The organism is Gorillibacterium sp. sgz306347 (assembly GCF_059735245.1).
The window spans coordinates 172,621-230,291 of record NZ_JCAPET010000002.1; the positions used below are offsets into that span (position 1 = coordinate 172,621).

Consider the following 57,671-nt stretch of genomic DNA (forward strand, 5'->3'; position numbering starts at 1 on the left):
AGAAAAAGTTCAAAATCTTCAGACAGGAGGGAGCATCGATGGATACGGGGACGCACCTCGTCATCGGGCTCGGTCTCGCCGGGCTCGCCCAGCTCGATCCGGTCGTGGCCGGAGACACGACGGCAACGATTGCCGTGATGCTGGCAACCGTACTGGGCTCTCAGGCCCCCGACGCCGATGGTTTGCTGCGTTTTCGCGGAAACGCCGTTTATATAAAAAATCACCGGGGCACCTCGCATTCGCTTCCCGCGCTCGCCGTATGGACGGTGCTGATCGCCGGGCTGCTCTCGCTGCTGTTTCCGTCGGTTCCCGCGCTGCACATCGGGTTATGGACCTTCGGGGCCGTCGTCTTTCATGTCTTTACGGACCTGTTTAACACCTACGGCACCCAGGCCGCCAAGCCGTTCACGGAAAAATGGATCGCGTGGAACATCATCCACATCTTTGATCCGTTTATCTTCTTTTCGCATATAGCTGCGATCTGCCTGTGGGCCTTACAGGCGGTCCGGCCGCAGGTGATTTTTCCGACGCTCTATCTGCTGATCGCCTTGTATTATGTATGGAGAACCATCCACCATTACCTGCTGGAGCAAAGAACCCGGCTGCAGGATACTGATTTCCAGACCGGCGACCGCATCTATTTGTTTCCCACCGTTAGCATGCGCGTATGGAACGTTGTCAAACGCAGGCAGGACGGAACGTTTGTTATCGGCGAGCTGAAAAACGAAAAGCTCCGCTGGATCGACCGGGTCACCTGCCACACGCATCCCGCCGTCGACGCTTCGCGCAGCCATCCGGATGTGGCCGCTTTTCTGTACTTCTCCTCCTTCGCCTGTGCGGAAGTCCGGGAGCTGGACAACGGCTACGAGGTCCGCTGGTCGGATGTCCGTTACCGCTACCGCAAGCAGTATCCGTTCATCGCCGTACTGCGCATGGACGATCAGTTTCGCCCCCTTCATTCCTATGTCGGATGGGTCAGCGAATCGCGTTTGGAGAAAAAGCTTCGTCCCGGCGTTGCCCGCTGACCGGACGAACGGTTTGTACACCTTATAAGGAAGGACCATGCCGCCTATGAAACCGTCTCTCGCTCTTTTGTACGCCGTCGTGTCCATTATCCTGATGCTCGGCATCAGCCTGGCCCTCAGCTTTCGTTCGGCCTGGGCCGCTTGGGGATTGACCGTAATCACGCTTCTGTTTATCGGGTCCGGCTTCATCATGAAAGCCCGGATGCGCCGCAAGGCGGCGGAACAGCTTCCCGCGGAATAGAGGCAACCGGATCGCATGCGAAAAGAACCTGCATTCCCTTACGGGAGCGCAGGTTCTTTTTTATGGCCGGCGTGCGCTTACAGGTTGACGAACCCCATCCGTTTCCGCGCCTCCAGCAGGACCGGACGAGCTTCCGCTTCCGCGGCCTCGGCCCCTTTACGGAGAATGTTGTAGATTTCACCCGATTCCTTGTACGCCCGGTAGCGCTCCTGGATCGGCTCCAGCTCCGCAACGACGGCTTCGGCGAGGTCCTTTTTAAACGGTCCGTAGCCCTGACCCTCGTATTTCGCTTCAATCTCGGCAAAGCTCATGCCCGTGCAGTGGCTGTAGATGGTCATCAGGTTGCTGATTTCCGGCTTGGCGGCCGGATCGTACTTCACTTCGCGGCCGGAGTCGGTGACGGCCCGGGCCAGCTTCTTGCGAATAACGTCCGGCGGGTCAAGCATGAGGATAAAGCTGCCCGCGTTGGGGTTGCTCTTGCTCATTTTCTTTGATGCGTCGTCCAGCGACATGATCCGGGCCCCGGTTTTCTGAATAAGCGGCTCCGGCATGGTAAACAGCTCGCCGTACCGGTTGTTGAAGCGGCTCGCAATGTCGCGGGTCAGCTCCACATGCTGCTTCTGGTCTTCGCCGATCGGAATAAGATCGGCCTGATAGAGCAGAATGTCGGCCACTTGAAGCGCAGGATACGTAAACAATCCCGCGCCGATCGATTCTTTGCCTTCGGATTTGTCCTTGAACTGCGTCATCCGTTCCAGCTCGCCCATGTAGGTCATGGTCGTCATCAGCCAGCCCAATTCCGCGTGGCTCGGCACGCTGGACTGCAGGAAGATCGTGGAGCGGTCCGGATCGAGGCCGGACGCGATATACAGCAGCGATACCTCTTCGATGTAGGACCGGAGCGCCTCCGGCTCCTGCGGAACCGTCACCGCGTGAAGATCCGCCAGCATAAAGTAGCAGCGGTTCGTGTCCTGCAAGCGGACAAAATTTTTAATCGCCCCGATGTAGTTGCCCAGCGTCAGACGGCCGCTCGTCTGGATGCCCGATAAAACCCGTTTCATTTTGCCAAACCCCTTTCCTTTGCCCACTCGGCATGAACTTTAAAAACGCAAAAAAGGCCTATCGCCGCAAGGGACGATAGACCGTGGTGCCACCCTCATTCGCGGGCCCTGCGCCGCGGACGCAAAACAACCCGCGCCGGACAAGGCCAGCCTCTGAACGGCTTTGATAACGGAGCGCCGCTCCGTGCCGCCTACTTTCGTTACCGACCACGCAGACATCCGCCTGCCGGTCCGGACGGGTTCGGCTTTACGCTCGGGGACCCATTCGGCTGAACCGTCCCGCCGGCTTTCACCACCCGCCGGCTCTCTGAAGAGACTTGATCCGCTTACTCTTTCCCGTCTTCGCGTCCGTTTCCTCTTGTGACTCCATTATACGCCCGACGAGCGAAAAGTCAATTTGCCGGTTTGTACGTAAGCGTCAGACGGCCGTCCTTGTCCTGCCAGCCGAAGCCCGGGAACCGGCTTTTCAGCTTTTCCGTGTCAATGTAGGAGAGGCCGCCGCGCGAAACGGCGCTTCCGTCCTTCACCGCGAAGGCTGCGGTGCCCCGGCTTCCGGAAATTTTGACGCCCGCCGCTTTGCCGCCCTGCCAGGATGCCGCGCCATCCAAAAGCGCGGACGCCAGACGGGCCGGAACATAAATCTTACCTTTCTCCCGAATCACCGGGATTTCGCCGACAAACTCGATCCCATTCACAAAATGGGTGTCTCCCCCGAGCACCACGTTAAAGTTAACTGTCCCCGCCTTCCGCAGCGCTTTGAAGAGCTGAGCGAAAACATCCTCCACGTAAACATCGGGCTGAAGTCCGGTTTCGTTCACCTTTTTCCGGTTGGGCGTGAAATATTCGTGGGTCGTAATTTTCAAAATCGCGCCGTCCGGCTCAAATTCGGCCACCTGCTGCAGCACGCCTTTGCCATAGGTCTTGGTGCCGACGACCGTGGCCACACCGTAATCCCGGAGCGCGCCCGTCAGCATTTCCGAGGCGCTTGCCGTATATTCGTTCACCATCAGTACGACGGGCACCGATGCCTTTTGGCCGCCTTCGATCCATTCCGTTTCCTCGTTGCCGTCCTTGTCGCGCACATAGAAGAAAACGCCTTCCTCGATAAACCGGGACGCAATGTCTTTGGCGGCCTGAATTTCGCCGCCTCCGTTGTCCCGCAGGTCGAGAATCAGAGCGCGCATCCCCTGCTCGCGGAGCGAGCTCAAGGCCGCATCAAACTCCTGCACCGCTCTTTCATTAAAGGAGGTAAGGAAGAGATACCCCACCTTCCCGGAAAACATCTCCGCCCCCGCCTGCGGCGCTTCATATTTCGCAAAACGAACGTTTGCCGTCATTTTCTTTCCCGCCCGGGAAATCGTCAAGGCGACGGTTCCATTCTCCTCTTCCGGAAAATGCGCCGTCAGCACCTCCGCAAACGTATCCGCTGTCACCGCTTCGCCGTTGATGGCCAAAATGGCGTCCCCCACTTGAAGCCCGGCTTCCTCCGCCGGTGTATCCGGCTGCACTTCGGCGATGCGGACTTCGCCGCCAACGGTTTCAAACTGGATGCCCATCCGGTAATAAATGCCGTTCAGAGCGTCCATAAAGTCGGCGGCTTCCTTGGCGTTGAAATACTCGGTATACGGATCCCCGAGCGAATCGACCATTCCTTTGATGGCCGCCTCAACCAGCTTCTCTCTGTCCGTGCCGTTCAGGTAATAGGTTTCGAGAACCTCCATCACTTCCTGGATGCGTTCCGTTCCCGCAGCCGCTTCCTCCGCCTTCACGGGAGAAGCCGCGATCACCAGAGCAAAACACAACGCGGCGGCAACCGCCTTTCTCCATTTCCCCACTGTTTCGTCGACCTCCAATGTCGTATCCTTTGTCCGGCTTGCACATTTCTTTTTTTCCATGAATAACCGAACCGAACCGCCCGCTTCGGATTATCTAACTATAAGCTTCCGTCTCAAAAGGAGTCAACATAATATTTCCAGCAAAAAAGATTTGCCGCGGCATGCGTATTATTCAATGAACTGTTCATACTACCCATTACTGGAGGTGATAACAATGGGTGCAGGACAAAGCCGCAACCGGAACGTACTCGTCGTTCAGCAAGCCGGCCAAGCGCTGGAACAGTTGAAATACGAAGTGGCGCAGGAGCTGGGAATCCAGATTCCGCAAGACGGTTACTACGGATACATGGCAACGCGCGACACCGGCGCAATCGGGGGACACATTACCCGCCGCCTGGTCGAAATCGCCGAGCAGCAGCTTGCAGGCGGATCGGCGCAATTCGGTTCGTTTAACCGCTAACAGAAGCGTCAGGACGCTTTTCAGCGCGGCCGGACCGGTCTTAGTTCTTCCGGATTGACCAATAGAAAAACCCCCTCCCGGACCGGGAGGGGGTTTTCCGCATCGGCTTCGGCTCCGTGGCGATCAGCCAAATCCAAAGCTCTGTTTCGCCCCGAGGCGCGTCAGCACATTCGCCATGTTGTAATTCGACTCGAACTGCACGCTCGCGCACAATGCGCTCTTCTTCAAAGCAAACTCGTAGAAGATTTCCCCGTGTGTCCAATGCACCTTGTAACGCAGCGAGTCGATGGCCATTTGGCGCAGCGTTTTCCAATGCTCTTCCGAAAGCCCTTCTTCCCTTCTCATGCAGCCGTCTTTGCTTTCCACAGGGTCGTGCCGGACACCGAATTTACCGATCACATTGTTGCGGATCTGAATAAAAACGATTCCCGACGACAACTGGCAAAGCTCCTGCTTAATCTCGCGAAACACGTAGTCCATCTGCTTGGGCAACGGAAGCGATTCAATCACAAAATTCCCTCCTTTCATTTCCAGAAAAAAAATCAATTGTTTTCTTCTGGGACTTGAGGATTATTATAGGACTTTATTCTCTTTTATTCAACATTTTTTTACATAATATTCAGGTATTTTAGGTTTTTATGCCTATGTATTGCATGCCTCATGTCAATATGATGAAGATCATGGACCTAAATTCCCAAGGCGTGCTATAATGAACGCGTACCGTAATTTTACATTTTAGTCGGGGAGATGCTGTCATGCCTACCTTTTCAAAACTGTCGTTCAAAGCGAAGCTGTTTGCGGGTTGCTCCACGATTCTCCTGGTCAATTCCATCCTGTTCCTGATCTTTAGCGGTTCGCATTCTCTGCTGCTCCGGTTGGCGATTGTTTTGGGTGTTTGGCTGCTGTCCGTGCCTTTTGTATTCTTTATTGAGAGAGCGCTTACAGAACCGATTGTCGACATTTCCCGCATGGCTCTCAGCATTTCCAACGGCGATTTTACCCGTAAAATTGCCATCCAGTCGGATGACGCCATCGGAGAATTGGGCGTTTCCTTTAACAAAATGACCGACAAGCTCAAGGAGATCCTCCAGGAAACCGTGACAATTACCCGGCAGGTTGCGGATTCGAGCCACAACACCTATCTGAAAAACCAGGACATGACGCAGGTGCTGCGACAAATGACCGTTTCCTCCGGCGAACTGGCCTCGGGCGCCGGGGAAATTTCCGAAGGCGTTTCGCAGGCGTCCGCCGCCATTCAGGGCATTGAAGCCTCCATCCGCACCTACGCGGAGTCGTCCAATGAAATGAGCGAGAAATCCGAACGGATGGTTGCGCTCGCCGACAAGGGACGCAAAGCCATGGAAAGCCAGGCGGTCGGCATGCGCCGGAACATTGAAGCGACATCGGCCGTTTCCGCCGCCATTGACGAGCTGGCCCGGCAGGCGGCAGGCATTACCCGGATCACGCGGACGATCTCCGACATTGCCGAGCAGACGAACCTGCTGTCCTTGAACGCCTCCATCGAGGCGGCGCGGGCCGGCGAGCATGGCCGGGGGTTTGCCGTGGTCGCCCAGGAGGTCCGGAAGCTGGCGGAAGAGTCTGGTGCTTCGACACGCGAAGTATTTAATTCCGTCCGGAGCATCGAGGAAGGCGTCAAGGTCGCACTGCGTAACATTGAAATCAACGCGGAGGTCGTGCAGGAGCAAAGCGTACATATCGGGGATACGGAAGCGGTGTTCCGGGACATTGCGGAGAACATAAACTCCGTCACGGGGCTGATCGTCAATTTCGCCAAAGAAAGCAATTCGATGGTGGGCAAAGCGCGGACAATCTCGCAAACCATGGAAGGCATCTCCGCCATCACCCAGCAATCGGCCGCAGGGACGGAAGAGATGTCGGCCGCGATGAACGAGCAGATCGCCGCTCTGGAGGACATGGTGGCCCAATCGGAACGCATGTCGCAGATTGCCATCAAGCTACAGCGCACCATCGAAATTTTCAATTTCTGATCCCGAGCAAAGAAACGAAAGGCTGGACGCGCCGGCAAGCGCGGTCCAGCCTTTTTTGTGCGGTCCAGGACTCGGCTCCCGTCCAACCCGATTACGTCGGGATGACGAAACCAGAACGAGATGCCGGGGCAACGGGAACGCGCTATTTGGCTGTGGCCGCAGCTTTTGCCAGCCAAGCCGGCGGGTTGTTGCGCAGCGTCTCCATCAGCTTCTTCAGCTGGCCTTCGATAGAGGCTCCGTGCTCCACCTTGACCGGCATGATGCGGCTGCGCGTAACCCTCGCCGCGGCTGAAGCGCCAATTTGCGTTAAAAATACAAGATGGCAATCCCGGATCGTTTCCACACGCGCTTCAATCTTGCCGTGGTCCTCCGCCGCGCCGGGCGGAGCAGCCTTCCCGGTCCCCGCCTTCACATGGCGGACCGGGAGCTCCTCGTACCGGCTGGCGTCCATTTCGTAGACGGTGAACGTGTCGCATTGGCCGAAATGGACGTTGACGGTTTGTCCGTCAGTGCTGGCGAACGCGATTTTCATCATGGGCTGATTCCTGCCTTTCCATAATGGAATTCGCGCATTCGGCAATCAGCCGGAGACCTCCCCGATAGCCGATGGAGGTTTCCATCGCCGATCCGATGCGGTGAAACAAGGGGAACCCGGCCGGAAGGAAGAGGGCTCCTTGGCGCGACGCTCCCTGCTTGCCGTGCGAATTGCTGATCCAGAGATCATCCGCTTCGGCCCGCTCTTCCAAATCGCCCAAGTCTCCGATCAAAACCGTCTCGGGCATCGCTTCGAGCAGCGGCGTCGGACAGGGCGCTACCAGCGTGCGAAGGCCGATCCCCATTTCTTTCAGCCAGCCCGCCATGCCGTACAAATGGTCCGGCTCAAGCGCTGCGACGGCCTGGCGGCCGAGAAAGCTGAAATGCGAATCCAGCATGCAGTCCAGCAGGTTTTCCCGCTCCCAGACAAGCTTGGACGGCACCTGCGGGCGGGACAGCGTCAGCAGAAAGCGGATAAATTCGTCCGTCGCTTCCAGCCCGTACAGCGAAGGAAACACTTTGTACGGAATGCCGGCCGACTCCAGCCTTTTTGCCGCCCGCTCCATCTGCGAGCCGAGCACCAGGGTGCACTCGGCCGTGGTGATCTGCTCCAGCACCTCCATCGGCTGGCCGCCGCGGGAAAGCGGCGTATGGCCGGTGAGCAAATGCCCCGATAAGGAGGTGGACAGGTCCGGCAGGACGATAACCTCCAGCCCGAACCTTTCCATCCAATCCTTCAGCTCCCAAATGTCGCCCGGGGTCAAATGCGCCCCCGCCAGCACGTTTACCCTTCCTTTGACCGTGCGGGGACGATCCGTTTTTTTGAGCCGCTCCAGCATGCCTTCGATAACCGCTTCCGTCACGGCGGCAAACCCGCTTTCCAGCGACCCCGAAAATTCCGGCGTGTCCGCGCTGACAAGCAGCGGGTCCTGAAGGCCGCGGTCCCGGATATACCGGCGGATATCGGACTTCAGCGAATCCCCGCCCGCCACATCCGTCAGGCTGGTGCTCATCACTCCGATCAGGGCCGGCTCATGCTTGGCGATCACCGTATCCAGCGCCTCCCGCAGATTGGCTTCGGCCCCCATGATGACGTTCATTTCCAGAAGGGCGGAGGTTTGAAGGGCGATCGGTTCGCGGTAATGCCCGGTCATCAGCGTACGGATGAAGGCCGCGCACCCCTGTCCGCCATGAAGAATCGGAAGCGCCCGGTAAAAGCCCTGCAGGGCAAGCGTCCCCCCAAGCGTCTGGCTGGTACGGAGCGGGTTGACGGCAGCCGCTTTGCCGGTCGATTTTACAGCCATCGGCCTTTACACCTCCGCCCACGGCGGCGTCCGCCGCACCAATTGCCATACCGGATGCTCCAGAGAACGCACCAAATGATCGGCCAAGCGTTTCAGTCCCCTATACCCCGCGTAAGCGGTATGCCGTTCCTGGTTGATGTCCAGAAACGGAATCTGCTCCTTCAGCGCGACGTATTGATTCCGTCCGCCGGCGATGATGAGGTCGGCCTTCTTCGCTTTGGCAACCTGGAGAATCCGTTTCGCCCCTCCTTCATCGATCAGGACGGTATCGGTTTTGACCCGTTCCTTGATGCGCGAAACATCCTCCGGGGTGCTCTTGTTCGTGCCGACGCCCACAACCTGAATGCCCAATTCCCGAAGTGCCGTAATCACCGACCAGCTTTTGACCCCGCCCGTATAAAGCACGGCTTTTTTGCCGTTCAGCACCGAACGGGCGTGTACCAGCTCCGCCTTCAGCTTTTTCTCCTCCCGCGCGATCAGCTGCTCGACCCGGCACTCCAGGTCCGCATCGTTCATCAGGTAGGCGATTTGCCGCAGGGAAAACGCGGTTTCCCGAGTCCCGTAAAAAGACCCTTCAAAGTAGGGGATACCGTAGCGCTCCTCCATCTTGCGGGCGACACTCATCAGGGCGCGGCTGCATACCACCATATTAACCTTGGCCCGGTGGGCGCCGCCGATCTCGCCGAACCGGCCGTCACCGGTGATCCGGGCCAACACGCGGATCCCGACCTCGTTGAACAGTTCGCGGATGTCCCACAGCTCGCCGGCGATGTTGTATTCTCCGATCAGATTGATGTCATAGGGGGTGACGGTTTCGGGTTCCTTGCCGCCAATGACGTATTCCAGCAGGGATTCGCCCGCCAGCCGGTTGCCCAGGTTTTTGCTGCCGACGAAACCCGGGCTGTTGACCGGAATCACCGGCAAGCCCCAGCGGTCGCTCTCGCTCTTGCAGACCGCGTCAAGGTCTTCGCCGGTCAAGGCGGTCACGCAGGTGGAATAAACAAAAATGGCGGGCGGCCGAAACCGCTCGACAATTTCGGCGATTGCGGCCTTCAGCTTGGGTTCTCCGCCAAAAATAATTTCCTGCTCCGTCAAATCCGTGGTAAATCCGTAGCGCGAGAGGTCGGGACCGGAGGAAAGGCTCCCCCTCATCTCCCAACTGGTCGACGAGCAGCCGATCGGGCCATGCACCAGATGAGCCGCATCGGCTATCGGCAGAAGTGTAATCTGCGCGCCGTCAAACGAGCAGCCGCCGGCCGCTTCGCCCGGCTTGGAACGGGGACAGGCAGGCTTCTTTTCACGCGAGGCGTCACAAGCGGCTTCTTCGGCAGTTTTGCGTTCCGCTAGCATCCCATTCCCTCCTCCGGATTACCAATGTTAGTATAATTTACAGTTACCTAACATCTTATTTCTTTGGATTTTAGGGATAATGCGTGAATCTGTCAATAATTGTAACGGTTTTCATTTTCGTTTTCACATTTTATCCAAATTAATTGTCAGGTATTTTTACATCATTCTTCCTTTTCAGCCCGGTTTTGACTTTTTTCTCCTTCATCGTACCGGCTACTCCTTTCCGGACACGAAAAAAAGGCGGGAGACCCTCGGTCTCTCCGCCTTTCGGAAGCGATGCGGATATAGCGGTTTACTCCGTCAATTCCAGGAAGAGCTTGGCGTCCTCCACGGACATGGCGACCGCCTTTTGCCAAAACTCCGGCTGCTGCAGGTTTACGCCCAGATGCTTCAGCGCAAGCTCCTCGACGGTCATGGACGCCGTGTCGCGCAGAAGCGCGATGTAGCGGTCCTCAAACGAGCTGCCCTCTTCGCGGGCAATCTGGTACAAGCCCGAGCTGAAGAGGAACCCGAAGGTGTACGGGAAGTTATAGAACGGCACGTCCGTCGCGTAGAAGTGGAGCTTCGACGCCCAGAAATGCGGGTGGTATTCGCTCAGGCTGTCCCGGTACGCTTTCTTTTGCGCCTCCACCATCAGCTCGTTCAGCCTTTCAATCGAGACAAGGCCGTTTCTTCGTTCGGCATAGAAATTCGTTTCAAAAATAAACCGCGCCTGAATGTTCATGAAGAAGGCGATGGCGCTCTGGAGCTTGCCGTCAAGCAGCGCGATTTTGGCGTCCTTGTCGGTTTCGGCCGCTATCGCCGCATCGCTCACGATCGTTTCGGCGAAGGTCGAAGCCGTTTCCGCTACATTCATTGCGTATTCCCGGGCCAGCAGCGGCATATCGCCCATCACATGATCGTGGTACGCATGGCCCAGTTCATGCGCCAGGGTGGAGACGTTGTCGGCCGTACCCGAATAGGTCATGAAAATGCGCGTTTCGCCCTTTACCGGGAACGGGGTGCAAAAGCCGCCGGGGCGCTTGCCGGGGCGGTCTTCCGCTTCGATCCAGCGGTTTTCCAGCGCATGCTCCGCAAACGCGGCCATTTTGGGACTGAAGGTAGCGAACTGATCGACGATCGTTTGGGCGCCTTCGTCATAGCCGATTGCCTTCTCAACCTGGCCGAGCGGTGCGTCCACGTCGTGCCAGGCCAGCTTATCCACGCCGAAAAGCTTTGCCTTCCGCTCCAGGTACTGCAGGAAGATCGCTTTGTTCTCCTCGATCACCTTCCACATCGTATCCAGCGTTTCGGCCGACATGCGGTTGATCGCGAGCGGCTCCTTGTGGACCGACTCCCATCCGCGGTGGCCGTAAAGACGAAGCCGGAAGCCCGCCAGGCGGTTCAGCGCGTCGGCGCAGAAGTCGGCCTGGTCCGCCCAGGCTTGCTCCCATTTTTCGAACAGGCGCACGCGGGTGGCGCGGTCCGGGCTGTGCAGCTTGTTGAACGCCTGACCGGCGGACAGCTCCAGCACTTCCCCGTTCTCTTCAAAGGCGATCCGCAAGCGGCTTACCGTCGTGTTGTACAATTCGCTCCAGCCGTGGTAGCCGTCAACGGCCAGATCGCCCGCCAGGGTCTCCAGCTCCGGCGACAGCTTTTCTTTGGCGAGCGTTCTCCGCTCGTTCAGCCAGAAGCGGACGCCGCTCCACGGCTCGCGGTTCAGAAGCCCGGCAAAGACTTCGTCCGGAATCCCGGAAACGAACCGGTCAAACAGCGCAAGGGCGCCTTGGAAAATGGCGTCGATGTTGCGGACGCGGGCGGACAACGCCACCGCTTTGCGGTCGGCTTGATTGGCGGCTCCGAGACAGCCTGCAAAGGAGTCGGACTCGCGAATGCCCGTTAAAATGTCCTGCAGGTCGACGATGAGGGAGTCGTGCGCCTCCGCATCGCCTGCGGTGGCAGGAGCTTTCGCCGCAGCCAGACGGTCGCGGAAGCTTTCCGCTTTTTGTTGCAGCCGGTCAAGAAAAGCCTGAAATTCGGGGGAGGAGCTGCCTCCCGGAAAAATAGATTCGAGGTCCCACGTTTGATTCAGCGGTGCTTGCACAGCCGTCACCAATCCTTTCCACAGTTCAATAGTACCATTAAAGCACATTCGGACCGGGAACGGAAATGCTCCGCCCCGTGCCGCCGGGGTTGAAGTCGCCCGCACGGCTATGATTAAATGAAGGAGAAGCCCAGCATGAAAAAAAGGATGGTGCTCTATATGAGACCCTTGCAAATATCGGCCGATACGGCCGTCAAGCTCGCCGCCGCGCTGAAGGTGCCGATCGAGCAATTGATGCACATGCCGCAGCACATTCTCCTGGCCAAGCTGGCCGAGCTTTCCCGGAACGAAGCGGCGGAGCCGTCGCCCGAGCAGCCGCCCGGCGGGCCGAAGGACCCGTCATGATGGTTCCTTTCGAGCGTACCTGGCCCTATGAAACCCTGGGCGAGGACGTATATGTGCGGGAGTGCCCGTTCTGCTCGGCGGCCGAGGTCACACTCCCGCTCAGGAAGGCGGAGCTCGCCGAAATCCATGAAGGCAAAAAAAAGCTTCTCGTCTTTCCCTGCTGCTTCAACCGGCTGAAGATTGTCGATACGGACGCCGATTTTCTGCTCGCCGACAAGACGGTTCGCCGCGGCCTGCGCCGCAGTTAACGGCGTTCCGTCTTTTTTCGCCGCCGCTTTAATCCCTTCGGAGATTCGTATATAATAGATAGGACTCCATACCTATTCCCCACGTTAAAATTCCGATAAATGAGTTGTCGCCATGAACGATTATCTTCTTCTGCTCACCAACATCAGCGCGCTGGTCACCTTGAGCTATCTCGCCCTGAAAGTGAAAACCCGGATCGAGCCGCTGCAGTCCGTCGCCGTCCCGCTTCTCTCGGGATTGGCGTCGCTTTTTATGCTGCTGCTTCCCGAGCCGCGCGGGCTGCTGATGAATCTCGGCTTTGCGCCGCTCATCATGACCGGCCTTCGCTACGGAGCGGCTTCCACCTGGCTTGCGGCGGTTCTTCCCGCAGCGTACTGCCTGATCGCGTCGCCCGCGTCCTGGCCCGAATTGATCCACGGTATCATTCTTCCGGCCGCGATCAGTCCGTTCCTGCACAAAAAAGACTACCTGGACGGAACGGTTCCGCTCCGCTTTCGGGACGGACTGGCCGTCAGCGCCCTGCTCTTTGTGATCCGGCTTTCTTCAAGAATGTACGATTCCGATTCCGGGGGAATCAACTGGGTGGAGGCGAACGTGATGACGTTCGTATTTTCCGTCGGGGCGCTGACCATCCTGATCGCGATGTACAACGAAGAAAGCCGCAACTGGCTGACCCAGCGCCGGCTGGAGCTTCAGGCCAGCCGCGATTCGCTCACCCTGCTTCCGAACCTGCACAGCTTTATGTCCATCGCCGCGAGCGCGGTTCGGCGCGGCCAGGTCGCCATTTTCATGATTGACATCGACAACTTCAAAACCTATAACGACACGCACGGGCACCTGTTTGGAGACGAGCTGCTCCGCGAGGTGGGCGGCGTACTCCGCCAGGCGGTCGGGGAACGCGATTACGTCGCCCGTTACGGCGGGGAGGAATTTATCGTCCTCTGCCACGCCTCTCTGCCGCATGAAGTCGGCCGCATTGCGGCCGACCTGTGCAAAGCGGTGCGGGAGCACGTCTTCGTCCCCGAGGAGCAGACGCTGGAACGTCCGGTCACCGTATCAATCGGGGCTTCGATATCGCGCACTCCCGCGGACGGGCTGGACAGCCTGATCGCCGAGGCCGACGAAGCGCTTTACCGGTCCAAGGAGAACGGTAAAAACCGCTATACGCTGCATGAGGATTTGCCGTCCTCTTCCGCCCGACGGGCCTCTCGCTGACGCCCAGGCCGCCATTCTTTCACCGCCGGACAACCGAACCCGTCCGGCGGTTATTCGTTTGCGCGCTCCGCCGACGGGACTCCTCCGGCCTGAAGCGCCTGCATGTCCTTCCGCGCCTCCGCCCACTGTTCGCGGCTGGCCCGGATCATCGCCGAATCCATAATCTTTTTATCGTTTACGACGCGCGAAAACCATTTGATCGCATCGTTAAAATGCCCCAGCCGTCGGCTCAGCTCGCCAAGCAGGTACATCAGGCGGGCATTGTTGACGCTTACGCCCTCCAGCTCGTACACTTTGACGTAAGCCTCCAGAGCGCCCTCCAAAAAACGCCGTTCCTGTCCGGCGTCTCCTTTTTCACGGTACAGCCACGCGATGTGATGAAGCAGCCCCGCCTGCACCCGCTCTTTTTCCTGTTTGATTTGAGCGCATACCAACGCCAATTTATACGTCTGCAGCGCGTCGTCCCAAGTGCGTTCTCCTCCGTAATCGCGTCCGCTCCACTGTTTGGCGATCGTCATCTCGAAGCGGGTCCGAAACGCCGGCGAAAGCTCGCGGCCGAAGTTCTCGGTCGACGCATACCCGCATTTCGGGCAAACCGCCACCACATAATAATCCGGATTAATTTGCTTGTAGCGAAGAAAAAAATCCGTGTCGGTAAAGGAGGCTTTCTTGAAACTGGAACGAACCCGGGAGGTTTCGAACGCCGTTTCGCAATACATACAGGTTTCCTTGACCCGGTATAAGGGCTCGACCACAACACGACTTCCTCTCTATGGTGCGAAATGATTGAAGAAAAATAAAGCAACGGCTTCCATTTTCATTGTAGCATAAACGATTCGGCCCGGGCATGAAGATTTGTGCCTGCGCCGCCGGACCTTTCGGACCGGCGCATGGGATGTCCCCCCGCTTCATACACATAAAGCAGGAAAGGGGATGTCCGGCTTGATTCGGAACGGTTCGCGGCTTTTGCCTGCGGCGGCTTTGGGGGCCGCGGCGCTTCTCCTGCTGTTTGTCCGGTACCCGGCGGAAGGGCTTGCGGCTGCCGGACAGGGGGTGGCCATCTGGTGGGACGTGTTGTTTCCCGCCTTGTTTCCTTTTTTTCTGCTGTCCGAGATGCTGCTCGGCTTCGGAATTGTGCATTTCTTCGGCACGCTGCTTGATCCGCTGATGCGCCCGCTCTTCCGCATTCCCGGCATCGGCGGGTTTGTGATGGCCATGGGGTTTGCCTCCGGCTACCCGGTGGGCGCGCGCCTGACGGCCCGGCTTTGGGAAGAAGGGATGATCAACCGGGAGGAAGGGGAGCGTCTCGTGGCCTTCACCACCTCCTCCGATCCGGTGTTCCTGATCGGCGCGGTGTGCGTCGGATTTTTCGGAGACGTCCGCGTAGCGGGGCTGCTGGCAGCGGCGCACTACGGGTCGGCCCTGCTGCTCGGTTTCCTGATGCGGTTTCACGGCAGGCGCTCCAGCACGGACGGCCCGAACGGCGCGGACAGGAAGCCGGCGGACAGGACATCCGGGAATGTTTCCTTTACCGGGGAAGGCGGGGAGCCAAAGGCTGAGGAAAAAAACGCCGGCCCTTCCCGCTCCGGCTCCCCGGCTCTCCGGGGGGAGACCGCCGGCGGTGACGGGAAGCGCCGCTCCCCCGGCGGACCTCTGCTCGCCCGCTCCTTCGCGGCCATGCACGAAGCGCGTCTCCGCGACGGGCGGCCCCTGGGCAGGCTGCTCCGCGAAGCCGTCGACGCTTCCCTCCAGATGGTGCTTATGGTCGGGAGCCTGGTCGTCTTTTTCTCCGTCTTTCTTTCCTCGCTGTCCGCCAGCGGCCTGCTGGAGCTGCTTTCGCGGCCGGTCGGGCTGCTGCTGCATGCCTTGAATCTGCCCGCCTCGCTGAACAGCTCCTTCGTCGGGGGACTCTTTGAAGTCACCCTCGGCTCCCGGGCCGCCGGCGAAGCGGACGGTGCGCTTCCCGCCCGGCTGGCCGCCGCCGCTTTTGTGCTTTCCTGGGGCGGGCTTTCCGTACACGCGCAGGTTGTCAGCCTGCTGCACCGGACCAACCTCCGGTACATGCCTTTTCTGGCTGCCCGGCTCCTCCATGCCCTCATGGCCTCGGCGCTTGTCTTTGTCCTGCACAAGCCGCTCGCGGCGGCGCTGCCGGCAAGCGAAAGCGCCTTTGCCCCGTTCCGCCTGTTGACGGATTACGGGCCGGGCGGCGCGTTTTGGCCGGACCGGCTTCTTCCGTTCTCCGTCTCCCTGCTGACCGCGGCCGGACTGATCGCCTGTTTCCTCGCCTGTAAGGTTTTGCATTGGATTTTGAAACGATTGTATAATAGATTGGAATAAATCCAATCGGATGGCTCCCAAAAGATGGACCAATCGAGAAAGAGGTGCTCGCAATGGCCCAGGAACACCGCATGCCGGAACGCTTCGCGCTTATCGAAAAGATGGCTTACAACCTTTGGTTCGGCTGGAATGAGAGCGCGGACCGCCTGTTCCGGTTTATGGCCCCCGACAAATGGGAGCAGCTGTCCCACAACCCGGTTCTCATGCTCCGCGGCCTGTCACAGGAAGACTGGGAACGGCTTACCGGAGACGAACGGTTTGCGGCGCTGTATGCCGAAGCCGTCAGCCAGTGGAACGCTTATTTCGCAACCCCCTCGTGGTTCGACGCCCGCTACCCGGAGCATAACGGCTGCAAAATCGCTTATTTCTCGGCGGAATTCGGCTTTCACGAGTCGCTCCCCATCTATTCCGGGGGCCTTGGCGTGCTGGCCGGAGACCATCTGAAATCCGCCAGCGACCTCGGCTTGCCGCTGGTCGGCGTCGGGCTGCTGTACCGCAAAGGGTACTTCCGGCAAAAGCTGGATTCATCCGGCAGCCAATACGCCGAACGCGTCGACCACCCGTTCGCAAACCATCCGGTCCGGCCTTTGCGTATCGACGGTCGCGATATCATCGTGGAAGCCGACGCGGCCGGGGAACGGGTGAGACTGAAGGTCTGGATCGCCCGGATCGGCAAGATTCCGCTTTATCTGCTGGACTCCGACATTGAAGGCAATTCTCCGCAGGCGAGGGAGTTAACGTCCCAGCTATACGGCGGAGGTCAGGAAATGCGGATCGCGCAGGAAATTATGCTTGGCATCGGCGGCGTCAAGGCGCTTCGCGCCATCGGCCTGCACCCGTCGGTTTATCATATCAATGAAGGCCATGCCGCCTTTCTGTCGCTGGAGCGGATGCGCGAGTACATTCACAGCGGGGTCCCTTATGACACGGCGCTGGAGCTGATCCGCGCAAGCACTTTATTTACTACGCATACTCCCGTTCCCGCCGGTCATGACACGTTTCCGATGGAGCTGTTTCACCGGTACCTGGACCCGTTCCTGGGCCAGCTCACCTATGAACGGGACCGGATTGTCCGGCTCGGCTACGACCATGCGAAAAACCAGTTCAACATGACGTTTCTTGCCCTGAACTGCTCCACCCTGCGCAATGGCGTGAGCAAGCTGCACGGACATGTCTCCCGGGACATGTTCAAGGATTTCCATGGAGCGGCCGAGGCGGACGACGTGCCGATCGGACACATTACGAACGGCGTTCACGCGGACACGTGGATGGCGCCGGAATGGGGCGACTTGTACGATCGGCATTTGCCGGCCGGCTGGCGGAGCTTGCAGGCGGAGCCCGCTGTCTGGGAGGCGCTTGCCGAGGTTCCCGGGGATGAGATCTGGCGCGTGCGCCGGCAGCTGAAGGAAAAGCTCGTCCAGTTCGCCCGCCGCAACCTGGAGGAGCAGCGGGCCCGCAACGGCGAGGGCCCGGAGCGGGCCGCCGAAGCGTCCGCCCTGCTCGATCCGAAAGCTCTGACGATCGGGTTCGCCCGCCGCTTCGCCACCTACAAAAGGGCCAACCTGCTGTTCAAGGATCTGCCGCGGCTGGCCAAACTCGTCAATCAGCCCGGCCGCCCCGTTCAGTTTCTCTTTGCCGGCAAAGCGCATCCGGCGGACATCCCCGGCCAGGATCTGATCCGGGAAATCTACCGGGTGTCCCAGTTGCCGGAGTTCAAGGGAAAGATCGTCATGCTGGAAAACTACGACATGAACCTGGCCCGCCACCTTGTGCAGGGCGTCGACGTCTGGCTGAACAACCCGCTTCGCCCTTTGGAAGCGAGCGGCACCAGCGGGGAGAAGGCGGCGCTGAACGGCGTTCTGAACTTCAGCGTATTGGACGGCTGGTGGGAGGAAGGCTACGATGGAGAGAACGGCTGGGCGATCGAGTCCTCCTACGACGCGGACTGGCAGACGCAGGAGAGGCAGAACGCCGAATCTCTGTATGCCAAGCTCGAAAAGGAGATTATTCCGCTTTACTACACACCCGGGGCCTATCCGGACAAATGGGTGCAAAAAATGAAGCATTCCATCCGCACCCTGGCGCCGGTCTACAACACGCACCGGATGGTGCAGGATTACGCCAACCAGTTCTATGTCCCCGCTATCGTCCGTTTCCTCCGGTTTCAGGAGGATGACAGCGCGGCGGCCCGCACGCTGGCCGAGTTCAAACGGCTGGTTGCGGTTCACTGGAATGAGGTGGGCGACGCCAAGGTGACCGATGTGCCGGGCACCGTGAAGCCCGACGGCCTGAAGGAAGTCAAAGCGGATCTGCGGCTTGGAACCATTCCTTCCCTCGGAGTGGCGGCGGAAATTGTCTACTATGCCGATACGGCCTCCGGCGTCTGGGAGCCCGTTCACGTGCCGCTGGAGCCGGAGCAGGAGCTCGGCAGCGGCCGCACGCTTTTCCGGGCCCGGATTCCGGCGCATCTCAACCACCTGGAGCATTATTCCGTGCGCGTGCGGCCGGCTCATCCGCTGTTCGCCCACCGCTGCGAAGTGCCCCAGCATTATAAATCGGTCACCTGAGCGGACGTCCGAACAACGGGCCTTCCCCGCCCGTCCGGCTTCGCGGCCGGACGGGCGGCGGGCCTGTGAGCGGACGCGCAGCCATGGCAGCAGGACCGCAGCCGGCCGTGCGGACCGGAAAGGCGGAAGCGCGCCGCAGGCGGCTTCCCTTTGACGACAAGGAGGAATCGGTTTGAAGTACTTTGTGATCAACCGAGGCGATGAAACATCCGTCCGGCTGCACGAAACGTTCCATCGGCTTGCGGAGAGCCACAATCTGGTTCTGGATGAGAAAAATCCGGACACCGTCCTGTCCATAGGCGGCGACGGCACCATGCTCGAAGCGTTTCACCGTTACCAGCACAAGCTGGAGGAGATTGCATTTGTGGGCCTGCACACCGGGCGGCTCGGCTTTTTTGCCGACTGGCGCCCCGAAGAGCTGGAAACGATGGCCCGCGTCATGGCCGCCCCAGCCGGAGAAGCGTCGGAGCGCATCGTGCAGTACCCGCTGCTGGAGATCGAGATTCATTCGGCGGAGGGAACTGAAACGCGGCTGGCCCTGAACGAGTTTACGATCAAAGGCGTGGCGGAAACCATGGTTGCCCAGGTGAACGTTAACGATGTCATTTTTGAAATGTTCCGGGGCGACGGCATCTGCGTCTCCAGCCCGTCCGGCAGCACCGCCTACAACAAAAGCCTGGGCGGCGCGCTGATTCACCCGTCCATCGAATGCTTTCAGGTTACGGAAATCGCCTCCATCAACAATCGGGTGTTCCGGACGGTGGGTTCCCCGCTCATCCTGCCGAAGCATCATCACTGCGACATTTATCCGCAGGCGGACAAGCCGCTTTTTCTGTCGCTGGACCATTTGAGCTTCCAGCGGAGCAATGTTAGCGCGGTGCGCGTCAGCGTATCCCCGCGCAAAATCCGGTTCGCCCGGTACCGCCCTTACCCGTTCTGGAACCGGGTGCAGCGTGCCTTTATCGGTCAGGAGCCCGGCGAATAACACAAAAAACAGCCTTGTCCGGAACAACGTTCCCGGACAAGGCTGTTTTGTTGAGGCGGCAGCTAGGGCACCCCCCGCGCTCTAAGAGCGGTTGGGGCCCGGCGGCGGCGAAGGCTTCTGCCGGCCGCCGCCTTCTCCGCTGCCCGACGCGTCCCCGCGCTGGCGGCGGTTTCCGCCGTCGGGCCGCGCTCCTTCGCCTTTCGGCCGGTCGGGCCACAGCTTCTCGCCGCCCGGCCGCCGCGACTGGCTGCGGCGCTCGCCGCCCGGCCGGTCGCCGCGTTCCGCGCGGTCGCTCCGCTCGGCCCGTTCGCCTCCGCGGCCGCCGCGTCCGCCCGGCTTGCCGAACCGCTCGCCGCCCGCCGGACGGCCCGCTTCGCGCTCCGGCCGCCCCGAGGCGCCGCCGCGTTCCTGGCCTTCGCCGCGGCCGCGCCGGTCCGGCCGGCCCTGCTTCGCGGGGCGCTCGGCCCGGCTGTATGCCTCCGGCCGCCCGCCGCGCGTCTCCGCACGCTCGGCGCGCACGGAGGCGGCCGCGGGCTCGTCGCCAGCTGCGGCGATTCCCTCCGCCGCATCGGCAGCCTCGGCCGCGCTCAGCCGCGCGATCTCCTCGGCGTCGGTCCGGTCGCTTTGCCCGACCTTTTCCAGAATAAAGTACGCGCAGCCAAAATTGCAGTACTCGTTAATATAGTCTTCAAGACCGGCAATGGTCGTCTCCTTGTTGGAGCGGGGATTGCCTTCCTTAAAAAACCCTCTCAGCCGCAGCTGGCTGTAGCCCCAGTCCCCGACGACGTAATCGTACCGGTCGAGCACTTCGCTGTACCGGTTGCGGAACGCTTCCAGGTTCCAGCCGTTCCGGTTCTCTTTCACCAGCTCATATACATTGCCGCCAACGTGAAACATGCTTCAGGCACCCCCATCCCGGAGCCTTCCGGGTCAGACAATTTTCTCCCCGTATTATACCATGAAAAGCGGAACAATCCACTTTCGCGTTTACTTGGCACCGGCGCCCGGGAGGAGTATACTGGGCAAAAGAAAAACAATACGCCGTCAATCCGGAAGCCAGCTTCGCCGTTTCCGGAGAACCTGCGGCAAGGAGTGATGAGCATGCTGGACATTCGGGAGGCCCGGGCGGCCGACGTCCCCGACATCTTGAGAATTTACAACCATTCCGTGCTGAACTCGGCGGCCACCTTCGACCTGGAACCGCAGACGCTGGAATACCGCATGGAGTGGTTTTCCCATTACGGCGGAAAATACCCGCTGCTTGTCGCTTTATGGGAGGGCCGGGTTGCCGGGTACAGCTGCCTGTCCCAGTTCCGCGTCAAGCCCGCTTACGATCCGACCGTGGAGCTGTCCGTTTACGTGGACAAGGACCACCAGGGCAAAGGCATCGGCCGGAGGCTGACGCAGGAAATTCTGGACCGGGGCCGTGCGGAAGGCTATCATTCCGTCATCTCCGGCGTAACGGAAGGCAACGAAGCCAGCATCAAGCTGCACGAAGCCTTCGGGTTCGAACTTATCGGTACCTTTAAGGAAGTCGGCAAAAAGTTCGGCGTATGGCACGACGTTTTGTTTTACCAGCTGTTTTTGGACAAGTAAACGGGAGCCCGGGGCTCCCGTTTTTTTATGCCGCAAGGAAGATATTCATCCTTGTCAAATCCGGTTACAAATAAATATGGAAAAACAAGGAGGGGTTGCCCGTGAACTTTTCATCTGTAGTGGCTTGTCTCCTGTTGGCCTGTTTGTCCTTCGCACTCTTCCATACCGACTATCCCCTGCTTTTTAACGCCCTGCTGTTTTTGCTCGTCTATTTGCTTGTAACCGGTTTCGATAAAGTCCGGGCATCGCGCCGCAGCAAATCCGCCGCCGCTTACCGCAATTTTCGGTCGCCGAACGGATAAAATGAAAGACCGTGAACAACCTAATCCCATCGGAAACGGAAAACCGCTTTTGGATGGGAGGAACCGCATTGAATAACCATTTTCACCGTCTGGGAAAAACCGCGCTGGCGGGGTTGGTTTGCCTGACCCTGCTGACCGCCGGCAATTTGACCGTTGAGCTGGCGCATGCTTTGGCGGCTCCCGCCGCCAACCCTGCGGACGATGGCCCCGCTTATCCCGACCGCCGCGACCTGCTGGACCGGTTCAGCCTCCTGTCGGGCCTTCCCTGGTATGAGCTGGCGGCGGCGGATCAATACGACCGGGCGCTCCACGCCCTGAAAAAACGAGGGGCCGACCCCGACCGGGCGGGACGCTTTTCCGCGGCGGAATGGAGCGGCTTTTTGAATCCTGCCGGCACCGACACGGATCCGAAGCGGATCGCCATGTTCGGGGGAAAAGGACGGGACGGCTCGGGCGACGGGCAGGCGGACCGGTCCAACGACCTGGACCAGATGTTTGCGTTTCTGGAGGACATGCTGGCCGCAGGACCGGCCGAATGGCCGTCCCGTCTGGAATCGCGCTTTGGCAAAAAAGGCGTGCAGCGGATCGGCCAGTTTGCTATGCTCTACCGCGAGTTCGGAACGCTGGAGCTGACAGCGCACGCCTTTCCGCTGCCCCTTCAGGCCAACTACACGTACCGCAGCACCTGGGGAGCCAGCCGGGGCTGGGGCGGACGGCGCATCCACGAAGGAACCGATCTGTTCGCCGGCTATGGGGTCCCCGCCAGAAGCACCTGCTACGGCATTGTCGAGGTGAAAGGCTGGAACAATTACGGGGGATGGCGGGTCGGCATCCGCGATCTGAACAATGTCTATCACTATTACGCTCACCTCTCCGGCTTCGCCAAGGACCTGGCGGTCGGAGCGCCGGTGAAGCCGGGGCAAGTAATCGGCTGGGTTGGCAGCTCCGGCTACGGAAAGCCGGGCACCTCCGGCAAGTTTCCGCCTCACCTGCATTTCGGGCTGTACCGGGACGCAGGCAAAACGGAATGGGCGTTCGATCCTTATCCTTATTTGTCGCGCTGGGAACGGGAAGAACGGAAGGCCCTGCGGAAGAAGCGCTGAACTGCGCCCGAGCCGGTCAAGCTTATTTGCTTTCGTCTTCCGGTGCTGCGGGACCGCCGGCGGCGTCCGTAGGCTCGCCGGCGTTTCCGGCCTCCCCGCTTCCGTTCGCTTGCCCCTCCGTCTCCTGGGCCGGCTGTGTGCCGGCGGCGGGAGACGTTTGCACGTTCGGCAGCGTAATGCCCGGCGGCAGCGGAGCGGAGTTGCCGAGCGGCTGTCCCTTGTTGTCGTAGTAATACATCGGAGTATCGCCGACAACGAGCAGATAGGAAATCGGCAGCTCGGTTTCGACGATTTCGGGCTCGGTGTCAAACGGTATGATAATGGTCAGCTCCGCGATGATCCGGATGTATACCTCCACCAGAATCATGTTGATTCCGGCGTCCTGATACCGGGTGTTCAAATCCACCTTGACGGCGCCCGCCGGTTCCATGCGGATCGGAATGTCGGGGCCGAAGGAAGCGAAGATCGCGCTGTTCATCGCCATGCCGAGCGGAATATGCTCCGGCATTTTTTTCATGTCCGAGAGAAGCGACTGCACCCGGTTTATGGTGTCGGACGTAATTTTCATATGCTCGTTATAGTTCAGCATAAAACCGGTCACTTTGCCGGTCTTGTCGGTTTTCCAGTCAATGAGCCGGTCAAAATCGGTTTTTTGCGCGATCCGGTCGCTGATGGCCGCGTTGATGGATTGGGTAGCCAGCTGCTTCAAACGGATTTTGGCCAGATTCATCAGGGGAGGACGCAGATTTTTTTCCACGAAGATAAACGACTGCATGAACGACAGGAGAAAGACGACAAAAAGCACCCCGAAGATCCGCCTGCGGCTGATTTTCCGGGTGCGTCTGCTTTTCCACCGGCGTCTGAACATGCCCTTCCCTCCCCGCGCCCTTGGCCGAGATTCCCTGCCTTAATCCTATGCGGCCGGAACCGGGAAAAGAAGACGGGCGGGAGGAGCATCTCCCGCGCTTTGCCTTTGCTCTGTTTTTAGCTGCGCTTCAGTTTTTCCTCGTAAAATTTTTTCAGCATCTCGCCCATAGCTTTCGGATCGACGCTCTCGCCTTTGTACTCTTTTTCCGCTACAAATGCCATAACCCTTATATAAGCCAACGCCAAGGCCGTTGTTAGAATCGAAGCGGTCCCCCCGCTGATGAAGCCTCCCACCACCGAGCCGACTCCGGGAATGAGTTTCAGCAAATTGGAGACGATATACCGGCCCAGGAAGGTGGCCCCGCCCGATCCGCCGATCGAAGCCACCAGGCTGCTCAGCAAAGCTTTATCGAGTGAAACCCCGAAAATTGCGGTGATATGCGAAAGCATGCCCACCTGCAAAGGCACCAGGACGGCGGCATCCGAAAAGGGAACCGGAACAAAGCCTGCGCCAAACGACCCCGCGATATAGCCGGTTGCCCAAACCGTTGCTTCGTGCACTTTCTTTTCGATGTCAACTTTTTGGGCATTAATAAAACCCTTGCGCACTCCCTCCGGCAAAACCTCATACGTTTTTCGGACCAGCTCGATCAGTCCGTGGGAGGGAATGGTATAGTCCGGCGTAATGACATACGGTTCCGCCAGAACCGTCTGAATGAAGCTTACGTTCAGGTTCATCTGATCCAGCGCTTTTTTGAATTCGGCGGCATTCGGCCCAAAGCTTTGGGTCAGCACGAGAATGACCGGCACTTCCTTGGAAAGCTCATGAATCAGGCCGATTTCCGCTTCTTCAATCCGGTTGGAATTGGAATTGATGCAGTACCAGATCGCATGGATGTATTCCTTTTCGTCTTTCGACGTGTACAGCTCCTGGATTTTATCTTTTATTTCCTTCTTGATCTCTTCCTGAACGGCTTCGTTGAGCTCCAGCCCCTTCGTATCGTAGAGACTGACCGGAACGCCTTCTTTGGTAATTTTTCGAAGGTGCTGGGTCACGGGCTTGCCGATACCGGTTTCCGCCAGGTTCTCGCGGAACACGTTATTAATCAGCGTGCTTTTCCCGATTCCCGTTTTGCCAATAATCATGATGTTGGCCCGCGGAAGATTTTTGATCTCTTCTTTGGTTTTATTCAAAACTTCCTCGAAAAGGTTCTCCTTCATCTCATTCATCCCCATAAACCTCCAGCATTCGGCTTGTATCTATTATATCCGACACCGGAAAAAGAAGAAAACCGGCGAACGCCGGGGTTGCCCGGCATTTCCGGTTTTGGTGCGGGGCGCAGCGGTTCGTACGACCGGATTACTTGGCTGCGTACATCCGCTGGCGCAGTGCTTCATAAAGCAGCACGCCGGCCGCCATGGCCGCATTCAGCGATTCGGAGCGGCCGGGCATCGGGATGGCGATTTCCGCCTGAACGGCAGCGCGCACCTCGGCCGAGACGCCCTTTCCCTCGCTGCCGATCACCAGCCAGGTCGTTCCGGTAAGATCGGTCTCGAAGCAGGTGCGGCCGCCCGCCATGCCGGTTGTGTAGATCGCCGCTCCCGCGCCGGCGGCCTGCTTCAGCAGGGGAACCAGCTCCGCTTCGACAACCGGCAGGTGAAACAGAGACCCCATTGTTGAGCGGACCGTCTTGGGGTTATAGGGATCGACCGATCCCCTGCCGACGACAACGCCGGCCGCTCCGACCGCGTCTGCGGTGCGAATGATCGTGCCGAGATTGCCCGGGTCCTGGAGCCCGTCCACCGCAATGACAAGCGCCCCGGGCCCGGCCAGCGGGGACACGTCCGGCGGCTCCGGCTTCTCGGCGACCGCCACGACGCCCTGGGGGGTCTCCGTCTCGGTGCACTTGGCGAGCACCCCCGGACTGACGGCAATCCGCTCGGTTTCAGCCGGAAGAAGCGTCTCCAGCTCGGCCGGGATGCCTTTGTCCTTCAAATAGAGCACGGCGGAAAGGCGGATGCCCGATTGCACCGCCTCCGCCGCCAGATGAACGCCCTCCAGCAGCAGCTTTCCCTGCCGGTCGCGGCCTTTTTTGGTCAGAAGCTCGCTCCATTCCTTCACTCTCGGGTTTTGCGGAGAACTGATTTCCAATGCCATGCGCTCACTCCGAATACAATTTTTCAAACCGGATCAGGTCGTCGTTGCGTCCGACCACGACCAGAATGTCGTCGCCGCTGATCACTTCGTCGGCGCGGGGGGCGATGTTCATTTTGCCATGCCGCTTCATGCCCATTACGTTGCAATTGTGCTTGGCCCGAATATCGAGCGTTCGCAAGGTTTGGCCGACGATCTGCGGCGTGGCCTTGATTTCCACAATGCTGTAGTCGTCGGACAGCTCGATGAAATCGAGTATATTGGGCGAGATCAGGCTGTGCGCCACGCGCTGGCCCATATCGCGCTCGGGAAAAATCACCTTGTCCGCTCCGATCTTGCTCAGCACCTTGCCGTGCAGTTCGGTCTGCGCTTTGACAATCAAGGTTTTGACCCCCAGATCCTTGAGAATCAGGGTGGTCAAAATGCTAGACTGGATGTCTTGTCCGATCGCCACAATGACCACGTCGAAATTGCGGATGCCGAGCGCCCGCAGCGCTTCTTCGTCGGTGGGGTCGGCCTGTACCGCGTGGGCGACGGACTGGCTGATTTCCTGCACCCGTCCTTCATCCGGGTCGACCGCCATCACATCGTAGCCGAGCTTGGTCAGCGACTGGGCGATCGCCGAGCCGAAGCGTCCCATGCCAATGACGCTAAATTGCTTCTTCACGTTGCTCTTCCTCCCGTAACCCTCAGTCGTTTCATTATAGCATAATCTTCCCGCATCCCATACGAGCGGGGGCAGCCCGAGGTATGAAGCCCGTTCCCGCTGCGGATACTAACCCGGAAAGCAATGCGAAATCCAGAAAACCGGAGGTCGGTTATGAGCATCGTCATGAGCTTGCGCGAAGCGGTCTTGTCCCGGGTCAAGGGCCGCACGCAGGAAGAACTGCGGGAAGTGATCGAGGATTCCATCGGCGGCGACGACATGGCGCTGCCGGGGCTTGGCGTCCTGTTTGAAAGCATATGGAACCACGCAAACGAAGACCTTCGCAAGGGGATCGTGGAGGCACTGGAGGCCGGTCTTGGCGATACCGGGAACGAAAGCGCGGGCGCCGTTCCTCCCCCCTCCTGAATATCGGCCGCGCTTTAAGAATCCCGCCGAGCAAGCAAGAGGCTGTCCCGAAAGTCATCGGATGACTTGGGGCAGCCTCTTTTCTCGTTGTATGGGCGAACAGCAGGCAAGGGAAGGGAATGCTCCCTGGAGGAATGAGGGGGCTTTTATTATAGGAGTGAAAGAGAACACGCCACGTACCAGGCAGGGAGAATCTGAAGCGGAATGACGGGATGAGAAGCGTCTTTAGGCTTCAATCGCCATGATAGCAACCGGTTCCTAGCGGTTCGGCGTCGGCGTTGCTTCCGTTTGGTCCCAGCGTCGGCGTTGCTTCCGTTTGGTCCCAGCGTCGGCGTTGCTTCCGTTTGGTCCCAGCGTCGGCCCCCTCAATACAGGAGCATCGTTTCCTGCGAAAATGCAGCATTTCACCAGCGAAGAGGTCCTTATCCCGAAAATGCTGCGATTGTGCAGGATAATTCACGTTTCATAGCCCAAATGCCGTCAAATTGCCGATAAATCCTGCATAAACGCAGCATTATCTTGAATTTCATCTTTTCCGTCTACGAAATAATGTATTTTCGCAACAATTCATTGCATTAAAGTACAGCAGTATAGCCCCCAATCTGGAGAATCGCCAGATGTGGCGATTCCGCCAGGCGACGCCTTTTCGACACCGGTTAGCTTCGCGCGGAGTCGGAGGCTGCGCACAGACCAAAAAACTGCGTACGGGGACGGTGTTGTGCTCAAAACGCATACAGCCAGTAGTGCAAGGAGTTGCGTAGGGGGTAAAAAGCTGCGCGTAGCGCAAGGTGCTTTGCACGGGCAAAGGGCTGCCGGACGCGTAATGCCGGAAACTATGTACAGCTAAGGGAGTTATGTGCACGGTTGCTGAGCTTCGCAAGGAGCCGGAGACTGTGCGCGTAAGACAATGTGTTTTACTTCTACGAACAGCCGGTTTCCCCGAGCCGGGGGGCTGATCTGGCAAACCCTGCTCGGGGGGCTTGAGCAAGTGAGCCCGGAGGTTGGAGCCGGGGTGGTTTCACAGGCACCGGCAAAAAGACATTTGGCATGGAACAAAGATAAAAAGGTGTCCCAAAAGGCGACTTTGGGGACACCCTCTCTTTAAAGGCTAGATAAAGAGAATCGGACGGACGGCTTTTTTGCGCCGGACTTTTTGACTCTTGCCTCTTAGCCCGCCGTACCGGGCCGCAAAGCGTTTGACGCGCCGAAATACCGTTTTGTCGGGCAAACGGCGAAAGATAAACGGGTCCGGGCTTGTGTTCACCTCGATAATCCACGGGCGCAGCGCCGCGTCCAAACCGATGTCCAGGCCGATCAGCAGCACCCCGGGAAATTCCCGGTTCATCTGGCGTCCCGTCTTGGCCCCGATCTCCTCCAGCCGGCGTATAAACGCCCGGCGCTCGCCATCCGGCAAATAAACGGCCAGGAGCCGGTCAACCGGTGTCAAGGTTCCGCCGCTGTTGAAGTTTGTCACCACTTTTCCCTTTTGGGCGACGCGGCCGATCATGGCGGTGGTTTGCCAGATACCCTGCAAATTCCGCTGGGCCATCACCCGAAGATCAAACGGCCGTCCTCGGTAGCGAATCAGGCGAATGCCTTTTTGAACCAGATAGGGCCTTCCGTTGATTTTCCCATACAGGTAAGCGTAGAGCCGGTCAAAATCGGGGAATCCTTTTACCGTCAGGCCCGCATGGCAGCGAAACGGTTGAACGCCTTCTTTTCCTATCTCCACCTTCATGACGCCTTTGCCGTGCATGCCGCTAACCGGCTTGACGTATACCGTACCGTAGCTTTCCAGCATGCGGAGGAGTCCCGCTCTGGACAGCTTTTCGGTATGCGGAACGAGCGGCGCCAGGTCCTTATGCTTTAAAAGCGCCGCCGTCTTCCTCCATTTGCTCGAAATATGCCTTCGCAACCGTACCCCTTCCTTTCCCCTCTCCTTCCGGACGCGCCCATCCGTACACCCGGCCCAGCGAAACGGCCGTTTTTTCCCAGCCGAAGGTCCGGATTGTGTCCAGCCGCGCAGCGAGGCCGAGCGCTTTCGTGCGCTCCCGGCTGCGGCCAAGCTCCGCCAGTGCGCGCGCGAACGCACCCGGGCTTCGGAACCGGCGGATCAGGAAGCCGTTCCGGCCGCTCTGAACGATCTCGGGCACGCCGCCAATGGATGAGGCGACGCAGGGCAGCCCCGCGGCCATCGCCTCCACATTGACCAGGCCAAACGCTTCATGCCTCTGCGACGGGCAAGCGAAGCAATCCGCCAGCTGGTAGGCGCGGTGTATTTCACCATGGGGCACCAGCCCGAGAAACCGCACCGGCACGTTCAGCCTTTTGGCAAGCGCGCCCATGCGGGCGCCATAGCCGGTTTTGCCGGAGCTTCCGGCCACGGCCAGCGTCATCCGGGGAACGGATCGCCTTGCCTGGGCCACCGCCTTGATCAGCACATCGAGCCCTTTGCGCGGGATTACCCGACCGGCAAACAAAACGACGTATTCGTCCCCAATCCCGTACGTCCTGCGGTGCCGGGCCTTTTCCTCCGGCCCAAGCGGGCGGAACCGATGGATATCGACGCCGAGGTAAACGGACACGATCCGTTTGGCGGATGACGGGAAACGCGCCGCCAGGCTTCGCCGCAGCGCGCCGCTGTTGGCCACAATCAAATCGGCGGAGCGCATCCGCCGGGCCGTCAAGGCGCCGGGCGGCGTAAACGTGAGCGAATGCAAAAACAATGAAACCGGAATGCCGGGAAACGCCCGGCGCACGGCGGGCACAAAGGCCGGCCGGTTGTCGACCTGAATCCGGTCAAACGGCTGCCCGCGAAAATGCTGCAGCACCGCGCGGATGTACGATGCGCCCGGCGCGACCCGCACGCGTTCGAACGTCAGGCGCCCTTCCTCCAGCTTGGTCTTCTGCCCCGGAAACAATCGGCCGGCGACAACCACGTCGTGCTTTTTGGCCAACTGCCGGGCGACGGCGGTCATGGCGATTTCCACGGAACCGCCGCGCGGGGGAGGAACGGGAATCGGGCCGGGCGCAATCATCAGAATCCGCATGTTCACCCTCCTTTCGGGACAATCCGGTACCCGCTTAGCATCAGTGTATGAGCGCACCCTGCGAAGGAAAGGGCTTGCGTGGAGCGACCCGGGAATTGTATGCACGCCCGCCGGCTCCGTGCTTCCGGGAAAACAAAAAACCCGCCGAACATATTCGGCGGGGGAAAGATGGACGGGAACTCCGTCCGTTTAAGGCTTTAAGCGGTTGCCGGGCAAGACCCGGCCTTTTTAATTTGGCTCCGGTCAGGGAGCGGTCTCCAGGAAACGGATGTCCGGCATCTTTTCCATGGCGGTGCGCAGGGCGTACTCGTTCTCGAACAAGGCGACGAAATTGTCCTTCTTGTCCCTCACCAGGGTCGAGTTGATCCGGAATTTCGACGGGTCCACTTCGCCTCCGGTCAGCCAGCGGGCGAACTGGTACGTCATCCGCTGAAGCTGAACATCGACACCGTACTCGTTTTTCATCCGGTACTCGAACACTTCAAATTGAAGCTGCCCGACGACGCCCAGAAGAACATCGTCAAAGCTGACGGTGCGGAACACTTGAATGGTGCCTTCCTCCGTGAGCTGGTCCAGTCCCTTCTGGTACTGCTTGTGCTTCAATGCATTTTTGATCGTCACTTTGCTGAACATTTCCGGGGAGAACGTCGGCAGCTCGTCGAATTCGATTTCCCCGCCCTGGCACAGCGTGTCCCCGATGCGGAAGATGCCCGGGTCAAACAAGCCGATGATATCCCCCGGGTACGCGTGCTCCACGATGTCACGGTCCTGGGCGAGAAACTGCTGCGGCTGGGACAGCTTGATGTCCTTGTGCACCCGAACGTGCCGGACCGACATGCCCCGTTCGAATTTGCCGGAAACGATTCGCAGGAAAGCGACCCGGTCCCGGTGCGCGGGATTCATGTTGGCTTGAATTTTAAAAATATAGCCGGAGAAAGCTTCGCGGGAAGGCTCGATTTCCTCCCCGTCGCCCACTCTGCGGGCGGCGGGAAGCGGGGCCAGCTCCAGGAAGTTTTCCAGGAAGGTCTGCACGCCGAAGTTGTTGATGGCGCTCCCGAAGAAAACCGGCGTCAGCTGCCCGCCGTTTACTTTGTCCATGTCGAACGGATCGCCCGCGACGTCCAGCAGTTCCAGGTCCTCCTGCAGCTTTTGGTACAGGAAATCGCCCGCGATTTCCTTCACGAGCGGATCGGAGTAGCCGCCGACGTCTCGCACCTCGACATTGACATGCTCGCCGCCGCCGCCCTGGAACAGCTCAACCCGGTTTTTCTCCCGGTCGTATACGCCGCTGAACTGCTTGCCCGAGCCGATCGGCCAGTTCATCGGGTAGGAGCGGATGCCGAGCACCTCTTCGAGCTCCTCCAGGAGCTCAAACGGGTCGCGGCCTTCACGGTCCATTTTGTTGATAAAGGTAAAGATCGGAATGCCGCGTTTGCTGCAGACCTGGAACAGCTTTTTGGTCTGGGCCTCCACGCCCTTCGCGGAGTCGATGATCATAACCGCGCAGTCGGCGGCCGTCAGGGTGCGGTAAGTGTCTTCGCTGAAGTCCTGGTGGCCCGGGGTGTCCAGAATGTTGACCCGGCGGCCTTTATAGTCGAATTGAAGCACGCTGGAGGTTACCGAAATCCCCCGCTGCTTCTCGATTTCCATCCAGTCGGAGGTGGCGTGGCGGCTGGCTTTGCGCCCTTTGACCGTACCCGCTTCGCGGATTGCGCCCCCGAACAGAAGCAGCTTCTCCGTCAGGGTCGTTTTGCCGGCGTCGGGGTGGGAGATGATGGCGAAGGTGCGCCGTTTGGCCACCTCGGCCGTCAGCTCTTGACTCAATTTCGTTGTCATTTCGCTTGAATCCTTTCTTTTCCGTCATGCGGACGGGTTCTTGACTCGCCGTCTGGGTCGGATTGCGCTTATTACACGGGATTCCCTCCGTTTTTGGGCCGTTGCCTTTGTATCTCATTTATTATAGCGGCTTTTGCGCTTTCCTCCAATCCGGCGGACAAGGAAATTTGCAGGTTGTGCTCGTTGCGGTACTTCAACCCGGTCATCCGGTCGCGGATGGTGTGGGCGGTCCGCAGGCATTCGTCCGTGAGCTCGCGGGAAAGGCCAAGCTCCCCGATGGAAACGGGTCCGCCCACCAGGGCAAGCAGGTCCGCTACCCGCTCGGGCGACGGAAGCCCTGCGAACACCCGCAGGTCTCGACTGTGGGAAGGGTCGTCCGCCAGCTTGGCGAGCTCGCGGTACAAGCCCGTCATGATGATGCAGGCCACCCCCACTTTGGCTCCGTGCAGAATGGCCGGACGGCCTTCCCGGAGGAGCGCCATCTCCCACATATGCGACAAATGGTGCTCGCCGCCGGAGGCGGGACGGGAGTGGTCGATCATTTGCATCGAGAGGCCGGACACGGTCAGGGCCTCCATCAGCAGACCGATCCCCTCCGAAGTGCCTTCCGCAATCCCGTCAGCCTGGGAAACGCAAGCGTCGAGGGCGTCCCGGGTCAGCTCGTAAGCCAGCGGACAGAACGGCTCGCCGGCGTGCGCCTGTGAAAATTTCCAGTCGGCCAGCGATGTAAATTTGCCCAGCATGTCGGCAAAGCCCGCCGCCGTCATCTCGCGGGGCGCCTGGCAGAGAATATCCAGATCGGCAAACATCGCGGCCGGAGCGGCAGTCTGGATCGTTTTTTTCATGCCGCGGAGGATCAGCGGCGCGCCGGCCGACACAAAGCCGTCCACCGAAGCCGCCGTCGGAACGGAAACAAACGGACGGCCCGTCTTGGCCGATACGAAGCGGACGATATCATGGATCGTGCCGCTGCCCAGGGCGATCAGCACCCGGCTTTCGTTCCGTGTGCCCAGCAGCACCTCCACCAGGGACGCTTCATCGGCGGCAATGTCGCCCGCCGCGTTCTCCGTCAGCATCACCCAATCCGCATAGATGCCGTGCGCGGCAAGCTCGCCGACCAGCAGCCCGCCCGCCGCGCCCCAGGTGTTCCGGTCGGCTACCACCGTCGCGTGCTTTAGCTCACAGCCCAGCAAATAAGGCCCGATCTTGCGGAGCGCGCCGCTTTCGATCGCGCCGTCCAAACGAATCCGGTGATGCGGGTTGCCGCAGGCGCATACCGCCGCCCGTTCGTTGACTTCCTCCGTCCACTGCTTCAGTTCCATTTCCGTTCCCCCTCCAGCGTTTCGTTCCGCTCCAGCATCCCAAAAAAAGCCGGCGGGCGGCAAACGCCGCCCCGGCTTGTCGAGCGGCGGACCAATGCCGCCGCTTGTTATTCCCCCAAATGACCGTACGCTCCCGGTCTCGGGTTTTAACGCCCCGGCTCACGCCCGCCGTCAGGTTGGCGTCGCCGCCACCCAGATTACGTCGCTTTCGTCCTGCCCGCTGACCGGCCACCAGTGGAAGCCGTCCTCCGCCAGCAGCTCCGTCGCTTCCTTCGGGCCCCAGCTTCCCGCCGGGTACAAGCTCAAATCCTCGGAGCTTTCCCCCCAGGCGGCGGCGATTCGGTCGACGAACTGCCAGGCGAGCGCCACTTCGTCCCAGCGCGTGAAGTGCGTGGAATCCCCGCGCACCGCATCATACAGCAAGCGTTCGTACGCCTCCGGCGTGTTGAGGCCGATCTGGCAGCTTTGGCAGAAGTCCATCGCGATCGGAACAACGGTTCCTTCCGAGCCCGGCTGCATCGCGTTGATTTTCAGGTAGATGCCCTCCAGGGGAGAAACCCGGAAGACCAGCAGGTCCGGCAGCAGCTTCTGGTTCTTGGCCAGGTACACGTTGTCCGGGATTTTCTTGAATTCGACCACGACCTCGGTCGTTTTGGCCGGCAGGCGTTTGCCCGTGCGGACGTAAAAAGGAACGCCCGCCCAGCGGAAGTTGTCCACAAACAGCTTGGCCGCAAAATACGTTTCCGTGGTCGACTCCGGATTCACGTTGTCCTCCTGCCGATAGGCCGGCTTGGGGCTGCCGTTCATTTCCCCCTCTGCGTACTGGCCGCGGACCACGTTCCGGCGCACTTCCTCCGGGGAAGCGAAGCCGCGCAGCGAGCGCAGCACCTTCACCTTCTCGTCGCGGATGTCCTCCGGATGAAGCCGGCTCGGAGCCTCCATCGCCATCATGGCGACCATCTGCAGCGCATGGTTTTGCCCCATATCGCGCAGCGCGCCGGAATGGTCGTAGTACCCGCCTCGTTCCTCGACGCCGACCGTCTCGCTCAGCGTGATCTGAATGTTGGCGATGTGGCGGTTGTTCCAGAGCGGCTCGAATATCGCGTTGGCAAACCGGATCACGTTGATGTTCTGGACCATTTCCTTGCCGAGGTAATGGTCGATCCGGTATATTTCCTCTTCCTCAAACACTTCCCGGATTTCCTGGTTCAGCTTCGTCGCGGACGGAAGGTCGAAGCCGAACGGCTTCTCGATCACGAGGCGGTGCCAGCCTTCGCTTTGCAGCAGGCCGCCGGCCTCCAGGTTGCGCGCGACGCTGCCGAACAGGTTCGGCGCCAGCGCCAGATAGAACAGGCGGTTCCCGGCGATGCCGAACTTGTTTTCCATCTCCACGGCGATTTCGTTCAGCTTGACGTAACCGTCCGTGTCGTTCGTATCGAGAGACAGGTATTCAAAGTGCTCGGCGAAGCCCGCCCAGTCCGGGTCGTCCGGAAGGGTTTTGTACCGGGCGAATTCGCGAATCGAGCGGAGCAGATCGTCCCGGAACTGCTCGCGGGTTTTCGGACGCCGGGCGACGCCGATGACGGCGAATTTGTCCGTCAGCTTGCCTTCGCGGTACAGGCTGTAAATGGCGGGGAAGAGCTTGCGGCTGGCCAGATCCCCGGTTGCGCCGAACAATACGAATACGGCGCCCTCCGAGCGGACGGCTTCCTTCTTGAATTCGCTCATCTTCATCATCCTTTTATGTAAAATATCGCTTGGGTCCGGCGTTGTCTTTCCAGTTTAGCATATGGGACGGACACATGCCATGCGAAGTGAGGAACCGGCGCCGGGAGGTCAGCCGGCCCTTGGGCCGTCCCGGTTCAACCGGCGCCAGCCGGCCGTGCAGGCCGCGAGCCAAACCGCCCCCGCCGCGTAGCCGGCCAGCACATCGCTGGCAAAGTGCACGTTTAAATAAATGCGGCTCAGTCCGATCAACAGAATCAGCAGAGCCCCGGCAGCGGGGGCTGCGCGGGCCGCCCGGCTGCCCCTGCGGAAGGCGTGCCCGAGCAGGTAAGCCGCCATGCCGTAGACGACGGCCGAGCTCATCGCATGGCCGCTCGGAAAGCTGTACCCGTGAATGGGGATCAATACGTCTCCGTCCGGGCGAAGCCGCCCGAAGAAAGCCTTGAGCCCCTCGTTCAAGATCCAGACGCCGCCGAACGCGATCCATAGAAAGACCGCCTGCCGCACTTTCCGGAGGCGGAGTATGAGCAGCAGCGACACCGCCGCCGTCAGGACCGCCTGGAACGGGAAGGAGCCCAGCTCGGTGACGGCGACGGCGAGCTGCGTTAAACCGGGGCTGCGGACGGAACGAACCGCTTCGGCCACCGCGCGGTCGAAGCCGGTCAGCCGCTCGGCCCGCAGCGCGCCGGCCAGAAGCGCGAAGAAAACGGCGCAGCACGCCGCCCCCAGCCAGCCGGCAGCAAGCGGCTTCAAGGGCCGGCGCAAGGCCGGCTCCGCTTCGCCCGGCTTCCGTCCGCCCCCGGAACCGGCCGGGCGTTCCGGCCGGCCGGTATCCTCCGGAAAGGACGGCCCGGAGCGCTTGTTCCGGTTCACTGAAACCACCTCCGGATCCGGCTCAGAACCGAATCGGAGGCCGGGCGATCCTCCGCCGCCCGCAAATACTGCTCGACCAGCCGGTCCAGCCGCTCAACCTGAAACCCGTAATCATAAACAGCCGACGCAACCACCGCGAGCCGGGCGCGCGAATCTTCCTCGCCGGGTCCGCACTCTCCGCCGCCTCCCAAGCCTCCGGCCACCTCCAGCATGCGGCAGATAAACCGCTCGTTTTCTTCCTCGATGCCGAAGTCGTCGAACGCTTCGCGTTTGATTTTGTTTTCAAACTTGAGCAGCACAAGCTCATGGTGCTTGATCAGCTTCTCCAGATGCCCGTCGACGGCGGCATCTGTTCCCTCCGGCCGTCCGGTCTGGTAATAGTGCTGCTCCGTCGTCTCCAGCACATCCGTCCCGCGGTTCAGAGCCGCCAGCATCTGCTTGTATACGACAAGCTGCTTGGACGAGTTCAGTGTCGGCCGCTTGAGCTTCTTCTGCTCTTCCTCAAACAGCGTATATTTCCCGGAAAGGGATTTGACGGCCCCCTCCAGCTTTCGTTTTTCGTCCTGAAACACGCTTTCCTTCATTTCGTTGGAGATCAGGGTGCGCAGCAAAAGGGACATTTGGCCAAAAACGCTTTTGATCTGGGTTAAATACTGCCTTTGCGGATTCGGCGGCGCGACCAGCAGATTGACCACAAAGGCGCACAAAATCCCGATGCAGCTCAGGAAAAAGCGGTTCAGCGCAAAATCCAGCTGTCCGCCCGGCGCCTCCATGACAGCGATCACGGTGACCAGTGTCAGCCCCAGGGTTTCCTCCATCTTCATTTTCAGGCATAGCATAATGACCACAATGCAAACAAGACCGACCGCGATCGGATCGTTCTGAAAAAAATATAGGGCCAGCATCGCAATGGTGGCGCCGAGCGTATTGGTTTGCAGCTGATCCCAGAAATAACGCCAGGACCGGTAAATAGACGGCTGCATGGCAAAAACCGCAGCGACCGCGGCGATCGTGGGCGCGTTAAGCTTAAGCAGCGTACTGACGTAAATGGACAGCGCCACGGCGATTCCGGTTTTAAAAACTCTCGCCCCAAAATTCATCTAGGGGTCATCCCTCCAGCGGAAATTACTTTTTGTACTTCTTACCCATCATTCGCATGAAAATGACGCTGATCACAATAACGGCGGCAACGACCGCCAGCGGGACGAACTTCAATCGGAAACCTCCTTTTGCCAGTTCTTCTATTGTACCGAATGAGCCGGCTTCCGGTCAAAACGGCCGCGGCAGCCTCTTGACAGCAGAACGCAGGTATTTTAATATTTAGGTAATCGTTTAAATATAGGAAAGGAACGGGTGCCGATGAACGAATCGTTTAAGGCCCTCGCCGATCCCACCCGCCGCAGGATCATCCGTCTGCTGCGGGAGCGGGATATGAACGCCGGGGAGATCGCGGATTTTTTTCAAATGAGCAAGCCAAGCATTTCCCACCATTTAAACACCCTGAAGCACGCCGGGCTTGTGCAGGATGTGCGCGAAGGGCAATTCATCCGGTATTCGCTGAACACCACCGTGCTGGAGGAAGTCATCGGGTGGTTTCTCGAATTGACCGGCGCCCAGGGCGGCGCGGAAGAAGAAACGCCGTCCGAAGGCGGAGCCCCGCATCGGGATGACAAAGGAGAGGATACGAAATGAACAAAATCAATTGGAAGTGGCAGGATACGGTCATCGTGGCGGTGGGCCTGCTGTCCCTTGGCTTCGCCCTGCTGAACTACAACAAGCTGCCGGATCAGCTGCCGGCCCAATTCGGGTTTGACGGCTCGGTCAACCGCTATCAAGGCAAGGGCTCTTTGCTCGGAATGATCGGGGGGCTCGGAATCATCATCCCCTTGCTGATGAAATACAGCCGCCGGATGGACCCGAAGAACATGAATTACCCGCTTTTTGAAAAAGCGTTCGATACCATCCGCCTCGCCATCGCCATCATGTTGAACTTTATGCTGGTCACCACAGTGCTGGTCGGCCTTGACCGCGAGCTGCCTGTCAACCGCATCGCCTTCCTGATGCTCGGTTTTCTGTTTGTGGTTCTCGGAAATTACATGCCGCAGATCCGCGACAACTATCTGATCGGCATCCGCACGCCCTGGACGCTGAACAACCCCGAGGTATGGCGGAAGACCCACCGCGCCGCCGGACCGGTTTGGGTCATTGCCGGCCTCATTGTTATTGCGTCGGGTTTTATTGGCGCAAAGTGGGCTCTCATCCCGCTTATCGTATCGTTTGTGCTTCTGCTGGTCTTCCCTCTCGTCTACTCCTGGGTGGTCCACCGGCGTCTCAGCCGGTAGCAGCGCTTCGCCCGCTGCATGCCCATCACTTTATGCGGCACATCCGCAAGGCGATTCCTTTAATCCCGCAAAAAAAGCGGCCGCGCCCCGGCCGCTTTTGCCTATTCCACCAAGCCCTGCTTGATCGCGTAGATGGCCGCCTGCGTGCGGTCCTCCACGCCCAGCTTCGCCAGGATGTTGGTGACGTGGAACTTCACCGTCTTGATTCCGATGAACAGCTCGTCGGCCACCTCCTGGTTCGATTTCCCGGCGGCGATCAGAAGCAGCACTTCCATTTCCCGCTCCGTCAGCTCGTCGTGAGGCGCGGCCTCGCGCTTCGGCTGGCGGAACCGGTTCATCATCTTCGAGGCGACCTGCGCCTCGATGATCGGCCGTCCGGCTGCGGCCGAGCGGATCGCATCGGCGATTTCATTCGCCCGGGACGTCTTCAGCAGATAGCTGAACGCGCCCGCTTCGATGACCGGGTACATCATTTCATCGTCGAGGTAGCTCGTCAGCACGATCACCTTGCAGTCCGGGCAGATGCCCATGACTTCCCGGGTCGTTTCGATCCCGTTCATGCCGTCCATCAGCAGGTCCATCAGCACCACGTCCGGCTTGTATTCCCGCGCCAGGCGGATGCCCTCCCGGCCGTTCCCCGCTTCGCCGACCACCTCGATGCCGTCCTCGGTGCTGAGCACAGCGGCAAGACCGATGCGCACCATTTCGTGATCGTCCACCAGCAGTACCTTGATCGGCGCGTCCATCTCTACATCCGCTCCGCCGGAGCAGCCGTCTTCCTCCGGCATGCCGGCCGGAAGTTCTCTGTTGTCCATCGCGTCATTGTCCCCCTTGCTGCCCAATCGGCTCGTCCCCTTTCGTTTCCATGGTTAGCGGAATGCGGATTTCCAGCCGCGTGCCCTTGTCCGGCGCGGTCACGATGTTCAGCGAGCCGCCCAGCTCGCTCGCGCGTTCCCGGATCGAAACCAGCCCGTACGACGCGTGCTTGTTCTCGTCGAGCACGAACCCGACGCCGTTGTCGCGGATCGTCAGTCTTATGCCGTCTCCGGTGGTGAGCAGCCGGATTTCCATCTTGGTCGCCTTGGAATGCCGGAGCGCATTGGACAGCCCCTCCTGCACGATCCGGAACAAATGGTCCTCGATGCCTTTTTGCAGCTGCAGCTCTTCGTCCATCTCCAGCGTGATGTCGACCTGTACCTTGGCCTGCAGCTCGCGGATCAGGTCGCGGAGTCCCTGCGCCAGCCGCTTGCCTTCCAGATGCACGGGGCGCAGATGGAGCAGCAGCGCCCGCATCTCCGATTGGGCGACCGAAGCCATTTCCTCTATCAGGTGAATCTGCCGCGAAGCTTTATCGATGTCCTTGTCAAACGTCCGCCCGACCGCCGTCGCCGTCATCGAAATGGCGAACAGCTGCTGGCTGACCGCGTCGTGCAGGTCCCTTGCCAGCCGCTGCCGCTCCTCCATGATGGCCGAGTAGCGGGCCTTTTCCGCCAGCTGGGCGTTGTTGTTGGAAAGCCGCTGCAAAGAGGAAACCTGCTCCTCCCACTTCTGGCCGATGCGGTTCAGCTGCTCGCCGAGCCGGCCGATCTCGTCTTCCCCGAGCGGCGGCACCGCGCGGGAAAGGTTGCCCTTTTCCAGCAGGAGCATGACCTCCCGGAGCTGCTCCAGCCTGCGGGCCGTCCGCGTTCCGTTCCAGTAGCCGTAAAAAAGCCCGATCCCGCCTACCGTTGCCACCAGAAGCAAGCTGACGCGAACGGCGGGCTCCCAGCGGGTAATCGGACTGATGTAGCCGTATGTATAAAGAAAATAGACCACCACGCCGAAAAGAAGGAAGCTGACCAAGACAGACTCGGCCACGCTTCGCCACACCATTCCGGTCAATCGTCGGTTCACGCTTCCCTCTCCTTTCGGCTTTTGGTCAAAGCACTTTAATGTTTACTTCTCCTACGAGATAGGAGGCGATGAGTTTCACTTTCGATTCCGACTGCTCGTAGCCCGGAGACTGCCAAAACACCTTGTTGACGATGCCGTCCCGGCGCGAGCCGGCGACGCGCAGCTCTCCCGCGTACACGGTGCCCTCTACGGAAAGCGCCATGTCCTCGGGCACGACCACGTTCAGGTTGCCGACCATGCCCTGCAGAATGACGGTGACTTCCTTCTCCTCCTGGATCGCCAGGGAGAAGTCGAACCGCATTTCCCCGACCGCGTGCCAGATGCTCATGTCGCGCAGCACCCAGGGTTCCTTGTCGTAGCGGATGCTGCCGATAAAGCTTTGCCGGTGGGTGTAATTCCCGTCCCGGTGCAGGTCCTTCGACTTTTTATAAAAAAGGCCCATGGAAATCAGAACCACGCTGACAATGATCGCAAACGGCCCGCCCGCGATAAAGAACGCGCCGGCGCCCACCCACAGGTAGCCTTTTTTGTCATCCGGTTTGCTGCGGATTCCATACAAGCCGTAAAGAATCAGCAAGAGACCGACCAGCTTCCAGATCCCCAGCACTTGCTCGAGCAATATAAACACGCCCGCCGCGATCAGGACAAAATACGTATTTCTCTGCCGGTTTCGATTCGGTTGGTCCATGTCGCACCTCCTGGCGGGCTGGCCCTCAGGGCCGGGTGTTGATCCGGGAAAAAGCCATAGAGGCTTGAATCCCGCCCTATGGCTTATATCCCGACTAGCATATCATAAATGGGTCAGACCGTAAAAGCCTTCTTTACTGTTCGGACTTCGTGTCCGTTCCGAGCTGCTCCTTCAAGCGTTTCAGCTGCTCTTCCACCCGCTCGCGCTTGGCGGCGTCGGCGGCGTTGAAGCTGCCCGAAGTAAGGCCGCCCGGCGAGTACGGCATGCGGGAGACCTCCGCCTGTACTTCCATCTCGATGATCTTTTCTTCCATGCGCTGGAAGCCGCGCGCCGCCGTGCCTCCGCCCAGCGTAACGTTGCTGGTGACTTCGGACATTTTCTTCTTGGCGTTCGCCAGTTGGGCGCGGGAGATCAGCTCATTGCGCTTGTTGCGCATTTTGTAGAACTCGTCTTTCATTTCATGAAGCTGCTTCAGGATATCCTCGGCTTGCGCCTTGGCCTGGGCGTGCAGGTTCGTGTAGTCGGTCAGCTTTTGCTCGTAATACAGCTTTTCTTCCAGAGCGTGGCGGGCCGAAGCTTCCTGGCCGTTCTTCATGGCGGCTACCGCTTGGGCTTCGCGGTCGGCAACCAGCTTCTCGGCTTCCTTGAGCTGCTGCTGAAGCTTGCGCTCGCTGGCAATCTGCTTGGCGACGGTAACCTCCGCCTGGGCGATTTCTTCTTCCATGTCACGCAGATATTGGTTCAGCATAACGATCGGATCTTCTACTTTATCGAGCACCTCGTTGATCGAAGCGCGGGTCATGTCCTTGATTCTCGAAAATACTCCCATGATTAAACATCTCCTTTTTCGTATTGGGCCAATTTGGCGCGAAGGTCTTCAATTTCTTTGCGGAGGGCTTTCTTCTCGACTTCCTTCATCATCTCATCCAATTCGTCGCGAACCGGCGCGGCCTGCGGCGGCTTCGGCATTTCTTCGCCCGCCGGGCGGTAATTGGAAGGACCGCTTGCGCCGCGGGGGCCGTAGTAAGGGGCTCCATGACCGCTCTGTCCGCCCGGGAACCCGTTTCCGTAGCCGTTTTGTCCGCCCGGATAACCGCCGCCGTGTCCGCCGGTCGGCCGGTAGCCGGGATCGAAGGGGTCCCGGTGGGAACCGCCGTAATGCAGCGGAGGCTCGTATGCAGGATCCTTCGGGATCACCAGGCTGGCGATGATGTAGATCAGAATGACGGGAAAGACCGTGGAGAAGATGGCGGTGATCACGACGATCACCCGCAGCAGCGTGGCGTCCACATTGAGGTATTCCGCCAATCCGCCGCACAGCCCGGTCACCTTCTTGTCCCTGCGGGACCGGTACAGTTTGCTCATGGTTCTTCCCAACCTTCCTTCTTCAGCGTTCAAGGCTTCTCACCGTTTTTTTCGATACGGTTCAGCTTGGCGATTTGCTCTTCCAGCTTTTCTTCGAGGCGGACGCGTTTCTCGTCTTGCTTCTCGTTCAGCTCGGTTTGTTTCTTTTCCCACTTGTCGTTCAGCTCGCGCTTTTTCTCATCCAGCTTCTCTTCCATCTCGGCGCGCTTTTCTTCCCATTTCTCTTCGAACTTGTCGCGCTTCTGCTCCAGCTTGTTTTCCAGCTTCAGCCGCAGACGCTCCATTTCGTAATCGATTTTGTCCTGCACGGCACCGGCAAAGGCGTAGGCGCCGTAGTCGCCGGAGGTGGAACGCCGCACCTCGCGCAGCGTCCGGGATTCCAGCTCCAGATCGGACAGCCGTTCGTCGAGGCGCTGGAACGCCCGCGGCGTCGGTCCGCCGGGCAGGTTCGTCATCCGCTCGTTCATTCTCCGCTGGAGGCGGAGCGATTCCATGCGGGCCTGGTAATAGCTCCGCTTGGCGGCGACTTCGTCGAAGTCGGACCGGAGCTGGCGGATTTGCTCCTCCAGATCGGCCAGCGCCTGCTTGCCTTCTTCGTAAAGCGACCCGTATTGGGAAGCTTTCTCTTCGTGCTGAATTTTATCCTGAAGGGCCATGCGGGCAATTTCGTCTTCCCCGGCTCTCAGGGCCAGCATCGCCTGCTCTTCGCGTTTTTCTTTCATCTGCCGGGCCGCCAGATACTGCTGGCGGACGGAACCGACATGCGCGGCGCATTGGGCGTGCAGCCGTTCCGATTCCCGGATTTGCTCCCTCAAGGAGCTAAGGTATCCATCGATCAGGCGGACGGGATCTTCCGACTGTTCCAGCCGGTCGTTGAGCGTTGCAACGGTAATATCCCTCATCCGGTTCCAGATGCTCATGCTCTCAACTCCATCTTCGAATTAGTGGCCGTTTAGTAGACGTTTCGTTTGCCGATAAGCGTGATGCCGTAGCCGATCATGGCGATGGCTGCGATCAGCACGAGGATCGGCATCAGTTTGCCGAGGAGCATGATCGCGCCGATCCCAAGGAGGACCGCTCCGATTAACTTCTTTCCGTTTTTGATGCCAATGTATCCGAAGAAGAGGAACGCCGCCGCGATCAAGATGCTGGCCAGCCAGCTGAACAACCCGTGGAGAGGAGCGAACCTTCCGAACAGAATCAGGACGCCGCAACCGATCAGGATCAAAGCCAGCGTGTGATTGCCCTTTAATTTCATCTCTTGTTTCACCGCCTTTCGTGTGTGTCTCTTGTTCATGTCTTTATTTTAGGTGAATCGGGGTCCGGCCAAAACGGACCCGCGTCGGTTTTCGGCACTGGACCAAGGTCGGGGGACGAGCCCATCGGAGGCTCGGAAGCCCGCCCGGCTACGGGTTTGGCGCATACGGTCAGGCCAAGAAAAGGTGCCGGAAGGGGGAACGGCCGCGGGCTGCGATAAGGAAGCGGGGCAGCCGCAGGGCGGCAAGGGCATGCGGCGGGTAGCGGCCAAGCGAGCGGTTGCGGACTGCCGGAGCGGGCAGAGCGGCGGTAGCGGCCATGCGAGCGGTTGCGGACTGCCGGAGCGGGCAGAGCGGCGGTAGCGGCCATGCGAGCGGTTGCGGACTGCCGGAGCGGGCAGAGCGGCGGAAGCGGCCATGCGAAGTGCCGTTTGGCCGATGAACCAAAAAACGCATCCGTTTGGCGGATGCGTTCAGCTTGTCGAGAAACCCCGCTCATTTTGTTCCCCTGGGTGGTCCGTTTCGTTTGTCATCATTATAAAGGGGGAAAACGAGGGGTTACTTACTCCGTTTATCTCAGCGCTAATGTTGGTTTGCCATTTTCTTACTTTTCTGTATGGATACCGTCATCAGCGTCTCCCCGTTTGCCTTGTTTCCCTTTCTTTTTCTCTGCTTGTAGCGGGCACAAGCTAACGAAGCCCAGGAAAAAAGGCAAATAGGTGCACAGCGACACTTATTTTTGATGGTGTCCCATTCCGATCGCGAAATAATTCCCCACACGCACTTAATTCCGTGAAAACAAACGGTATTCGCAGAAAAACGGAGAAATAATTGCTTTTTTTCATCTAATCGGCCCAGAATAGTCGTAAATGACCAGATTAGATGCCTTTTTGCACTTCCTGTCAACACTACAAGCGCGAAGCCCTCCGGTTATTGGGCCATTCGCGCCCGCTGCACTTTTTCACAAAAAATGCCTACCGAGACTTCTCGACAGCCTGAACGCGTCCGTTTTGCAAATGCATTTCAAGAATGTATAGGGACCGGGCCGCCTCTGACTTCATCCCGCCGTCCGGGAGCTGAATAGCACCCGGATGCCGAGGGCGATAAACACCGCGCCAGCAAAACGGTTCAAATAAACCGAAAAGCCCGACCGGCCGCGCAGCTTCCTTGTCGCCAGGTCCGAAAAATAGACAAGCAGGGAGCACCAGACGGAAAGCGTACCGACAAACGTAATGCCAAGCAGAAGAAAAGGGAGTCCCCCGTAAGGGTTGTCCGGGCGGATAAACTGCGGCAGAAAGGCCAGGAAAAACAGCGCCACCTTCGGGTTCAGCAGATTGGTCAGCAGGGCGTTCCGGTAAATTTTTTTCCAATCCGCTTTTCTTTGCGGCTCTGCGGACGGCTCATCCGTGCCCTTAGCCAAAATCGAACGGACACCCAGATAGATCAAATAAGCCGCTCCGACCCATTTCACGATCGCGAAAGCGACCGCCGACTGCATGAGGATGACGGAAAGGCCGAACGCCGCAAGCATGGTATGAACCAGCGCCCCGCTGAGAATGCCGAGAACCGACAGCAGCCCGGCTCTTCTTCCTTGTGAAACCGTCGTGCCCAGGATGTAAAAGGTATCCGTCCCAGGCGTCATGTTCAGCACAAGACCCGAAAGCAAAAACAAAACGTAGTGCTCGATTCCGAACAAAGCCATCGCCTCCGCTCCGGCCGGCGGGAGCTGCTCCCTGTCCGGCGATAAAATTTCTTCATTTTAGCATGGAGGAGGGAGGCGCGGCAGTGACGTATTTCTCGTTCCTTTTGTAAAACCCCATTCGGATGAAGCGGGCCGAGCAAATACCCGCCATTTCTAAGGCCGTCACGTTCCGCGCTTGCGTCAGCCGCCGTTTTCCGCCGCTGCCGCTTGGTCGCGGGCCCGGAGAAGCTCCATGCGATGCTCGTAATTTTGTCCGCAAAGCTCAACCAGCCGCAGCTTGTCTCCCCGTTTGGGTACGGTTACCCGCACCGGTCCCGTTCCCTTCACCCGCAAAGCGTTGCGCAAGTATCCAAGATCGTGCACCTGGTTGACGATCAGCTCGTCGGGACGCTCTTCCCGGTAGCGCTCGGCCATAAAACGCTCCGCCGCGTACGGGTCTCCGTCGCCCCGGAAAGGCAGCAGCACCGCGTCCCGCAGCATGCCCGCCTGAAGCCGCATGATCATCACATGAGCTTCCCCGAAAAAGAGCACGTCCTGATTGATTATCGAGTCCCGGTCCACGACCTGCTTGACCAAGAGGCGTTCCAGCGAAGCGATGCTGCGGCGCAGCCGCTCCGCCCGCTCGAACTCCCAGCGTTCGGCGTGGTGCAGCATCTGCCGCTTCAGCTCCTCGATCAATTCGTTTTCCCGGTTGGCCAGCAGCGTTTCCGCTTGGCGTACCGAGGCCAGATAATCCTCGCGGGAGATTTTGCCTTCGCAAACGCCCGAGCATTTTCCCAAATGATAATAGAGGCAAACCCGCTTGGGCAGCGTTTTGCAGGAGCGCAGACCGTAATGCTCCTGCACAAATTCCAGCAGGGCGTTGCGGAATTTTCCGTTCGGATAAGGCCCGAACATCCGGACATGGCTTTCGGAGGCGCGGGATGAGCGGGCGCGGATGGGAGAGCTTTCGGAGCCCGCTTTCCGGCCGGCCCCCTTACGCGAGCTGCCGGCCATCGGTCCTTTCGCAGAATTGGGCGGCTTCCCCTCGGCTTCAAGCACGCTCCTCGCCGTGCCGGTCTTAAGCTTCCCCGCCGGGGAAGCGGACGGCTTGCCATCGGCGGAATCGGCTCCCCTGCGGACGCTTCCGCCGGGCGTAACGGTATACGCGCTTTTCCCGACCGGCAGCCTCCTTCTCCGGTAATGGACGTCGAAGCGGGGAATGGCGTCGCCGCTTAGCTTCAAATAGGCGTACCCGCTGTTGTCTTTTTTGAGGGCACGGTTGTATTTGGGCTTCAGTTCTTTGATTAAATTGTTTTCCAAAAGCAGGCTTTCGGTTTCGTTGCGCACCAGAAAAACCTCGATGGCGCGGATTTCCGCCACCAGCTCGCGCGTCCGCTCAAGCTTGTGCGTTCCCCGGAAATAGGAACGGAGGCGGTTTCGCAGGTTTTTTGCCTTGCCCACGTATATAATTTCGTCCGCGCCGTTTTTCATCAAGTAACAGCCCGGGCCGGTCGGGTATTCCTTGGCCACAAATTGAAACGCCGTCACGCGGGATGTCCTTCCTTTCTTCGGGAACTAAAACGCCAGGCTGGAACGCCTGTTCGTCCGTTTCTATTGTAAGTGAATTATGTAAACATTGCCACCGAAAACGGGAAAGGACCGGCACTTTTTTTCGAAAACAAAACAAGGGAAGCTGTGTAATCTGCATCCCTTGTTTGGAATGTATTACTTGAATTCCTTCGCTTGGATTTCCTTGCCTGGCCCGCTACAATGTGTTTCGGCTGCCGGCCGGCGAAAATGAAGCTTACGGAAGACCGGCTTGCCGGTTACGTTCCCGGCGCTAGTGCCGAATTTGGTTGACGATCACCTGATAGATGCCGCCCCGGACACGGAACGGCTCGTCATCCACCGTTACGGCTCCGTTGCTCCATTCCACCCGGAACCGCACCGTATGCTCGCCATCCTCCAGCCAAATCCATGCCGGATCGGCCATCGTCCCGGCAAAGTGTACGCGGTCCGCACCTGTCAGCGGAAGGCTGTCGCCTGTCGTGAGGAGCGTCGCGCTTACCCGGCTCGGCCTTGTTGCCGTGCCGGTATCCGTGACGCTCGCGCTTAGCACCAGCGCTTCGCCCGCCCAAAAAATATCCGGGGAGCGCAGCCGGTCCGGATGCTCCCTGTTCCACGCAATCCGGTAAGCCTCCCATTCCGGCGTATGCGCGATTTTGCCCGAGATGCCAAGCGGCAAAACCTCGAACCGGTACAGCTTTACGTCCTCTTCTCCATAGTGGTCAAAGGTCCGCAGCCGAATCGTATACACGCCCCGCTCAAGGGGCCCGTACGTAAACTTCACCGTTGTACCGCTCGGCAGCTCCCGGTACTGCGCCAGCTCTTGCGTGAGCCCGTCGAAGGTGATTTCCAGCGACGAGCTGATGTATTCTCCTTCGGGATCATGCACCGTGAGAGCAAATTCCGGCGTGTCGTGCTCATAGATCGGGGACGGGATCGTCAGCTCCCCGCTTGGCGGACGGTTCACGGTCAGCCAGGTGAAGGGCGAATAATCGCTCCAGTCATACCCGTCCCGCACCCGGACCCGCACCTTATACGTCTGCCCCGGTGCCAGAGGTTCCGGCAGCGCGTATGCCCCTTCAGCCTCCGTGTTTGGAGCCGCCACGATGCCCGAGTCGTGCACCTTGCGCCCTTGCCGGTCGTACAGCTCCAGCTGGAACGCGGCGAACACCGCGTTCGGGTCCGGGTCCTTCTGCGTCCATAGGAAAATCGGCAGACGTTCGGTCACCGTCGGGGACGATTCGCCGCCCGACGGATAAATCATGCAAGCCTCCGGCCGCCGGTTCAAAAACAGCCACTGCGCTTCCGACCAGTCCGACCACAGCTCGCGGTCTTTGACCCGCACCTTCACTTGAAGCGGCCGGTTTGGCGGGAGATCCCGGTCCGGTAACAGCTGACGTTCGCCAACCGGCCAATCCCCCGCCACCTCGCCGCTGGTCCAGACGGTCTTTCCGTCTTCATCTGCAACGATCAGCTCGTAAGCCCGAAGGCGGTCCCCGTCCGGGTCGCTCGCGTTCCAGCGCAAGGACGGCCGCAAATTGTCCACGATGTGCTGCGGCACGTTGCGCGTACCGGCGGGATGGGTAACAACGGCCGCCGGCGCGCGGTTCACCTGCATCCAACCGATGTTTGACCACTCGGACCAGGCTTCTCCGTCGGTGACGCGCACCTGGACCTGCAGCTTGATTCCGCGCGGCAGCATGGCCGTTTGCCAGGACCCGCTTGCCGCTGTTGTGACAGCCGCAGTCTCGCCGCTTTCGGTGACGATCCGTCCCACTTCGTCCGACACCTTCACCTGATAGCCCCGAATAACCCCGCCGTCGTCGTGCTGGTTCCATGTCACCACAGGCCGGGTTGTGTATACAAGGGTCGGGGCTGCTTGCGTTCCGGCAGGATACGTCAGATGCACAGTCGGCTTGGCATTCGGCGGTGCAACGGTGCCGACGGAGAACGGCTGCGTCACCGGCTCGCTCCAGGCGCCGTACTCATCCCGTACCTGGAGGGTCACCTCATAAACACCTGTTTCCGTGGGTCGGGTCAGCTTTTCCTTTACCTGCTGCCCGCTTGGCGTAAGGTAGGAATACTTTCGCTCCATGACGCCTCGCGTGGCCCGGTAATCAATCCCGGTAGCTTCCGTGGAGTAGTTTACGGCGCTGAGCCAGCGGTCCGGATCATAGCTGGCATCGGTCCACTCGATTACTCCGTCCGTCCGCGCCGCGAGAGTGAAGGCTGCCACCGGCCGGCGGTGCACCGTCACCTTTGCCTGAAATGCATTGGAGTCTTTCCGGTAGCTGTCGAAGACACCACTCGGATAACGGAAGGCGGAGTGAGGGTCGTCACGCTCTTGCAGGGTGACGGTGTAATCGCCCACCTTGTCAAACTCTGCCTGCGGACCGGTCAAAGTCAGGCCGTTCAGCGCGGACAAGCCCTGGTTGTTCAGAAACCTTGGCGTATGCTGATACGTCCACTTGCTGCTGCCGGCTTTCGGATCGTTTTCCGGGTCCGTGAAGGTTATGGCTTCATAGCGCGCCGTCGCCGTCCGGGTAGACGGCTCCCAAATGGCATATCCGCTGAACCAGTCGATATTCGGCTCCGTTACCTCCAGTGCGGCAATCCCGCCGAACGTGACGAACGACTTGTCCGAAAACGGCCCAAACCTCCCGTTTGCAAAGCTGCTGTCTTCCGCGGACAGATACGGCACGCCATCCAAAGTGACCGTGAGCTTTTTACCCAGCGCCTTGACTTTAAAGCCGTAGGCCCGGTTGTTCTGAAACGGGTAGGCTTTGGTGTCGAGCACCGCACGCATCCCGTTGACGTAGCGGGCAAGCGTAAGCGCCCTGCCGTCGGTTTCCACGGCGTACCGGTTCCTGCCGTCCTGCATGCGAAAAGAGAAACCGGCTTTATCCGTGTCCGTCTGGGCCTTCTCCATCTTTAAGTTGAAGCTGAACTCCGTATCGCTTTCGCTGGCCGGAGAAATAAACTGTCCCAGCTGGAATGCCTTGTACTGTTCGGAACGGTCGCTAGGCGTCCCTACCGTGAGCCACGGCACGTAAGACTGGACGACAACTCCCATCCCACCTCCAGCCGATACATAATTGTGCTGCGAAAGCGCGATCCCGTCACCGATGTACTCTCCAATCTGTTGACTGGAGGTTTGGAGAGAGGTGAAGTTGGTCTGGTGGAGCGCTCCGCCCGGCTGCCATTGCCCCGCTTTTGTCCCGTCCGCCGCGACGACTTCGTTTGTCTCGCCTGATGCGCCTTGGTTGGCCGGCTTCGTAAAGAGACCATCCCGGGACACCGAACCGACCAGACTCGGAAGGTATGAGCCATCCGCTGCAACCGAAAACGCTTTGCTCGAACCGGTGTATTGCACTTCACTGTTACGTACAGCGCCGGTTGTCATGTTGATGGTTTGATCAAAGGTTTGATACCACATTCCCATGGTAGGCGTAAAGGTGCGGACCATCAGCTCGTTTTTAAGCGGGTTGATCATCATGGACTCCCAGTGTTCGAGGGAAGGGGTTTGGAAGCCGGGTTGCACCAGCTGCCCTCCCGAGCCCCGGACAGAGGGTTGAGCGCCGGACAGCTTCACTTTCCAAGCTAAACTGAAATCGGCATTGAATTTTTCTACGTAGGTGTTCTCGTACGTTGTTTCTCTAAGGAACGGATGAAAGTAACCATAGGAAATATAACGGTATACGTCCCCATTTACACCCTTGTGAAAAATCTGCGACCACCCGTTGACAGGCTCTATTGCCAGAATATCCTCATCCGGAAGCGATGGATTAAAAGGCCGGGTTGTAGTTCTCCCTTCATAGAACACTTCTTTCTTCACAAGCCTTGCGTTCCGATCCCACCTTCTCATTTCCAGGTAATAGTCCGTCAAGTAAGCATTTTTCTCGACGATGCCTGTTGACCTTGCGTACGGCTGGTAAATGGCAATGTCGTCCGCTTGGTTGGTCATAAATTCCGCGCCTTGCACATAACCATCGAACTTTTTCGCGCTCTGCTCGTCAAAATGTTCGAACGAGCTGGCGATAAACGCTCCGGTATCTGCGTCATAGGTTCGAATTTCGGTGAGCACCAAGTCTTGTGTGCCACCAGTGAGGGCATATGCTCCTCCCTTTGCCGTCCATGTCACAAACTGATAAATGGTCCGGTCCGCCACTTCATAGGAAGTTACTTGCGGGTTTTCCAGAGCAACGGGACTCCCTTCGCTAACCAGGTTGGCCAGGTTGTACTGCTGGATGTCCTGATAGGATTTGAATGTCCCGGTGCGGAACTTCCTTGTCGTCTGACGCGGCAGATCGCGGGGACTCAGGACAAAATCATACGGGCTGGGATCAAGCCATACCCAATTGAACGTGTAGTAGCCCGGAGAGCCGGCAATCGGAAAGGCCCTGAATTCAGCCCTCGGAATACGTGATTTGTTCAGGGCGAAAAAATGCTTCCCAAGCGCATAAGTCGGCGCATGCTCAAAATAGAGATGCTCCTTGCTGGTCCGATACTTCAACGGGTTGCTCTGAATAATGTAGGAGAGCTGCCCGTCATTGTAATACGGCAAGGAAAAAAGAAGGGGCTGCCGTTTGCTTTCATCGACGCTTTTTATGGCACGGTAGGGGTTCATGCTGTTTCGGCCAAACCCGGAGTCCACAAACGGAATGTACCCGGTATGATAGCCCTCATACTCTTTTTCAAAGCCCTTTCCAAGCCCCCCGACAAGCTCACCACCCGTTACGCTCCAAGACTTCAAAAGCGGCGGAAGCGTCGAGTTGGTCTGTACCAGATTCCAGTTGGCCAGGATATCGGACGCTTTGTAGGTTTTGCGTGCCGGTGCCGTCGGCTGCTCATTTTTGCCCGCAATCGCAAACGACACCTCCGGCGCAAGGTTGGTCACGTCCAGCGTCAGCAAGCTCTCCGCCTCATCGTCGGTATCGTCGCTCCGGCCGTAGTCCTCCGTCACCTTTACGAAGAACAGATACTTCCCGACCTTCGTTGGCGTCAGGCTTGTTTTCTCCAGACTTCCGCCAAGCGGCTGCCAAGCATCGTCCGCGAAGCCATTGTTGTTCGCATCATACTTGTACCGGTACACGGCAGATGTCAAAGCATCCCCATCCGGACTATAGGATTTGTTGACAAGGTCTACCGTCATTCCACGCAAACTGAGCGGAGGAACGTCCAGCTTGGCCACCGGAGGCTCGTCCGGCGCAATCGACACAGTACACTGCGCAGGCTCCAATGATTTCAGCGGCGGGCTCCCATTGTCCCATACGTTAAGCGATACCGTGACCGGGACCGGTTTGTCCGTTCCGTTGCTATATGCGGTTCGCTTGTTTGTCCATTCATCTTTGGTGTGATCGATCGCCCGGCCAACGGGACTGTAGCTTTTCCGAGCGGAAAATGCGGTTTCCGGCACCGGCCGGTTTTCTTTGAGCTGCTCCGTGCACTCCAGCACCGGAACCGGATTCGGCGGAATGACCTCCAGCCGGGCGCCGGCTGTATAGCTTGCGCCAAAAGGATCCGCCATCGTCGCATACACGGTGTGCGTGCCGACGGCCGTCGTATCGATCCCCGGAAGATAGTCCGCTAATGGATCAAAGCCGTATTGGCCCGGCAGGCTGCCTACCCAGCGGGTGCTTCGGTTGAAATCCCACCCGGTCAGTGAAACCGGATCGTGGTCGGGATCGCTCGGCGAAGCGGGATTGCCCTGCGGATCGTCAATGACCCGGATGCTAACCTTTGTTCCTTGCACAACTTGCGTCAGTGGAACGGTGCTGCTGAAGTCCCCGTCCCGGAACCAGCCGAGCTTGAAAAACGGCGGCTTGTTGCTGCCCGGGCTCTCCACGTTGAGAGGTTTGGTGATCCAGTCGGACGAACAGTTGGTGCCGTAGAGCTTCATCTGCACCTCTATTGTACCGATGCCGATCGGTGAGGGATAATGATCCGGGTAACTGAAGCCGAGTATCTGCGTCTTACTGCTCTGTCGCGGAGAAGTCCATGTTGATCCGTTCACCAGGCGAAAAGTGTGAGAAACGTACGTACAGCCGCCCGTTTCCCGAATGTTCTTCGGCTGCAAGGTAAAACCGTCCCGGTATTGGATCGAATCACCCGGCAGGATGTCAAAGTCGCCTGTAATGCTGGAGGGTGATGGTGTTTGTCCTGGAGTTGAAGGGGACGTGGTCGGGGGTGACGTTGTTTGATCCGGTATTTTCTCGACAACATAGGTGACCGATTTTGGGTATTCGTAGGTGACGGATGAGACATTGGACTTGAATGAAAAAAAGTAAATCATCATGCCTGCACCTGTGGTCTCAGACCAAGGCTGATAATGGCCCACCCTGTCGAAATCCACTTCTGCAGCCAACTCATAAGTGGTATTGCTTGTCATTTTCGTAACCCTCAAGTTACGGATGGATGATTCCGGTAAGTTCATTTGCATTCGAAGTCCAGCAAAAACAGGGTTGCTACTGGTGAACTCCACATAATCATCGTAGTCGTGCCGCACTTGAATATCGGTAATTTTTGGAGTGGCGACGTAAGCTGCCGGTAGGGTTAGGTCTTCATTCTTGTTTTTGTAGCTATTGGAGATTTTATTCATATACACAAAGTTTTTGTCCACGACCCCGGGAAAGTCCGGCATGTTGACGGAACCTTTCCTGGTGTAAGTGACCGGCGTTTTGCTTGGTTGACAATTTGGGGTGTTGTACGTTTTGTTTGGAGCAGGGGTACAAACATCCCGGCTTGCTTGTGCCCTCCACTGAACGGCCCCACCCGAACGATCCCACGCATACCACGACTGGTTTGGATTTTCTATCGACTCTACGGGAATGGCTTTTCCTGCTATTGATCCTTTCCAGGTTTTTTCTCTATCCGAACCCGTCAGCGCGAGGGTTTTTATCTTTTTGCCGTTTGCATCTTCAAGATACGCTTCGGTGATTTTATACCCGTCTTCAACAGAAAGTTTAATATCCACGGGCAAGCTGCTCTCAGCGCTATAAATGCCCCCTTGAACCACAGCAACTCTATCGTATGGAATGGTTTGTTTGCGTACATCAGCGGAAGCAGAATCCAGTCCAAACACGCCAAGGAGCTGAGCAAAAACCAACAAAACAATAAGGGATGAAGCACCTATAGCTACCCATTTTCTTTTTTTACTCATGACAGGGTTCCTCCGTCTCCCTTCCACTTACATTGGCACGCCTCCCCAGTAAAGGGTTTGAATAGGCGCGTTATTTTTGGGCGCCCTCATATACACTTCAATGTTAGTCGACCGAAACTCAAACCCCTTTTTAGGAACCAGAATTGCATCCATATCCCCCAATTTTTTGCGGAATACTGCAACAGTTGTGTTTAAGTTACCGGCCCTTAATGCTTCATCATCCGAATTATCAATACCACTAATCACAAAGAAAGGAGTGCCCACATACTTCGTTTTATCTGTCTTCAGCACTCGGGACTTGAACAACACCAGGTAGCTGTCCTTGTATTTCGAAACCGGCAGTCCCTTTAAAACGGAGCCGGAATCTTCAAGCGTCCATTCCCGATTGTTCCACCGGAGTTCACTGATCGGAGGAACTTCTTTCAAATGCGGATCGTGCGGATCGGCAAGGTCAATCGCAATCACTTGATCGAGGACCGCATGATACTTGCCATCGGGCGTTTTCAGTTCGAACTGGTTCGTCCGCCAACCGCCGTCATATCCACTATCGTTAAAAGGCCGCCCAAAAATCTCCGGCATCACCGTCAACGTATTGGTCTTGTGCCACAGAATCTCCGCCGCCTGCACGGCGTACTTGTCCGGCTTAAAAGTGGCGCCGCCTTTGATCGCCAGCGCCCGCTCGATCACCACGATCGACTCCGCCCGCGTTGTCGTCCGGTTCTCGCCCAGCTCGCCTTTGCCGTACCCGCTCATCAGGCCGGCCGACGTCGCCAGGTACATCCACTTTTTCGCGTCGGTGCTCTTCTCGCCGGCGGCTTTCATCGCCAGACGGGCCATCTCCTGCCGCGTCAACGGCTTTGTGACGTTGCCGTTAAACTCGCCGATCGACGTGATGCCCGCCTTGCCCGCCGCCGCAAAAAACGGCTCATACCACTTTCCGCCCGCCGCGCCGTCCGGAATTTCCGCGCCCAGCGCCTGCATCAGCATCGCGGTAAACTCGGCCCGCGTCACTTCCTTGTTCGGCCGGAACGTGCCGTCCTCGTATCCGCTGACGTAGCCTTTCTTGACCGCCTGCTCGATCTGCCCTCTCGCCCAATGCTTGCCGATGTCCGTCAACGCAGCGGCCGCCACCGGCGAAGACGCCGTAAGACCGTCCGTTTGGACAAGCGTCATTGGTCCCGCAGAAGCGGAAGGAGCAACCCCCGCCCCCCCGCCGCCTTGCCCCACACCCGCATATACCGCCGTGCCGACCGTCAGCGCGGCACAAGCAAGAGCCGCCGCAACCAGCAGCGGCTTCTTTCTCATCCTTGTCATCCGATTTCCCGTCCCCTCGGTTTATCTGGCGCAGCCCTGAATCAAGCCAGCGCGGCGACCGTGTTCCTCCGCACCAGCGCCAAGGCCAGGCGGAGCCGTTTTCGCCACATCGCGATCCCCCATTCTTGTTAAATTCAGGAACTGACTCGCTCATCATATCACAGTTCCCGTGGCAGCCTGCATGCGATTTTACACACCTCCCGCCTAAAATCCGACAAAAAAAGCACACGTTCCCCCTTAACAGGGTAACGGTGCTTCCGTCGGTTTCAATTCCTTATGTTTCCTTATTATACAATTCTCATTCGACAAATCAAGTGTTTTTTTGCACATGGCCGCGATTCGTTCAAACCGCAGCCGTTCCGCCGTTTTCTTCTCTATTCATAGGCGTGCCTGTTTGCTCTTCCTTCAACCAGCGTCTGCCGGCAGCCAAATAAACGGCCGAAACAAACAGAATCGCTGCCGCCGCCAGAAAAGACACCCGAATATGAAAGCGGTCCGTCAAATAGCCGAACAGCAGGGATGCGACGCCGAACACCAGCGAGACCATGGCGTTTTGGGCGGATAGCACTTTCGGCAAAAGGGCCGGCGGCGCGCTCCGCTGTAGAATCGTCTGAAGGGAAATGACTTTCACTTGATCCGCGATGCCATAGACCACAAGAATGGCCAAAGCCAGCCAGCCCGACGACAAAACGCCGAACCAGAGGGTAAAGCCCGCGACGGCAAAGCCCGCCCCCACGACAGCAGGGACAAGCCGCCGGTCGACCGCATCGGAAAAACGGAAGGTCAGCATGCCGCCAAGCACCAGCCCGAGGAAAAAGCCCGCATTCAGAAAGCCCCACCAATAGGCCGGCCGCTGCAGCACAACCTCGGTAAAAATAAGCAGATTGGCGGAGATCCATACCCCGTTTGCCAGGTTTTCCAGAAAGAAAACGATGTGTACCGATCGCAGCCGCGGCGTGCGCCAGATCAGCGCCCAGCCTTCCCGGATCGATTTTCCCGGCGAAAGCGGTCCTCCGTCAGGTGCTTCCGGTTTGTCCGTCACCCGCTCATCCCGGAGGAGAAGCATGCACCAGGTGGACAGGACAAACAAAGCGAAGGTGAGCCAAACCAGCTTGGCTCCGCCCATAAAAGCGACCAGCAGGCCGCCGAACGCCCAGCCGCTGAACTGAAGCACCTGGTCGAGCATGGCAAGAAAGCTGTTTGCCCGCACCAGGTCCTCCGGCGGAATCAGCCGGGGCACCATGGCATTCCGCGCCGGCGTCGCCCAGCCGTCCAGAAACGAAACCGCAAATACCAGCACGAACATCCAGACGGCGGTTTCTTCCGAAAGGGCGAACTGGTTATACGCGATCAAAACGGCCAGCAGGACCGTCTTGCCCAGCTGGGAGGAAACAAGCAGGGTCTTCAGGCTGTGGCGGTCGATCAGCAAAGGCGCCAGCATGCCGCTGGCAAACCGGGACACCGTGCTGACAAAAGGAAACAGAGCCATCGCCAAAGCCGAGCCCGTCAACGAATGAAGGACAGCCATCATGCCGACGATATAGAGCACATCTCCACCGTTGGCAAGCGACTGTCCCATCCACAGGAAACGAAATGCAGCCGATTTCATGATCTTCTACCTTTCCCGGATGCCGAGCCGCAAGGCTCGGCGCGTATTCTTTTTTTGAGGAGGCAGAAGAACTTACAACGGGCTCACGTCCTGTCCTTTTTGGAAGAATGAAATCAGAAGTTGAAGTTGTCGGGGTCGGCTCCGAAGCGCCGGTCCTCGTTCATCGCATCGATCCGGGCCATGTCTTCCGCGCTCAGCTCAAAGTCGAACAGGCCGGCGTTCTCGCGGATGCGGTTTTCGTGAACGGATTTCGGAATGATGATCACGCCGTTTTGCAGATCCCAGCGCAGGATGATTTGGGCCGGGGTTTTGCCGTATTTTTCGGCGAGCTCGACCAGCACCGGATTGTCCATTTGTTTGCCCTGCATCAGGGGGCTCCACGCTTCGACCAGAATTTTATACTTCGTGCAGAAATCGAGGAGCGGCTTTTGGGACAGAAGCGGGTGCAGCTCCACCTGGTTAACCATCGGCACGATTTCCGCGTCCCGCATCAAGTCTTCCAGATGGTGAATTTGGAAGTTGCTGACCCCGATCGCTTTGACCACGCCATCCTTGTAGAGCTTTTCCAGCGCGCGCCAGGTGTCTTTGTACTTGCCCTTAACTGGCCAGTGGATCAGATAAAGGTCGATGTAATCCAGCCCGAGCTTTTGGCGGCTGTCTTCGAATGCCTGAAGGGTCGAGTCATAGCCCTGGTCGGCGTTCCATACCTTGGTGGTGATGAACAGCTCTTCCCGGGGAATGCCGCTTTCCTTGATCGCTTGTCCGACGCCTTCTTCGTTGCGGTAGGCCGCCGCCGTGTCGATGCTGCGGTAGCCGACCTCCAGCGCCTTTTTGACCGAAAAGATTACTTCGCCGCCGTCGTTGACCTGCCAAACGCCGAGGCCAAGCTGAGGCATCTTTACTCCGTTATGTAGCGTTACCGTATCGGCAATGTGTTTCAAGATCATCTCTCCTGTTCTGGGTAGTATGGGGATGCCAAAATCATAACACACCCGGGCTGCAAAAGAAAAACTCCCCGAAGGGAGCTTTCAGGGCCGATATCCCGGCAAGGCATTCAGGGGAAAATGCGGCCTGTTTTCCGTTCGCCCACTGTCAGGTGACGGCCAGGCAAAGCAGCGCCGAGCCTTCACGGGGTGCGTCGGACGCCCCGCTAGAGCGCCATGTCGCCCGGGCGGGAGCGGCGGTTTTCCGGCCCGATGCCGAGCCGGTCCAGCATCCGGTGGGAATGATACTCGGGCCCGGTTTCCTCAAAGGGATCGACATGCACATGCGCTTCCCCGAGATGGTCGAATTCGTG

50 protein-coding genes (1 of these 50 running past the window's edge) are annotated in these 57,671 nt (G+C 58.8%); 16 read left to right on the forward strand and 34 right to left on the reverse strand.

Annotated features, from left to right (window positions below):
* Positions 1-38 precede the first annotated feature (38 nt).
* Together AC6I6H_RS02330 and AC6I6H_RS02335 are read left to right on the forward strand one after the other, a co-directional pair.
* Positions 39-1,025 (forward strand): metal-dependent hydrolase, encoded by a 987-nt coding sequence (locus tag AC6I6H_RS02330; protein ID WP_497950625.1) that lies wholly within the window; start codon positions 39-41, stop codon positions 1,023-1,025.
* A 37-nt stretch (positions 1,026-1,062) separates the two neighbouring features.
* Positions 1,063-1,266 (forward strand): DUF5325 family protein, encoded by a 204-nt coding sequence (locus AC6I6H_RS02335; RefSeq protein ID WP_497950629.1) that lies wholly within the window; start codon positions 1,063-1,065, stop codon positions 1,264-1,266.
* Positions 1,267-1,343: 77 nt separating this feature from the next.
* Here AC6I6H_RS02335 and trpS read toward each other — a convergent pair whose 3' ends face one another.
* Together trpS and AC6I6H_RS02345 are read right to left on the reverse strand one after the other, a co-directional pair.
* Complete coding sequence (trpS, locus tag AC6I6H_RS02340; protein WP_497950632.1) at positions 1,344-2,327, reverse strand: tryptophan--tRNA ligase; 984 nt, start codon at positions 2,325-2,327, stop codon at positions 1,344-1,346.
* Positions 2,328-2,719: 392 nt separating this feature from the next.
* Positions 2,720-4,162 (reverse strand): S41 family peptidase, encoded by a 1,443-nt coding sequence (locus AC6I6H_RS02345; RefSeq protein ID WP_497950636.1) that lies wholly within the window; start codon positions 4,160-4,162, stop codon positions 2,720-2,722.
* A gap of 214 nt (positions 4,163-4,376) precedes the next feature.
* Between AC6I6H_RS02345 and AC6I6H_RS02350 the strand changes: the two genes are divergently transcribed.
* On the forward strand, positions 4,377-4,622 hold the full coding sequence (locus tag AC6I6H_RS02350; RefSeq protein ID WP_497950639.1) for an alpha/beta-type small acid-soluble spore protein: 246 nt from the start codon (positions 4,377-4,379) through the stop codon (positions 4,620-4,622).
* Between the two features lie 123 nt (positions 4,623-4,745).
* Here the strand turns inward: AC6I6H_RS02350 and AC6I6H_RS02355 are convergent, their stop codons facing one another.
* Entirely contained in the window at positions 4,746-5,132 is a 387-nt protein-coding gene (locus AC6I6H_RS02355; protein WP_497950643.1) for an O-methyltransferase, read from the reverse strand.
* 245 nt (positions 5,133-5,377) lie between these two features.
* On the opposite strand from AC6I6H_RS02355, the gene AC6I6H_RS02360 reads away from it, so the two are divergent.
* On the forward strand, positions 5,378-6,631 hold the full coding sequence (locus tag AC6I6H_RS02360; RefSeq protein ID WP_497950646.1) for a methyl-accepting chemotaxis protein: 1,254 nt from the start codon (positions 5,378-5,380) through the stop codon (positions 6,629-6,631).
* 142 nt (positions 6,632-6,773) lie between these two features.
* Here AC6I6H_RS02360 and AC6I6H_RS02365 read toward each other — a convergent pair whose 3' ends face one another.
* The 4 genes from AC6I6H_RS02365 to AC6I6H_RS02380 all read right to left on the reverse strand — a co-directional run bounded on the left by AC6I6H_RS02365 (position 6,774) and on the right by AC6I6H_RS02380 (position 11,902).
* Complete coding sequence (locus AC6I6H_RS02365) at positions 6,774-7,166, reverse strand: NifB/NifX family molybdenum-iron cluster-binding protein (protein ID WP_497950649.1); 393 nt, start codon at positions 7,164-7,166, stop codon at positions 6,774-6,776.
* Complete coding sequence (gene nifN, locus AC6I6H_RS02370) at positions 7,138-8,469, reverse strand: nitrogenase iron-molybdenum cofactor biosynthesis protein NifN (RefSeq protein ID WP_497950653.1); 1,332 nt, start codon at positions 8,467-8,469, stop codon at positions 7,138-7,140. Before nifN ends, AC6I6H_RS02365 begins: the two co-directional genes overlap by 29 nt.
* Before the next feature lie 6 nt (positions 8,470-8,475).
* Positions 8,476-9,819: a nitrogenase iron-molybdenum cofactor biosynthesis protein NifE gene (gene nifE / locus AC6I6H_RS02375; RefSeq protein ID WP_497950655.1), complete on the reverse strand. Its 1,344-nt coding sequence runs from the start codon at positions 9,817-9,819 to the stop codon at positions 8,476-8,478.
* 292 nt (positions 9,820-10,111) lie between these two features.
* A complete protein-coding gene (locus AC6I6H_RS02380; RefSeq protein ID WP_497950659.1) occupies positions 10,112-11,902 on the reverse strand; it encodes a M3 family oligoendopeptidase in 1,791 nt (596 codons plus the stop codon).
* A gap of 135 nt (positions 11,903-12,037) precedes the next feature.
* Between AC6I6H_RS02380 and AC6I6H_RS02385 the strand changes: the two genes are divergently transcribed.
* From AC6I6H_RS02385 to AC6I6H_RS02395, 3 genes are all read left to right on the forward strand, one after another.
* Positions 12,038-12,247, forward strand: coding sequence for a YycC family protein (locus tag AC6I6H_RS02385; protein WP_497950663.1), 210 nt, complete (start codon positions 12,038-12,040; stop codon positions 12,245-12,247).
* A complete protein-coding gene (locus AC6I6H_RS02390; RefSeq protein WP_497950835.1) occupies positions 12,247-12,495 on the forward strand; it encodes a hypothetical protein in 249 nt (82 codons plus the stop codon). The genes AC6I6H_RS02385 and AC6I6H_RS02390 overlap by 1 nt, the downstream gene beginning before the upstream one ends.
* A 112-nt stretch (positions 12,496-12,607) precedes the next feature.
* Complete coding sequence (locus AC6I6H_RS02395; RefSeq protein WP_497950665.1) at positions 12,608-13,708, forward strand: GGDEF domain-containing protein; 1,101 nt, start codon at positions 12,608-12,610, stop codon at positions 13,706-13,708.
* Between the two features lie 50 nt (positions 13,709-13,758).
* Here AC6I6H_RS02395 and AC6I6H_RS02400 read toward each other — a convergent pair whose 3' ends face one another.
* The gene (locus tag AC6I6H_RS02400) at positions 13,759-14,463 is read right to left on the reverse strand and encodes a DUF2225 domain-containing protein (protein ID WP_497950668.1); all 705 of its coding nucleotides are present in this window, start codon (positions 14,461-14,463) and stop codon (positions 13,759-13,761) included.
* 178 nt (positions 14,464-14,641) lie between these two features.
* Between AC6I6H_RS02400 and AC6I6H_RS02405 the strand changes: the two genes are divergently transcribed.
* The 3 genes from AC6I6H_RS02405 to AC6I6H_RS02415 all read left to right on the forward strand — a co-directional run bounded on the left by AC6I6H_RS02405 (position 14,642) and on the right by AC6I6H_RS02415 (position 19,597).
* A complete protein-coding gene (locus tag AC6I6H_RS02405; protein ID WP_497950671.1) occupies positions 14,642-16,045 on the forward strand; it encodes a nucleoside recognition domain-containing protein in 1,404 nt (467 codons plus the stop codon).
* A gap of 53 nt (positions 16,046-16,098) precedes the next feature.
* The gene (glgP, locus tag AC6I6H_RS02410; RefSeq protein ID WP_497950674.1) at positions 16,099-18,612 is read left to right on the forward strand and encodes an alpha-glucan family phosphorylase; all 2,514 of its coding nucleotides are present in this window, start codon (positions 16,099-16,101) and stop codon (positions 18,610-18,612) included.
* Between the two features lie 172 nt (positions 18,613-18,784).
* Positions 18,785-19,597 (forward strand): NAD kinase, encoded by an 813-nt coding sequence (locus tag AC6I6H_RS02415; protein ID WP_497950677.1) that lies wholly within the window; start codon positions 18,785-18,787, stop codon positions 19,595-19,597.
* A gap of 81 nt (positions 19,598-19,678) precedes the next feature.
* Here AC6I6H_RS02415 and AC6I6H_RS02420 read toward each other — a convergent pair whose 3' ends face one another.
* A complete protein-coding gene (locus AC6I6H_RS02420) occupies positions 19,679-20,494 on the reverse strand; it encodes a YutD family protein (RefSeq protein ID WP_497950680.1) in 816 nt (271 codons plus the stop codon).
* A 204-nt stretch (positions 20,495-20,698) separates the two neighbouring features.
* Here AC6I6H_RS02420 and AC6I6H_RS02425 point away from each other — a divergent pair, with 204 nt between their 5' ends.
* The 3 genes from AC6I6H_RS02425 (at position 20,699) to AC6I6H_RS02435 (ending at position 22,598) form a co-directional block, all read left to right on the forward strand.
* Entirely contained in the window at positions 20,699-21,193 is a 495-nt protein-coding gene (locus AC6I6H_RS02425) for a GNAT family N-acetyltransferase (protein WP_497950682.1), read from the forward strand.
* A 101-nt stretch (positions 21,194-21,294) separates the two neighbouring features.
* Positions 21,295-21,495 (forward strand): hypothetical protein, encoded by a 201-nt coding sequence (locus tag AC6I6H_RS02430; RefSeq protein ID WP_497950684.1) that lies wholly within the window; start codon positions 21,295-21,297, stop codon positions 21,493-21,495.
* Positions 21,496-21,563: 68 nt separating this feature from the next.
* Positions 21,564-22,598: a M23 family metallopeptidase gene (locus AC6I6H_RS02435; protein ID WP_497950686.1), complete on the forward strand. Its 1,035-nt coding sequence runs from the start codon at positions 21,564-21,566 to the stop codon at positions 22,596-22,598.
* 22 nt (positions 22,599-22,620) lie between these two features.
* On the opposite strand, the gene yunB is transcribed toward AC6I6H_RS02435, so the two are convergent.
* The 4 genes from yunB to AC6I6H_RS02455 form a co-directional block, all read right to left on the reverse strand.
* The gene (gene yunB, locus AC6I6H_RS02440) at positions 22,621-23,466 is read right to left on the reverse strand and encodes a sporulation protein YunB (protein WP_497950691.1); all 846 of its coding nucleotides are present in this window, start codon (positions 23,464-23,466) and stop codon (positions 22,621-22,623) included.
* 116 nt (positions 23,467-23,582) lie between these two features.
* Positions 23,583-24,695, reverse strand: a complete 1,113-nt coding sequence (locus AC6I6H_RS02445; protein WP_497950696.1) for a YcjF family protein — start codon at positions 24,693-24,695, stop codon at positions 23,583-23,585.
* A 130-nt stretch (positions 24,696-24,825) separates the two neighbouring features.
* Complete coding sequence (locus tag AC6I6H_RS02450; RefSeq protein WP_497950839.1) at positions 24,826-25,617, reverse strand: TrmH family RNA methyltransferase; 792 nt, start codon at positions 25,615-25,617, stop codon at positions 24,826-24,828.
* A 10-nt stretch (positions 25,618-25,627) separates the two neighbouring features.
* Positions 25,628-26,287 carry a potassium channel family protein gene (locus AC6I6H_RS02455; protein ID WP_497950700.1) on the reverse strand — a complete coding sequence of 220 codons (660 nt, stop codon included), beginning with the start codon at positions 26,285-26,287 and terminating at the stop codon, positions 25,628-25,630.
* Positions 26,288-26,440: 153 nt separating this feature from the next.
* Between AC6I6H_RS02455 and sspI the strand changes: the two genes are divergently transcribed.
* Positions 26,441-26,692, forward strand: coding sequence for a small acid-soluble spore protein SspI (gene sspI / locus AC6I6H_RS02460; protein ID WP_497950703.1), 252 nt, complete (start codon positions 26,441-26,443; stop codon positions 26,690-26,692).
* Positions 26,693-27,800: 1,108 nt separating this feature from the next.
* On the opposite strand, the gene AC6I6H_RS02465 is transcribed toward sspI, so the two are convergent.
* The 7 genes from AC6I6H_RS02465 to AC6I6H_RS02495 form a co-directional block, all read right to left on the reverse strand.
* Positions 27,801-28,607 (reverse strand): YheC/YheD family protein, encoded by an 807-nt coding sequence (locus tag AC6I6H_RS02465; RefSeq protein ID WP_497950706.1) that lies wholly within the window; start codon positions 28,605-28,607, stop codon positions 27,801-27,803.
* Entirely contained in the window at positions 28,552-29,742 is a 1,191-nt protein-coding gene (locus AC6I6H_RS02470; protein ID WP_497950707.1) for a glycosyltransferase family 4 protein, read from the reverse strand. Before AC6I6H_RS02470 ends, AC6I6H_RS02465 begins: the two co-directional genes overlap by 56 nt.
* Positions 29,743-29,985: 243 nt before the next feature.
* Entirely contained in the window at positions 29,986-31,578 is a 1,593-nt protein-coding gene (locus AC6I6H_RS02475) for a peptide chain release factor 3 (protein WP_497950708.1), read from the reverse strand.
* Positions 31,579-31,649: 71 nt separating this feature from the next.
* A complete protein-coding gene (locus tag AC6I6H_RS02480; protein WP_497950710.1) occupies positions 31,650-32,900 on the reverse strand; it encodes a sn-glycerol-1-phosphate dehydrogenase in 1,251 nt (416 codons plus the stop codon).
* Positions 32,901-33,071: 171 nt separating this feature from the next.
* Positions 33,072-34,628 carry a glucose-6-phosphate dehydrogenase gene (zwf, locus tag AC6I6H_RS02485; protein WP_497950711.1) on the reverse strand — a complete coding sequence of 519 codons (1,557 nt, stop codon included), beginning with the start codon at positions 34,626-34,628 and terminating at the stop codon, positions 33,072-33,074.
* Between the two features lie 108 nt (positions 34,629-34,736).
* Positions 34,737-35,498, reverse strand: coding sequence for a phosphatase PAP2 family protein (locus AC6I6H_RS02490; protein WP_497950715.1), 762 nt, complete (start codon positions 35,496-35,498; stop codon positions 34,737-34,739).
* The gene (locus AC6I6H_RS02495; protein ID WP_497950718.1) at positions 35,495-36,598 is read right to left on the reverse strand and encodes an FUSC family protein; all 1,104 of its coding nucleotides are present in this window, start codon (positions 36,596-36,598) and stop codon (positions 35,495-35,497) included. The genes AC6I6H_RS02490 and AC6I6H_RS02495 overlap by 4 nt, the downstream gene beginning before the upstream one ends.
* A 259-nt stretch (positions 36,599-36,857) precedes the next feature.
* On the opposite strand from AC6I6H_RS02495, the gene AC6I6H_RS02500 reads away from it, so the two are divergent.
* Entirely contained in the window at positions 36,858-37,190 is a 333-nt protein-coding gene (locus AC6I6H_RS02500; RefSeq protein WP_497950721.1) for an autorepressor SdpR family transcription factor, read from the forward strand.
* Positions 37,187-37,840, forward strand: coding sequence for an SdpI family protein (locus AC6I6H_RS02505; protein WP_497950723.1), 654 nt, complete (start codon positions 37,187-37,189; stop codon positions 37,838-37,840). Before AC6I6H_RS02500 ends, AC6I6H_RS02505 begins: the two co-directional genes overlap by 4 nt.
* A 101-nt stretch (positions 37,841-37,941) precedes the next feature.
* On the opposite strand, the gene AC6I6H_RS02510 is transcribed toward AC6I6H_RS02505, so the two are convergent.
* The 14 genes from AC6I6H_RS02510 to AC6I6H_RS02575 form a co-directional block, all read right to left on the reverse strand.
* Positions 37,942-38,586 carry a response regulator gene (locus AC6I6H_RS02510; protein WP_497950842.1) on the reverse strand — a complete coding sequence of 215 codons (645 nt, stop codon included), beginning with the start codon at positions 38,584-38,586 and terminating at the stop codon, positions 37,942-37,944.
* A gap of 73 nt (positions 38,587-38,659) precedes the next feature.
* Complete coding sequence (locus AC6I6H_RS02515; RefSeq protein WP_497950845.1) at positions 38,660-39,712, reverse strand: HAMP domain-containing sensor histidine kinase; 1,053 nt, start codon at positions 39,710-39,712, stop codon at positions 38,660-38,662.
* Between the two features lie 46 nt (positions 39,713-39,758).
* A complete protein-coding gene (gene liaF / locus AC6I6H_RS02520; RefSeq protein WP_497950725.1) occupies positions 39,759-40,421 on the reverse strand; it encodes a cell wall-active antibiotics response protein LiaF in 663 nt (220 codons plus the stop codon).
* Positions 40,422-40,554: 133 nt separating this feature from the next.
* The gene (locus AC6I6H_RS02525) at positions 40,555-41,250 is read right to left on the reverse strand and encodes a PspA/IM30 family protein (protein ID WP_497950727.1); all 696 of its coding nucleotides are present in this window, start codon (positions 41,248-41,250) and stop codon (positions 40,555-40,557) included.
* A 2-nt stretch (positions 41,251-41,252) separates the two neighbouring features.
* On the reverse strand, positions 41,253-41,786 hold the full coding sequence (locus tag AC6I6H_RS02530) for a PspC domain-containing protein (RefSeq protein WP_497950729.1): 534 nt from the start codon (positions 41,784-41,786) through the stop codon (positions 41,253-41,255).
* A 29-nt stretch (positions 41,787-41,815) separates the two neighbouring features.
* Positions 41,816-42,706, reverse strand: coding sequence for a PspA/IM30 family protein (locus AC6I6H_RS02535; protein ID WP_497950731.1), 891 nt, complete (start codon positions 42,704-42,706; stop codon positions 41,816-41,818).
* A gap of 32 nt (positions 42,707-42,738) precedes the next feature.
* The gene (locus AC6I6H_RS02540) at positions 42,739-43,044 is read right to left on the reverse strand and encodes a LiaF transmembrane domain-containing protein (protein ID WP_497950733.1); all 306 of its coding nucleotides are present in this window, start codon (positions 43,042-43,044) and stop codon (positions 42,739-42,741) included.
* 1,055 nt (positions 43,045-44,099) lie between these two features.
* Positions 44,100-44,744, reverse strand: a complete 645-nt coding sequence (locus tag AC6I6H_RS02545; RefSeq protein ID WP_497950735.1) for a LysE family translocator — start codon at positions 44,742-44,744, stop codon at positions 44,100-44,102.
* A 180-nt stretch (positions 44,745-44,924) separates the two neighbouring features.
* Positions 44,925-46,274 carry a GIY-YIG nuclease family protein gene (locus AC6I6H_RS02550; RefSeq protein WP_497950737.1) on the reverse strand — a complete coding sequence of 450 codons (1,350 nt, stop codon included), beginning with the start codon at positions 46,272-46,274 and terminating at the stop codon, positions 44,925-44,927.
* 292 nt (positions 46,275-46,566) lie between these two features.
* Positions 46,567-52,191 (reverse strand): glycoside hydrolase family 78 protein, encoded by a 5,625-nt coding sequence (locus tag AC6I6H_RS02555; protein ID WP_497950741.1) that lies wholly within the window; start codon positions 52,189-52,191, stop codon positions 46,567-46,569.
* Between the two features lie 1,287 nt (positions 52,192-53,478).
* The gene (locus tag AC6I6H_RS02560) at positions 53,479-54,756 is read right to left on the reverse strand and encodes an S-layer homology domain-containing protein (RefSeq protein WP_497950743.1); all 1,278 of its coding nucleotides are present in this window, start codon (positions 54,754-54,756) and stop codon (positions 53,479-53,481) included.
* A gap of 352 nt (positions 54,757-55,108) precedes the next feature.
* Positions 55,109-56,374 (reverse strand): MFS transporter, encoded by a 1,266-nt coding sequence (locus AC6I6H_RS02565; RefSeq protein ID WP_497950745.1) that lies wholly within the window; start codon positions 56,372-56,374, stop codon positions 55,109-55,111.
* Positions 56,375-56,487: 113 nt separating this feature from the next.
* Positions 56,488-57,321, reverse strand: coding sequence for an aldo/keto reductase (locus AC6I6H_RS02570; protein ID WP_497950747.1), 834 nt, complete (start codon positions 57,319-57,321; stop codon positions 56,488-56,490).
* A gap of 203 nt (positions 57,322-57,524) precedes the next feature.
* Positions 57,525-57,671, reverse strand: the 3' portion of a protein-coding gene (locus AC6I6H_RS02575; protein WP_497950749.1) for a cation diffusion facilitator family transporter. 870 nt of this gene lie beyond the right edge of the window; 147 of the gene's 1,017 nt are visible here — the last part of the coding sequence; its start codon lies off the right edge, out of view — the gene reads right to left on this strand; it ends in the stop codon at positions 57,525-57,527.

Bases quoted from the DNA above. Each gene is read 5' to 3' on its own strand.
- AC6I6H_RS02330 (WP_497950625.1), top strand. From the start codon at position 39: ATGGATACGGGGACGCACCTCGTCATCGGGCTCGGTCTCGCCGGGCTC.
- AC6I6H_RS02335 (WP_497950629.1), top strand. From the start codon at position 1,063: ATGCCGCCTATGAAACCGTCTCTCGCTCTTTTGTACGCCGTCGTGTCC.
- trpS (WP_497950632.1), bottom strand. From the start codon at position 2,327: ATGAAACGGGTTTTATCGGGCATCCAGACGAGCGGCCGTCTGACGCTG.
- AC6I6H_RS02350 (WP_497950639.1), top strand. From the start codon at position 4,377: ATGGGTGCAGGACAAAGCCGCAACCGGAACGTACTCGTCGTTCAGCAA.
- AC6I6H_RS02360 (WP_497950646.1), top strand. From the start codon at position 5,378: ATGCCTACCTTTTCAAAACTGTCGTTCAAAGCGAAGCTGTTTGCGGGT.
- AC6I6H_RS02365 (WP_497950649.1), bottom strand. From the start codon at position 7,166: ATGATGAAAATCGCGTTCGCCAGCACTGACGGACAAACCGTCAACGTC.
- nifN (WP_497950653.1), bottom strand. From the start codon at position 8,469: ATGGCTGTAAAATCGACCGGCAAAGCGGCTGCCGTCAACCCGCTCCGT.
- nifE (WP_497950655.1), bottom strand. From the start codon at position 9,819: ATGCTAGCGGAACGCAAAACTGCCGAAGAAGCCGCTTGTGACGCCTCG.
- AC6I6H_RS02385 (WP_497950663.1), top strand. From the start codon at position 12,038: ATGAAAAAAAGGATGGTGCTCTATATGAGACCCTTGCAAATATCGGCC.
- AC6I6H_RS02390 (WP_497950835.1), top strand. From the start codon at position 12,247: ATGGTTCCTTTCGAGCGTACCTGGCCCTATGAAACCCTGGGCGAGGAC.
- AC6I6H_RS02395 (WP_497950665.1), top strand. From the start codon at position 12,608: ATGAACGATTATCTTCTTCTGCTCACCAACATCAGCGCGCTGGTCACC.
- AC6I6H_RS02405 (WP_497950671.1), top strand. From the start codon at position 14,642: ATGTCCGGCTTGATTCGGAACGGTTCGCGGCTTTTGCCTGCGGCGGCT.
- glgP (WP_497950674.1), top strand. From the start codon at position 16,099: ATGGCCCAGGAACACCGCATGCCGGAACGCTTCGCGCTTATCGAAAAG.
- AC6I6H_RS02420 (WP_497950680.1), bottom strand. From the start codon at position 20,494: ATGTTTCACGTTGGCGGCAATGTATATGAGCTGGTGAAAGAGAACCGG.
- AC6I6H_RS02425 (WP_497950682.1), top strand. From the start codon at position 20,699: ATGCTGGACATTCGGGAGGCCCGGGCGGCCGACGTCCCCGACATCTTG.
- yunB (WP_497950691.1), bottom strand. From the start codon at position 23,466: ATGTTCAGACGCCGGTGGAAAAGCAGACGCACCCGGAAAATCAGCCGC.
- AC6I6H_RS02445 (WP_497950696.1), bottom strand. From the start codon at position 24,695: ATGAATGAGATGAAGGAGAACCTTTTCGAGGAAGTTTTGAATAAAACC.
- sspI (WP_497950703.1), top strand. From the start codon at position 26,441: ATGAGCATCGTCATGAGCTTGCGCGAAGCGGTCTTGTCCCGGGTCAAG.
- AC6I6H_RS02470 (WP_497950707.1), bottom strand. From the start codon at position 29,742: ATGCGGATTCTGATGATTGCGCCCGGCCCGATTCCCGTTCCTCCCCCG.
- AC6I6H_RS02475 (WP_497950708.1), bottom strand. From the start codon at position 31,578: ATGACAACGAAATTGAGTCAAGAGCTGACGGCCGAGGTGGCCAAACGG.
- AC6I6H_RS02480 (WP_497950710.1), bottom strand. From the start codon at position 32,900: ATGGAACTGAAGCAGTGGACGGAGGAAGTCAACGAACGGGCGGCGGTA.
- zwf (WP_497950711.1), bottom strand. From the start codon at position 34,628: ATGAGCGAATTCAAGAAGGAAGCCGTCCGCTCGGAGGGCGCCGTATTC.
- AC6I6H_RS02495 (WP_497950718.1), bottom strand. From the start codon at position 36,598: ATGAATTTTGGGGCGAGAGTTTTTAAAACCGGAATCGCCGTGGCGCTG.
- AC6I6H_RS02500 (WP_497950721.1), top strand. From the start codon at position 36,858: ATGAACGAATCGTTTAAGGCCCTCGCCGATCCCACCCGCCGCAGGATC.
- AC6I6H_RS02505 (WP_497950723.1), top strand. From the start codon at position 37,187: ATGAACAAAATCAATTGGAAGTGGCAGGATACGGTCATCGTGGCGGTG.
- AC6I6H_RS02510 (WP_497950842.1), bottom strand. From the start codon at position 38,586: ATGGACGCGCCGATCAAGGTACTGCTGGTGGACGATCACGAAATGGTG.
- AC6I6H_RS02515 (WP_497950845.1), bottom strand. From the start codon at position 39,712: ATGGTGTGGCGAAGCGTGGCCGAGTCTGTCTTGGTCAGCTTCCTTCTT.
- liaF (WP_497950725.1), bottom strand. From the start codon at position 40,421: ATGGACCAACCGAATCGAAACCGGCAGAGAAATACGTATTTTGTCCTG.
- AC6I6H_RS02525 (WP_497950727.1), bottom strand. From the start codon at position 41,250: ATGGGAGTATTTTCGAGAATCAAGGACATGACCCGCGCTTCGATCAAC.
- AC6I6H_RS02530 (WP_497950729.1), bottom strand. From the start codon at position 41,786: ATGAGCAAACTGTACCGGTCCCGCAGGGACAAGAAGGTGACCGGGCTG.
- AC6I6H_RS02535 (WP_497950731.1), bottom strand. From the start codon at position 42,706: ATGAGCATCTGGAACCGGATGAGGGATATTACCGTTGCAACGCTCAAC.
- AC6I6H_RS02540 (WP_497950733.1), bottom strand. From the start codon at position 43,044: ATGAAATTAAAGGGCAATCACACGCTGGCTTTGATCCTGATCGGTTGC.
- AC6I6H_RS02545 (WP_497950735.1), bottom strand. From the start codon at position 44,744: ATGGCTTTGTTCGGAATCGAGCACTACGTTTTGTTTTTGCTTTCGGGT.
- AC6I6H_RS02555 (WP_497950741.1), bottom strand. From the start codon at position 52,191: ATGAAGCTCTACGGCACCAACTGTTCGTCCGACTGGATCACCAAACCT.
- AC6I6H_RS02560 (WP_497950743.1), bottom strand. From the start codon at position 54,756: ATGAGAAAGAAGCCGCTGCTGGTTGCGGCGGCTCTTGCTTGTGCCGCG.
- AC6I6H_RS02565 (WP_497950745.1), bottom strand. From the start codon at position 56,374: ATGAAATCGGCTGCATTTCGTTTCCTGTGGATGGGACAGTCGCTTGCC.
- AC6I6H_RS02570 (WP_497950747.1), bottom strand. From the start codon at position 57,321: ATGATCTTGAAACACATTGCCGATACGGTAACGCTACATAACGGAGTA.